A 55,722-nucleotide genomic window follows, 5' to 3' on the forward strand; every position below is an offset into this window, starting at 1 on the left:
TGGCGATCATCCTCGCCGAGGGCGGACTGACCACCGACTGGCGGCAGATGCGCCCCAGCGTCCGGCTGGGCACGTCGCTGGCCACCGTCGGGGTGGCGGTCTCGGTCGCGGTGGTCGCCGTCGGTGCCCACTTCCTGCTGGGCCTGCCGTGGGAGCTCGCGATCCTGCTCGGCGCGATCTGCTCACCGACCGACGCCGCGGCCGTGTTCTCGGTGCTGCGCGCACTGCCGCTGCCCAAGCGCCTCACCGGCGCCCTCGAGGCCGAGTCCGGCCTGAACGACGCCCCGACGGTCGTCCTGGTCGGCATCATCTCCACCGGTGCGGTCGGGGAGTCGGGACTGCTCGAGACCGGCGGCATCATCGTCTTCGAGCTGATCGCCGGAGGCCTGGTCGGTGCCGCCTGCGGTGTCGCGGGCGCCTGGGTCATGCGCCGCGTGGCGCTGCCGTCCTCGGGCCTCTACCCGCTCGCGGTGCTGTGCCTGGCGTTCACCGCGTACGGCGCCTCGTCGGCCCTGCACGCCTCCGGGTTCGCCGCGATCTACGTCGCCGCGCTCATCCTCGGCAACAGCGAGCTGCCGCACCGCGTGGCGACCCGCTCGTTCGCGGAGGGGGTCGCCTGGCTCGCCCAGATCGGGCTGTTCGTGATGCTCGGGCTGCTCCTGTCGCCGGGCCGGATCGACCTCGACACCGTCGTGCAGGCGCTGGTGACCGGCCTCGTCCTCACCCTCGTCGCGCGGCCCCTGTCGGTGCTGGTCAGCAGCGTCGTCCAGCCGATGGGGCCGCGCGACCTCGCCTTCATCTCGTGGGCCGGGCTCCGCGGTGCGGTGCCGATCGTGCTGGCCACGATCCCGCTGTCGGAGGGGGTGGCGGGTGCCGACCAGATCTTCGACATCGTGTTCGTGATGGTCGTCGTCTACACCCTGTTGACCGGTCCGATGCTGCCGTGGGTGGCCCGGCAGCTCGGGGTGGCGCGCCGCTCGGAGCCGCGCGGGCTGGACGTGGAGGCGGCGCCGCTCGACAGGGTCGCCGCCGACCTGCTGCAGGTCACGATCGCGTCGACGTCGAAGATGCACGGCGTCGAGGTCGGTGAGCTGCGGCTGCCCCCGGGGGCGTCCGTCTCGCTGGTGATCAGGTCCGGGGACGTGCTCGTCCCGGAGCGTCGTACGGTCCTGCGCCACGGGGACGACCTCGTGGTCGTCACCCCGCGCAAGCTGCGCGAGGCCACCGAGACCAGGCTGCGGCAGGTCTCCGAGAACGGACGCCTGGCCCTGTGGCTCGGCGACCCCTCGCGCCGCGAGAAGGACTAGCGCCGCGAGGGCGCCCGGCTCACTCCGAGCCGGTGGCCCGGCAGTAGGTCGCGTCGGCCTTGGCGACCACGGACTCGACCTGCTTGTTGCGCAGGCCCTGGAACCTCTCGCCGAGCACCACCACCACGCCCGGCCCGAGGGCGTCCCCCTGCACGACGGTGGCGTTCCGGAACTGTCGCTTCACGAGCACGACGGCGGGGTTCCTCGGCTCGGCGGACCAGATCTGGGTCGTGTCAGCCGGGAGGGGCGAGTCGCCGACATCGCCCTCGACGAAGCCCCGCTCGCCGAGCTGGGCGCTCGTCGCGCCGGCGAGACCGCTGCGTCCGCTGCCGTTGAAGACGCTGACCACGACCTGGTCGCGACGCACCTCCGAGCCGGCCGTGACCGTCTCGTCCTCGCAGATCGCCACGGGCTCCTCGCGCGGCAGCGGCTCGGTCAGCGCCGCCCAGCCCCACACCGCCGCGACGAGCACCAGCACGGTGAGGCCGGTGAGCGTCAGGGCGGACTTGAGGGCACCGCTCATCAGGCGTCCGCCTGGTGCACCCGCGCATGGAGCACGCTCCGCTGCTGGAGGGCGGCGCGCAGCGCCCGGTGCAGGCCGTCCTCGAGGTAGAGGTCGCCCTGCCACTGCACGACGTGGGCGAACAGGTCGCCGTAGAACGTCGAGTCCTCGTCGAGGAGGGTGTCGAGGCGCAGGGTGTCCTTGGTGGTCACCAGCTCGTCGAGCCGCACCTGGCGCGGGGGCAGGTCGGCCCAGCCGCGCGAGTCCAGCCCGTGGTCGGGGTAGGGCCGGCTGTCGCCCACCCGCTTGAAGATCACGCCGGTGACTATATCGACGCCCTCGTCGCCCCCCACGACCCCGCGTCCCCCGCCGCTAGGCTCGCGACATGAGCGAGACCCCTAAGGCCCAGCAGCCCCCGGCGACCGACCCCGTCTCGGAGGCCGTCGCCCCGGGCTACCGCTTCGAGGGCCCGGCCCTCGAGCTCGGCGGCCTGATGCTCGACGCGGACAACCTCGCCGACGTGCCGATCCGGATCCCGCTCGGGATGCTGAACCGCCACGGTCTCGTGGCCGGCGCGACCGGCACGGGCAAGACCAAGACCCTCCAGCTGCTCGCCGAGCAGCTCAGCGCCCACGGCGTGCCGGTCTTCGCCGCCGACATCAAGGGCGACCTGTCGGGGCTCAGCGTGCCCGGCGAGCCCAGCGACAAGCTGACCGCGCGTACGGAGAGCGTCGGCCAGCAGTGGACCGCGACCGGCTTCCCGACGGAGTTCTACGCCATCGGCGGCCAGGGCATCGGTGTGCCGGTCCGCGTCACGATGAGCGCCTTCGGCCCGACCCTGCTGGCCAAGGTCCTCGACCTCAACGACACCCAGGAGTCCTCGCTGGGCCTGGTCTTCTACTACTGCGACAAGCAGGGCCTGCCGCTGCTCGACCTCGCCGACCTGCGCGCCGTCCTGCAGTACCTCACCGGCGACGAGGCCGGGAAGGCCGAGCTCAAGACCATCGGCGGCCTGTCGCCCCAGACGGCCGGCGTGATCCTGCGCGAGCTGGTCGCCTTCGAGGCGCAGGGGGCCGACGTCTTCTTCGGCGAGCCGGAGTTCGAGACCAAGGAGTTCCTGCGCACCACCGAGGACGGCCGCGGCATCATCAGCCTGCTCGAGCTGCCCCGCCTCCAGGACCGGCCCGCGCTGTTCTCCACCTTCCTCATGTGGCTGCTCGCCGACCTCTTCCACGACCTGCCCGAGGAGGGCGACCTCGACAAGCCCAAGCTGGTGTTCTTCTTCGACGAGGCACACCTGCTCTTCGACGACGCCTCCGACGCCTTCCTCGACCAGATCGCCCAGACCGTACGGCTCATCCGGTCCAAGGGCGTCGGCGTGTTCTTCGTGACCCAGTCGCCGACCGACGTGCCCGACGAGGTGCTCGCGCAGCTCGGCTCGCGCGTCCAGCACCAGCTCCGCGCCCACACGCCCAACGACGCCAAGGCGCTCAAGGCCACCGTCAACACCTACCCCACCAGTGCGTACGACGACCTCGGCGCCGTCATCACCTCCCTCGGCATCGGCGAGGCCGTCGTCACCGTCATGAACGAGCGCGGCGCGCCGACCCCGGTCGCCTGGACGCGCCTGCGGGCCCCGGAGTCGTTGATGGACGCCGCCGACACCGCCGCGATGGAGGCCGCCGTCGCCGCCTCGCCGCTCACCGCGAAGTACGCCGAGGCCATCGACCGCGAGTCCGCCCGCGAGCTCCTCGCCGCCAAGCTCGAGGAGGGCGCGCGCAAGGCCGCCGAGGACGCTCGCGTCAAGGAGATGGCGCGCGAGCAGAAGAACGCCCGCGTCACCGAGAAGTCCGCACGGCGGCCGGCGAAGGAGCAGGACTCCATGATGGAGACCGTCGTGAAGTCGCCGGTCTTCAAGGACTTCATGCGCACCGCCGCCCGGGAGATCGCCCGGGGGATGTTCGGGAGCGGCCGCCGCTGACCGGTGTCGTCGCGACCACCGGTGAACCGGTGGTTCTCGCACTTCCAGCCCGTTGCAACGGGCGAGAAGTGCGAGGAAAGGACTGCCGGACGACGCGCGAGCGCGCTGCCCGTCACATGGTCGGGTCGAGCCACGCCAGCTGGGCGGTCTGGGTGCCGCCGTCGCGGGTGACCACGCGGGCGCGGCCCTCGGGCGCGGGCTGCGGGCGGAGGTTGCCGATGAGGATGCCCTCGTCGCGCGGCCCGGACAGCATCACGCCGGGCATCGCGAGGTCGCGCAGCGACTGGATGACAGGCTCGTAGAGCGCACGGGACGCACCACCCGTACGCCGCGCCACGACCACGTGCAGTCCGACGTCGCGCGCCTGCGCCATGAGCGGCTGCAGGGACGAGACGGGGGAGGACTGCGCGGTGGCGACCAGGTCGTAGTCGTCGACCACGACGAACACCTCGGCGCCGGTCCACCACGACCGGTTGCGCAGCTGCTCGGGCGTGACGTCGGGGCCGGGGATGCGCCCCTCGAGGTAGCTCGCGATGTCCTTCAGCGTCGGCGTCGCCTGCGTGGCGGAGGTGAGGTAGTTGAGCAGGTACTCGTCGGGCACCTCGCCGAGCATCGAGCGGCGGTAGTCCACGAGCACGATCTGCGCCTCCTTGGGCGTGCGCGTGCGCATGATCTCGTGGACGTACGCCCGCAGCAGGGCGCTCTTGCCGGACTGGCCATCGCCGAAGACGAGCATGTGCGGCTCGGCGTCGACGTCGAGGGCGACGGGTGCGAGCTCCTTCTCGTTGATGCCGAGCAGGATGTGCTTGGCCGGCACCTGGCGGCGCACCGCGTCCTCGCGGACCGCCTCGAGGGTGACCATCTCGGGCAGCAGGCGGAGCTTGGGACCGCGCGGTCCCTTCCACGCCGCCGCCATGCGGTCGATCAGGTCGTCGACGCCGTCGCCGAGGGTGTCGGCGCTGCCGTCGCCGTCGATGCGCGGCAGCGCGCCGAGGAAGTGCAGCTTGGACGGCACCAGGCCGCGGCCCGGTCGGCCGGTCGGCACGAGGGCCGCCACCTTGCGGTCGACCTCCGAGTCCAGCGGGTCACCGAGGCGCAGCTCGAGCTTGGAGCCGAAGACGTCGCGCATGGCGGCGCGGAAGTCGGCCCAGCGGGTCGAGGCGGTGACGATGTGGAGGCCGAAGGTCAGGCCGCGCGCGGCAAGCTGCTGGATCTCCATCTCGAGGTCGTCGAACTCGGCGCGCAGGGTGCTCCAGCCGTCGATGACGAGGAACACGTCGCCCCAGCCGTCGTCCGCGCGCCCCTGCGCACGCCGGGAGCGGTAGGTCTCGATGGAGTCGATCCCGTTCTGGCGGAAGTAGGCCTCGCGGCGGTCGACGATGCCCTCGACCTCGGCCATCACGCGGCGCACCACGTCGGGCTCGGAGCGGGTGGCGACGCCGGACACGTGCGGCAGCCGGGTGAGCGGGGCGAACGTGCCGCCGCCGAAGTCGAGGACGAAGAACTGCGACTCCAGCGGTGTCGTGACCAGCGCCATGCTGGTCACGATGCTGCGCAGCAGGGTGCTCTTGCCCGAGCGCGGCCCGCCGACGACGGCGACGTGGCCGGCCGCGCCGGTGAGGTTGAGCGTCATGGTGTCGCGGCGCTGCTCGCGCGGGCGGTCGACGGTGCCGAGCGGGATCACCAGGCCGGGCACGTTGCGCCACTGCGGCGAGGTCAGGCCCAGGTCGGGGCTCTCGACCAGGTCGGGCATCAGCTCGTCGAGGGTGTCGGGCACGTCGAGCGGCGGCAGCCACACCTGGTGCGCCTCCGGTCCCTTGCCGATCATCCGCTGCACGGCGACGTCGAGCAGCGACGGCTGCTCGCCCTGCTGCCGCGGCTGCGGCGTCGCGACCTCGGCGACCTCCTCGGTCGGCTCGAGCGCCTGCACCTCGGAGATGGTGAACGGCAGGATGCCGCGGATCGCGCCGCCCTCGTCGCGGGTGACGCGCGTACGGCTCGACGGCGGCCCGGAGACGTACGCCGCCTTGAAGCGCAGCAGCGTGGACTGGTCGGGCTTGAGGTAGCCCAGGCCAGGCACGGCGGGCAGCTCGTAGGCGTCGGGGACGCCGAGCACCGCGCGGGACTCGCCCGCGGAGAACGTCCTCAGGCCGACGCGGTAGGACAGGTGGGACTCCAGGCCGCGCAGGCGACCCTCCTCCAGGCGCTGCGAGGCGAGCAGCAGGTGCAGGCCGAGCGAGCGGCCCAGACGGCCGATGGCGACGAAGAGGTCGATGAACTCGGGCTTGGCCGAGAGCATCTCGGAGAACTCGTCGACCACGATGAACAGCGACGGCATCGGTTCGAGCGGCTCGCCATTGGCGCGCGCCTTCTCGTAGTCGCGGACCGAGGCGTAGTTGCCGGCGTCGCGCAGCAGCTCCTGGCGGCGCGTCATCTCACCCGACAGGGCGTCCTGCATGCGGTCGACGAGGGTGAGCTCGTTGGCCAGGTTGGTGATGACGGCCGAGACGTGCGGCATGTCGGCCATGCCGGCGAAGGTGGCGCCGCCCTTGAAGTCGACGAGGACGAGGTTGAGCTGCTCGGAGGAGTGCGTCATCACCAGGCCGAGCACCAGCGTGCGGAGGAACTCCGACTTGCCCGAGCCGGTCGCGCCGATCACCAGGCCGTGGGGTCCCATGCCCTGCTGGGCGGACTCCTTGATGTCGAGGTGGATCAGGCCGCCGGAGTCGCCGATGCCGATCGGTACGCGCAGCCGGTCGCGCGCCGGGCGAGGCCGCCAGGCGGCCGCCGGGTCGTAGGCGAAGATGTCGCCGAGGCCGAGCAGGTCCATGTGGTCGGGGGTCGTCGAGGTGATGTCGACGGCGCCGCCGGCGGAGGAGGCCTCGGCGCTGGCGGTCTTGAGCGGCGCCATGCGACGGGCGAACGCCTCGGCGGTGGCGAGGTCGCACTGGTCGGCCAGCGCCTTCACCGGCTCGCCGCGCAGCCGCAGCGCCTGGACGGGGCGCTTGCCCAGCTCGTCGGGGGCGTCGGCGAACTCCAGGCGCAGGCGTGTGGAGTCCTCGAGCTCGTCCCAGCGGCTCGGCAGGTCGAGCAGCGTCACGCCGTGGAGGCCGTCGGGCGGGACGATGTGGTTGCCCGGCGGCAGGTGGCCACCGTCGATGACGAGCAGGATGTGCGGGGTCGCCGCGCGCTCGTCGGCGCCGAACCGGGGGCGGTCGCTGAGGTCGGGCGGGAGCAGGTTGCCGAGGTCGTCGAGCGACGTCGAGACGAGCCGCATCGGACCCACGGCGTCGGCCTCCCGGGTGCTCTGGGCGTGCGGCAGCCACTTGACCCAGTCCCAGTGGGTGAGGTTCTGCTCGGAGCTCAGCACGGCGACGATGAGCTGGTCGGGATTGTGGAAGGCCGTCGCCGAGCAGATCATCGCGCGTGCCGTCGAGCGGACCTCCTCGTCGTCGCCGCACAGCTCGATGCGGTCGAAGGCACGCAGGTCGATCGAGGCAGGCAGGTTGGGCTGCAGGCGGTGCACGACGAGCAGCCGGTGCAGCGCGGAGGCAGCAGCCGGGTCGACCTGGTCGACCGGCGCGCTCTCCGGCGGCACCAGCTCGAGCGAGAGGGGCTGCGAGCACAGGCCGTAGCGCACGTGCAGGAAGTTGGCGTCCGAGGCGGTGTGCTCCCACAGTCGGGTGCGCTCCTCGGCCAGCGACGGCAGGGCGGCCGGCTCGGGGTGGTGCCAGTTCAGCGCCCGGCGCTGCTGGTCGGCTGCCTCGCGGGCGACCTTGCGGATGTTGCTGAGGTAGCGCAGGTACTCCGTCCGCGAGCCGGTCACCTGCTGCGCGCGCTGCTTACGCTGGCGATCGATCTGGACGATGATGAAGCCGAGCGTGGCGAAGAGGAACATGCCGGCCGCGAGGAAGCTGCGGCTGCGGTTGGCGCCGCCCATCGTCGCGACGAGCACGATCGAGCCCAGGCTGCCGAGCATCGGGATGGCGTTCATCAGCACGCCGCCGGCTCCCTCGCCCTCCTGGATCTCGGGCGGTGGCTGCAGGACGATCTGGCCACTGGGCATCTCCGGCTCGTCCAGCCGCTGTCCGCCCCGCAGTGTCGTGCTCACGCGTCCCCCGTTGCCTCACCCGATCAGGTCGCGACGATGATAGGTGTGCTCCTGCAGCGCCGCGACTATCGTGCTCGCTGAGAGCGCCCGCCCGATGCACGCGAAGGGGGAACACGTGTCGGACGTCGCGATGTCCAGCAGTGCTGGCGCGACCATCGCCCTGAGCATCCACGGTCCTGCCGGGGTGCTCGACCTCGTCGTGCCCTCGGGTGCGACTCCTGTCGACGTCGCGCGCGAGTACGCCGCCCAGGCCGCCGAGATGGGAGGAGTGCCCGGCATCCCCCTGCTGCAGACCGCGCTCGGCGAGCGGCTCAACGCGGCCGTCCCGCTCGGCGAGGCGGGCGTGCAGGCCGGCGACGTGCTCGTCGCGACGACCGGCGTGCACCGGCCCCGCAAGGTGACGCTCCTCGAGTCCGCCAAGAACGCGCCCGAGAGCCCCGCCCTCGCGTCGCTCGTCGCCACGGTCGCCGGGCTGGTCGCCGCGCTCGCCGGCTGGTACGGCGGGCGGGCCGGCGACGAGGCCGTACGTACGGCGACGGTCGGGCTGCTGCTGGCCTGCGCCCTCGTCGCGGTGCTGCCCCTCGGACGCCACGCGCGCCAGCGAGCCGCCGCCGGCCCCGCCTTCGCGGCGGCCGCTGCCTTCGCAGCCCTGTACGAACCCGGTGTCCACCTGCTCCCCGCGATCCTCGGTGCGGCCGGCATGTCCGCGGCCGTCGTCGCCGGCATCGGACGCGCGCTCGCCGTGACCGCCGACGAGGTGAGCACGGTGTGGATCGTCGGCGGGCTCACCGTCTTCGCCTGCTGCGCGCTGCCCGCCATGCTCGGCTGGGACGCCCGGGTCGCCTGGACCCTGCTCGTGTTCGGGTCGATGATGACGGCCCGCTTCGCGCCGTCGCTCGCCGTCGACGTGCCCGACGACGCGCTGCTCGACCTCGATCGGCTCGCCGTCACCGCCTGGTCCGCGCGCGACAGCCAGCGGTCGGGGCGACGGGGCCGGATCGTGGTCTCCGCGACCGCCATGGAGCGGCTCGTACGCCGGGCCTCCCGCGTCGTCACGGCTGCGGCCGCCGCGATCCTGGTGACGACGGCGGTCGCCACCCCGCTCCTGCTGCACAGCGCGAGCATCGACCTCGACCGGATCGGCGCCCGTTGCCTGGTGTTCTTCGCGGGCTGCTCACTGCTGCTGGCGGCCCGGTCCTACCGCCACGCGGTGGCGCGGGCGCTGCTGCGCCTGGCCGGGCTCGCGGCGCTGGCGGCGCTCGCCCTCCACCTCGTCGCGGGGCCGGGTGCCGGGCACGTCGACACGTTCTTCTACGTCGTGGTCGCCCTCGGCGTCGTCGCACTGGTCGCCGCCGTCGCCACGGGGCGCGGCTGGCGCTCGGTGTGGTGGTCGCGCCGGGCCGAGGTCGCGGAGTCGCTGTGCGGCAGCCTCGCCTTCGCCGCGGCTGTCGTCGCGGCCGGCGTCTTCCGCCGCCTGTGGGAAATGACGTCGTGATGTTTAGCCCCGATCCCGTCGGGTAGATGCCCGTCAGCGCGGGGGGCCGGGACGTCTCCCCGAGCACCGGACCACCGGTCCGGTGGACCACCACCACACGAGAATCTCGGTCGGCTCGTCCGCCGAGGGAGAAGGATCTTTCCAAATGAGCGAGATGTACGGCCAGACAGAGAAGGCCCTCTCCAAGGGCGCCGACTTCGTGGACCAGGCCCGCGCCGACGTCAAGAACAAGTGCGGCATCCTCTCCACCAACATCCAGACGATGATGGGCGGATGGGGCGGCCAGGGCGCCACCGCGTTCAACAACCTGATGATTGCCTGGGACCAGAAGCAGGAGACGATCCTCAAGGCCCTGGACCAGCTCTCGGCCTCGATGAAGGAGACGGAGCGCGACAACGTCGCGACCGACGAGTCGCAGTCCGCCACCCACGCCAACCTCCAGGGCCGCCTCGGCTGACGCCGGGCCCCATCTGAGATCTAGGAGATCGAGACATGACTTTCGACGGAATCAAGGTCCAGCACGGCAGCCTCGAGGCCGGTGCGGCCGACGTGATGAAGGCCGCCAAGGACATCGAGGCCCGCCTCGACCAGCTCGAGACCGACCTCGGCCCCCTCCGGTCGGACTGGAACGGTAACGCCAAGATGGCGTACGACCAGGCCAAGGCCAAGTGGGACCAGGCCATGCAGGAGATGACCCTGCTGCTGCAGCAGGCGAGCCAGGGCGTCGACGCGTCCAACGCCGAGTACAAGGCGGCCGACGCCCGCGGTGCCAACCGCTTCTGACGCACGCCCGACGCGTACGAGGCCGGTCGTCCCCGTGGGGATGGCCGGCCTCGCGGCATCCCGGGAGCCGCTCTCGCCTAGGCTGCTCCCCGTTCAGTGCCCAGGCCCCTCGGGCGGGCGCAGGTGCAGCACACACAGGGGGAGACACCAATGAGTCAGGGGTCCTCGGTCGCCTCGGGACTGGTCCGGGTGACCATCGCCTCGGGATCGCGCCGCGTCGATCTGGTGTTGCCCGGCTCGATCCCGGTCGCCGAGCTCGTCCCCGAGCTCGCCCGCTCGGTCGGGCTGCTCGACGCCTCGACCGTCTACGGCGGCTACCGCCTGGTGACGCAGGAGGGTCGGATCCTCGCCAACGACGCGGGCCTGACCATGCAGGGGATCGAGGACGGCGGCCTGCTGACCGTCACCGCGGGCGTCGACGAGCAGGCGCCCCGCGTCTACGACGACGTGGTCGAGGCGATGGCCGACGTCGTGGAGAACGAGCTCAGGCCGTGGGAGGCCTCGGCCGGACGGCGTACGGCCCTCGGCGCGGGCAGCATCCTGCTCGGCCTCGGCGCGCTGGCCCTCCTGCTCCAGGGCGAGAGCCTGCTCGGCGGGGTGGTCGCCGCGGTGGTCGCCGTGCTGCTGGTCGTGGGCGGCATCGTCCTCGCCCGCGCCCAGGGCGAGCCCGAGGCGGGGGTCGCGGTCTCGCTGCTCGCCGCGGTCTACGCGGGCGTCGCCGGGCTGCTGCTGGCCCCTGGTGTCCTGCCGGACTGGGTCTGGCCCCTGGACGAGGCGTTCTTCGCCGATCCGCTCCTCCTCGCCGGCCTCGGCGTCCTCGCGATCGGCCTGGTCGCCGTCGTGGGCCTCCGCGAGGGGCGACCGCTCGTCATCCCCGCGATCGTCGTGGGCGCGGTGGTGCTCGCCAGCTCGGTGCTGATCCGGGTCGCTTCGCTGGAGCCGGGCACCGTCTTCACCGTGCTGCTGACCCTCGTGGTCCTGGCCGGGAGCATCTTCCCGTGGTTGGCCCTCGGCGTCACCGGGACCAACGTCGACCAGCTCTACTCCCTGCACGACATCACCGCCGACCCCGACGAGATCGACCCCGCCGAGGTGGCCGACGACGCCCGTACGGGTCACGAGATCCTCCTCGCTGTCTCGGCCACCGTCGGCACGCTGCTGGTCCTCCTCGCGCCCTTCGCGGTCGCTCGCGGCGTCTACGGCACGGTGCTCGCCGCCGTCTGCTGCCTGGCCGTCATGTTCCGCACCCGCCAGTACCGCACCGGCGCCGAGGTGCTCGCCGGACTCGTCTCCGGCATCCTCGGCCTGGTCTCGGTGGCGCTGTCGATGCTGCTCATCCACGACGGGTGGCGCGCGGGCGCTGCGATCGGCCTGGCCGCCATCGGCGCGGTGCTGCTCTCGCTGACCCTCGTCCCGGCCTCGGCGTCCGTACGGCGCGGCCGGATCGGCGACATCGTCGAGACGATGACGTTGCTCGCGCTGCTGCCGCTGATGGTGCTCGCGGCCGGGTTCGTCTCCGCCGTGGCGGGCTGATCCGTGGCCACCAAGAAGGACCTCGTCGAGGCCCACGCGTTCAGCCGGCGGCGTCTGGTCACCGCGTTCGTCTCGGGTGCGCCGGGCGGTCGTGAGGTGGAGCCCGTACGACCCGGGCGGGTGCTCATCGGCGGCGTCGCCCTGTCGGTGCTGCTGCTCGCTGGCGCCGCGATCGCGGGATTCCTCCTCGGCCGCCCCCCGGCCCAGTGGCTGGACGCGGGCAGCTTCGTCATCTCCAAGGACACCGGCGAGCAGTACGTCGTGCTGCGCGGGGGCGACGACCCGTTGCTCCAGCGGGTGCCCAACTACGTCTCCGCCCAGCTCCTGCTCGGTGAGGACGAGCTGACCCCCTACACCGTCCGAGACAAGTACATCCGCACCGTGCAGCTCGGCGAGGACCTCGGCATCGAGGGCGCGCCGGCCGGACTGCCGGCCGCCGACGAGCTCGTCGACGACGGGTGGACGGCCTGCACCGCGGACGGTCACGGCATCAAGGTCGCGGTCCAGCAGGACCCCACGGTCGAGGACCTCACGGCCTCGGCCTTCCTGGTCTCCAGCGGAGGTCGGCAGTGGTTGATCGCGACCGCCCCGGCCGTGGGCGACCGGGAGGGCACCGCCTACCGCATCCCGATGCCCGCCGACGAGACCCAGGCGTCCACGGTGGCCGACCGGCTCGGCTTCGGCGCGACCGCGACCCCGGTCGACGAGGAGTGGCTCGACCTCTTCCGGGTCGCCGAGCCGCTTGAGCAGGACTCCTTCGGCGTCACCCGGCCCGGCGAGCGCGTGCCCTACGGCGACACCGGCACCGACCTGTCGCGCTACCGCATCGGCGACCTGCTGCGATCCAGCGAGGGCACCTACTACCTCCTCGGCGACGACAAGCCCGAGCGGCTCAACGACTTCGCGGCCATGGTCTACGACGTCGTCGGCCGCTCGGCGACCGAGATCCCCGACCGGCTCTACGCCTCGTTCGGCGACCCCAAGATCCCCGCGGAGTGGCCCGCCGGGCTTCCCCGGGCCGTCGGCAGCGGGGCGATGTGCGCCGAGCTGCACCCCGAGCCCGGTGCAGCACCGACCGTCAGCCTCGCCACCAACCCGACGGGCGCCGCCGACCCGGTCGAGGCGGAGGTGCGTCCGGGGCGTCACGCGGTGGACGTCGAGCCCAGCGCCGGGGCGTACGTCCTGTCCGGCTCGGAGGAGTCCACCGACAGCGGCACCCCCTACGTCATCGACACCAAGGGCCAGAAGTACCGCCTGGTCGGCTCCGAGGTGCCCGACTACATCGGCTACGGCTCCGTGGAGCCGGCGGTCGTCCCGAGCTCGTGGTTGCGGTTCTTCGAGCCGGGCGTCGTGCTCTCGACCAACCGGGCGAGGCGGGTCCCCGACGACGCACCGCCGGCCGAGGACGCCTCGGCGGACGCCGGCTGATGGCCCGCTCGCTCGTGCGTACGTCGCTGGCCGGCGGCCTGCTCGCCGCGTCGGTGGTGCCACTCGGGGCGGTGCCGGCGGCGGCCGACCACCCCGCCCCGTGCCTGACCAGCGAGGTCCCGGACTCCGAGCGTCTCGCCGACACCCACACCCGCGACAACGCCGCCTTCGACCGCATGCACGTCGAACGGGCGCAGGAGCTCGCCACCGGGCGGGGCGTGAAGGTCGCGGTGATCGACAGCGGCGTGGTCGGCGGGGAGGACCTCGCCGTCGCCGGCCGCACGGCGATCCCGGGGGTCGCGCCGGCCACCTACCAGTCCGGGCACGGCACGATCGTCGCCCACCTCATCGCCGGGCCACGCGGCGTCGCGCCCGACGCCGAGGTCTTCGACGTCAAGGTCTACGACGCCGACGACGCCGACACCACCCAGGGCGAGCGACCGCTGACCTCGGCCGGAATCGTGGCGGGGATCGAGGCCGTGATCGACGCCCAGCCGCAGCAGCGGGTCGACATCGTCAACATCTCCCTCGCCGTGACCACGCCCGATCCCGCGCTCGAGGCCGCGGTCGCCCGGCTGGTCGCGCTGGACGTGGTGGTCGTGGCGGCGGCCGGCAACGTCGACCCCGCCACCGGTTCCGACCCCGGGTTCGAGGGCACCCCGGACAGCGACGCCGACGTCTTCCCCGCCGACCACCCCGGAGTGCTCGCGGTCAGCGCGACCCCGCCGGGCGACGAGAACCCCGGCACGTACGTCGTGCCCAACCGCGACACCGACGTGGCGGCACCGACCCTGGGCGCGATCTCCGCCAACGCCACCGGTCAGGTGTGCGTCGTCGAGGAGGTCGCGACGTCCTGGGCGGCAGCCGAGGTCAGCGGCATCATGGCGCTGCTGCGCCAGCGGTTCCCGCGCGACACCCCGGCGCAGCTCGTCGCGCGGCTCGAGGCGACGACGGAGGGAGCCGGCGTGAGCGGCGACGCTGTCGACGACCCGTGGTCGGGGGCCGGCGTCGTCCAGGCGCGCGACGCCCTCACCCGCGAGGTCGAGGTGCGACGCAAGGGCAAGGTGGAGACGACCCTGCCGGAGGTGCGCGCGGATGCGCAGGCCCCGCCCGCGCCGCAGCGCGTCGACCTGTTCAGCACCCCGCGGGCGATCCTGCTGTGGTCCGGCCTGGGCGCCGGGGCACTGCTGGCGCTCGCGGTGATGCTGCGACCGTTGCTGCGCCGTACGTGACCCCACCTGTCTGGTCCGTTGGGCCGACGTCGGTGGGTGCCGCGTGGTGGAATGTGTCATGACCGACACCTCTGACGAGCCGATCGCCGTCATCCTGGCCGGAGGACAGGGGTCGCGGCTGTGGCCGATCAGCCGTGATCGCGCGCCCAAGCAGTTCCAGCCCGTGGTCCGTGACCGGCCGCTGTTGACCGGCACGATCGAACGGCTCAGCGCGATCGTCGACCCGAGCCGGATCCACGTGTCGACACGGGCCCGCTTCGCCGATGCTGCGCGCGCCAACCTCGGCCCCGTGCCGGCGGACAACCTGATCCTCGAGGAGGACCCGGCCGGGCCCGCGACCGCCTTCGCGCTGAGCGTCGCCACGCTGTCGCACCGCTACGGCAACGCGCCTGCGCTGATCGCGCCGTCCGACCACCTCATCAACGAGGAGGAGGCGTTCAACACCGCCTCCCGCGACATGCTCGACCAGCTCGCACAGTCGCCCGAGTCGATGGTCGTCCTCGGTGCCGAGCCCACGCGGTACGACCCGAGCCTGGGCTACATCCACACCAAGGGCGGCGACGGCGCGGTGGAGGTCATCGAGTCCTTCCACGAGAAGCCCGACCTCGAGACGGTCGAGGAGCTCGGTGAGTCCGGCTCCCTCTACTGGAACACCGCCTGCTACGGCGTACGGGTGGGGCGGGCGTGCGACGCCTACCGGACGGCGCTGCCGCTGATCTTCGACTCCATCGAGCGCTTCGCCCGCGGGGGCGGCACGTCCGAGCAGGGCTACCGCGGCGCCACCATCGGCGGGCACGAGATCTATCCCCTCATGTGGGCGGGGATGGAGTGCCTGGTCGTGCCGCGCCGGCTGGGGTGGACCGACGTCGGCACCTGGACCCGGCTGGAGCGGGTGCTGCACGACCAGCGGGTCACCTCCATCGGCCCTGCGCTCCAGCTCGACGCCGAGGACACGCTGGTCGCCAGCATGGACGGGCGCCCCGTCGTCACGCTGGGCGCGAGGGGCTTGATCATCGTCACGCACGAGGACGCGGTCTACGTGCTGGACAAGGAGAAGGCGCTGGACACCGGGACCCTGGACCGCCTCCGTTCGCTCCTGGCCGCCAGCACGCGCGAAGATCTCCTCTGAAGCGCGTCACCGCCCCGGCCTCACCGTCGAAGGAACACATGTCCCACGAGAACAGCCAGCACGTCGTCGTCGTCGGCACCAAGCCCGACATCATCAAGCAGGCGCCGATCTACCACGAGCTGCGCGAGCGCGGCCACGACGTCGTGCTGTGCCACACCGGCCAGCACTACGACCACAACCTGTCGCAGTCGATGCTCGACGAGTTCGGGGTCCAGGAGGACATCAACCTCGAGGTGCGCGGCGGCGTGAACGACCTCGTCTCGGGCATCACGGCCAAGCTCGCCCAGTACCTCCGGGGCTTCGCCGAGCGCGGCGGCTTCCCGATCACCTACGTCCACGGCGACACCACCACGGCGATGGCCGGCGCCCTCGCGACGTTCGGCGAGCGCCAGGCCCTGGTCCACGTCGAGGCGGGCCTGCGTACGCTCTCGCCGCGCCCGGAGGTGCTGCGAGGGTGGATCGAGCAAGGGGCCGATCTCGACTGGGCCTCGTTCCGCGAGCAGTCGCGCGACCGCGCCAGCTGGTCGAGGGGCAGCCGCGAGCCCTCGCCCGAGCAGTTCAACACCCGTGTCGCCGACGCCGGGTCCGACCTGCACGCAGCGCCGGTCGAGCTCAACCGCGAGTTCCTGCTCGACGAGGGGTTCGCCCCGGCGGCGATCGACGTCGTCGGCAACTCCGTCGTGGACGCGCTCGAGCAGGCCATCGCCGGCAGCGACAAGAACCAGGTGCTGGAACGGTTCCCGCAGATGGGCGACGGCTCGTTCCTGCGCTTCTGCGTGCACCGCCGCGAGAACACGACCAACCGCGAGCGGTTCAACCTGCTCATGGACGCCATGGAGTCCCTGCTGGAGCAGGGACACCACGTGCTGTTCATCCGGCTGCTCGGCACCGAGTCGGCCATCGACACCTTCGGTCGCCGCCAGTGGCTCGAGGACCTCGAGGCCAGGTACGGCGACGCGCTGATCTCGACGCCGGTCTGGGACAGCTACCTCGACGTGGTCGCCGCGATGTCGATGTGCGCCGTCATCGTCACCGACTCCGGCTCGATCGTGGAGGAGGCCAACGTCCTGGAGGTGCCGTGCGTGACCCTGCGCTTCGGCTCCGACCGCTCGGAGACCTTCCTCGCCGGCAGCAACTTCCTGGCCCCGCCCATCGACAAGGACCTGATGACGAGCGTCATCCACCACGTCTTCGAGCACCGCGCCGAGCTGTCGTGGGAGCGCGTCTACCCCGAGAAGGCCTCCGCGATGCTCGTCGACGCCGTCGAGCGACGACTGGACGAGGGCAGCCTGCTGATCTCCGAGGAGTGGCGCTACGGGCTCACGGCGAGGAAGCGCTGACGCCATGACCATCGTCCTCGGGATCGAGACGTCCTGCGACGAGACCGGCGTCGGGCTGGTCCGCGACGGCGTCCTGCTCGGACAGGCGCTGGCCTCGAGCATGGAGGAGCACGTGCGCTTCGGCGGCGTCGTGCCCGAGATCGCCGCACGTGCCCACGTCTACGCCATCGTCCCCACGATCCAGGCGGCGCTCGACGACGCCGGGCTGACGCTCCACGACGTCGGCGCCATCGCCGTGACCACCGGCCCCGGGCTGGCGACGGCCCTCCACGTCGGCGTCGCCGCCGCGAAGGCAATCGCCGCCGCGACCGGGCTGCCGCTCTACGGCGTGCACCACCTCGCCGGGCACGCGGCCGCGGACACGCTCGACCACGGCCCGCTGCCCGAGCGGAGCATCGGCCTGATCGTCTCCGGCGGCCACACCTCGCTGCTGCACGTGCGCGACCTGACCCGTACGCCGATCGAGCACCTGTCCGACACGCTCGACGACGCTGCGGGGGAGGCCTTCGACAAGGTGGCGCGCCTCCTGGGCCTGCCCTACCCGGGCGGTCCGGTGATCGACCGCGTCGCCGCGGGCGGGGACCCGACGGCCGTACGCTTCCCGCGGCCGCTGACCGGGCGTACGGACTCCCGGCTCGGGTTCTCCTTCTCCGGGCTCAAGACGGCCGTGGCGCGCTACGTCGAGCGCACCCCCGACCTCGACGTCGCCGACACGGCCGCCAGCTTCCAGGAGGCCGTCGCCGACGTGCTCACCAGCAAGGCGCTGCTGGCGTGTGCGGACCAGCGCGTCGACACCCTCGTGATCGTCGGCGGGGTCGCGGCCAACAGCCGGGTGCGGTCCCTGGCGCAGGAGCGCTGCGACGCGGCCGGCATCGAGCTGCGCGTGCCTCGCATGAGCCTGTGCACCGACAACGGCGCGATGATCGCCGCCATCGGCGACCTGCTCGTCCGTGACGGGGCGAAGCCGTCGAGCCTCGACGTGACCGTGCACCCGACGATCGAGCTGCAGACCGCCCAGCTGGTCTGAGCCGTACGAACGCCGAAGGACCCCGCACCTGCGAGGTGCGGGGCCTTCGTCAGCGGCGGAGGTAGGGGGATTCGAACCCCCGAGGGCTGTTAACCCAACCCGCTTTCCAAGCGAGCGCCATAGGCCACTAGGCGATACCTCCGCCGAGGAGAGTACCGGTCGGTCCGCCGGGCGGTGAAATCGACTGCCGCCGCTCGGTCGGCCCCGGGTTTGGGCGGCCGTCGCGGGCTCGCCTAGACTCCCCGGCAACCCCCCACGCGGCGTCACCTCGCCCAACTCCCCCAGGGCCGGAAGGCAGCAAGGGTAAGTGAGCTCTGACGGGTGCGTGGGGGGCCTCTTCGTGTCCGGACCCTGCGCGGTGGTCGCTGTGGGTGGGCACGGTTAGGGTTCACGACGTGGAGTCACCGCTCGCGCTCTATCGCCGCTACCGGCCCGAGACCTTCCAGGAGGTCATCGGGCAGGACCACGTGACCGAGCCGCTGCGGGCCGCGCTGGCGGCCAACCGGGTCAACCACGCCTACCTGTTCTCCGGGCCTCGCGGATGCGGCAAGACCACGTCCGCGCGGATCCTGGCCCGCGCGCTCAACTGCGCCCAGGCGCCGATCTCCGACCCCTGCGGGGAGTGCGACAGCTGCCGCGACCTCGCCCGCGGCGGGCCCGGGTCGATCGACGTCATCGAGATCGACGCGGCCTCGCACGGCGGTGTCGACGACGCCCGCGACCTGCGCGAGAAGGCGTTCTTCGCCCCGGTGCGCGACCGCTACAAGGTCTACATCATCGACGAGGCGCACATGGTCACCACGCAGGGCTTCAACGCCCTGCTCAAGCTGGTCGAGGAGCCCCCGCCCCACCTGCGGTTCATCTTCGCCACGACCGAGCCCGACAAGGTGCTGCCGACCATCCGCTCGCGCACCCACCACTACCCGTTCCGGCTGATCCCGCCGCGCCTGCTCAGCGACTACCTGACCCAGCTCGCCGGCGAGGAGGGCGTGGCGATCGAGCCCGCCGCCCTGCCCCTGGTCGTGCGGGCGGGTGCGGGCTCGGCCCGCGACACGCTGTCGGTGCTCGACCAGCTCCTCGGTGGCGCCGGCCCCGACGGCGTGACCCACAAGCTGGCGACCGACCTGCTGGGCTTCACCCCCGACTCGCTCCTCGACGAGGTGGTCGAGGCCTTCGCGACCCGCGACGGCGCCACCGTCTTCTCCGTCGTCGACAAGGTCGTCGAGACCGGCCAGGACCCGCGGCGCTTCACCGAGGACCTGCTGCGCAGGCTGCGCGACCTCGTCATCGTCACCGCTGTCCCCGACGCCCCGGCCACCGGCCTGATCGACGTCTCCGAGGACGCCGGCGAGCGGCTGGTGGCGCAGGCGGCGCGCTTCGGCGCGATCGAGCTGAGCCGCGCGGCCGACATCGTCGCCGCCGGACTCACCGAGATGCGTGGCGCGACGGCGCCGCGGCTGCTCCTCGAGCTGCTCTGCGCCCGGGTGCTGCTGCCCGGCGCCGACCACACCTCCGACGGGGTGATGGCGCGTCTGGAGCGTCTCGAGCGCCGGATGGACGTGACCGGCGCTCCGGCAGCCGCGCCGGCCGCGGTCCCGCCCCCTGCCGCCGCACCGCCTCCCGTGTCCGCGCCCGCGCCGGCGCCGGCCACGGCTCCGGTGCCCGCTCCGGCGGTGCGCGACGAACCCGCGCCCCCGCCGCCCGTGCCGGGCCCGGCCGCCGTGCAGGACGGCCCGCCGCCCCCGCCCCCGCCCCCGATGCCGACCACCACGCCCGAGCCGCCCGCCCACCAGCCGCCGCCCGTCGTGGCCGAGCCGGCGCCGGTCCCGGCGGCGTCGGCCGGACCCGACACCCCGGTCGCCGAGCAGCCCGCCGGGCCCCGGGGCGGGCTGAGCCTCGTCGACGTGCGCCGGCTGTGGCCCGACATCCTCGAGCAGACCAAGAACAGGCGCCGCCTGGCGTGGATGGTGCTGTCCCAGCACGCCCACGTGGTCGACGTCGACGGCGTGCGCCTGACCGTCGGGTTCGCGAACTCCGGTGCCCGCGACTCGTTCGTCAACGGTGGCTGCGACGAGATCCTGCGGCAGGCGGCCATCGACGTCGTCGGCATGGACTGGCGCGTCGAGTCGATCGTCGACCCGTCGGGCGCCGCCGCAGCAGCGCCCGTCGTACGACAGTCGTCCACCGAGGCACGGTCGGTGACCGCCCCGGAGGCCCACCAGCCGTCGTCGCAGGCGCCGGCCCAGGCAGTGGCCCCTGACGCCCCCGAGGCCCCACCGTCCTGGGTGACGGGTGACGCCGCACCGGCGGCCGGCCCGGCGGCGCCGGTTGCAGCCGCCCCCGCCCCGGCGGTGTCCGCGGCCCCTGCCCGCGAGGCCCTGGAGGCCGCGCGCGCCGGCGGCGGCCCGGCCCAGCCGGCCACCCCGGTCCGTTCGCCCGACGACGACGCCGACCCCGACGACCCCGACGCCGAGTCGGCGGCCCTCGACACCGAGTCCCTGCTCAGCCAGACCCTCGGGGCCAGGCTGATCGAGGAGATCCGCAACGACTGACCCGATGACCACCTCAACGACCTCGACGCGGGAGAACCCATGACGCAGAACCCCTTCGACGCCCTCGGCGGCGGCGGATTCGACATGAACGCGCTGCTCCAGCAGGCGCAGCAGATGCAGCAGCAGCTCGAGGAGGCGCAGGCCAACCTCGCCCAGCAGACCGTCGAGGGCACGGTGGCCGGCGGTGCCGTCACCGTGACCGCCAACGGTGTCGGCGAGCTGGTCGGCATCGCGATCCGTACGGGCGAGTTCGACGGCAGCGACCCCGACGACCTGTCGGACCTCTCCGACCTCATCGTCGCCGCCTACCGTGACGCCCGCGCCAAGTCCGAGGCGCTGGCGGGCGAGTCGCTCGGTCCGCTGACCGAAGGTCTCGGCGGAGGCGGCGGCATGCCCGGCCTCCCCGGCCTGGGCTGAGGCGAGCGGCGTTGTACGAGGGTGTCGTCCAGGACCTGATCGACGAGCTCGGTCGGCTGCCCGGCGTGGGGCCCAAGAGCGCGCAGCGGATCGCCTTCCACCTGCTCCAGGCCGAGCCCACCGACGTACGCCGCCTCGCCGACGTCCTGATCGAGGTCAAGGCCAGGGTGAAGTTCTGCTCGACCTGCTTCAACGTCAGCGAGGACGAGCAGTGCCGGATCTGTCGTGACGAGCGACGCGACCCGAGCGTGCTGTGCGTCGTCGAGGAGTACAAGGACGTCGTGGCGATCGAGCGCACCCGCGAGTTCCGCGGCCGCTACCACGTCCTGGGCGGCGCCATCTCGCCCATCGACGGCATCGGGCCCGACCAGCTCCACGTCAAGGAGCTGATGCCTCGCCTCGCCGACGGCACCGTCACCGAGGTCATCCTCGCGACCGACCCCAACCTCGAGGGCGAGGCCACCGCGACCTATCTCACGCGACTGCTCCTGCCCATGGGGTTGCGCGTGACCCGCTTGGCGAGTGGACTGCCGGTGGGTGGTGACCTCGAGTACGCCGACGAGGTCACCCTCGGACGTGCATTCGCCGGAAGGAGAGCAGCGCAATGAGCGAGATCGACCAGAGCGGGTTCGGCGAGCAGATCGCCGACTCGGTGGAGAGCTTCCTGCTCGCGCTGCGGGCGATCGCGCGCGAGGGCAACGGGTCGCAGGCGGTGTCGCTGCTGCTCCTCGAGATCAGCCAGGTGCTGCTCGCGGGCGCCCGGCTCGGCGCGCAGACCGACTTCACCCCGCGCGAGGAGTTCCAGCCCGACGTCGGCCCGGAGGCCGACATCGACGACCTGCGCCTGCGCCTCGCGGAGATGCTCGAAGGCATCGACGCCTACACGTTCGTCTTCGACCCCTACGTCCCCGAGGTGGTCGAGAGTCGGCTCTCCGACGACCTGGCCTCGATCGCCATCGACCTCGAGAACGGCTTGCGCCACTTCCGTGGCGGCAACGTCGACGAGGCGCTGTGGTGGTGGCAGTTCTCCTACGTCAACAACTGGGGCAACCTCGCGGGTGCCGCCCTCAACGCGCTGCTGACCGTGGTCGCGCACGACCGCTTCGACACCGACTTCGACGCCGACGCCGAGGCGATCGCGGTCGCCGATGAGATGCTCGAGGGCTCTCCTGCGCCGCGCCCGTAGAATCGTCGGTGGCCTGGCGGCAACGGCGCCGGCGGGCACGCCAGAGCACCGCGGCCGCTGACGGCCGCACCCCGATCCCGAGGACCAATCGTGGGCATTGTCGTGCAGAAGTACGGCGGCTCCTCGCTCGCCGACGCCGACGCCATCAAGCGCGTCGCCAGGCGCATCGTCGAGGTCAAGAAGTCCGGTCACGACGTCGTCGTCGCGGTGTCCGCCATGGGCGACACCACCGACGACCTGCTCGACCTCGCCGCGGCCGTGACTCCGCTGCCCCCCGCCCGTGAGCTCGACATGCTGCAGTCCGCCGGCGAGCGCATCTCGATGGCGCTCGTCGCGATGGCCATCAGCGACCTCGGCTACACCGCCCGGTCGTTCACGGGCTCGCAGGCCGGCGTGATCACCGATGCGCAGCACGGCAAGGCCAAGATCATCGACGTCACCCCGGGTCGAGTCACGCAGGCCATCGGCGAGGGCCACATCGTGATCGTCGCGGGGTTCCAGGGCGTCAGCCAGGACACCAAGGAGATCACCACCCTCGGCCGCGGCGGCTCCGACACCACGGCCGTCGCGCTGGCGGCCGCGCTCGAGGCGGACGTCTGCGAGATCTACACCGACGTCGACGGCGTCTTCACCGCCGACCCGCGCATCGTGCCGAGCGCCCGCAAGCTGGACAGGGTCTCCTACGAGGAGATGCTCGAGCTCGCTGCCTGCGGCGCGAAGATCCTGCACCTGCGCTGCGTGGAGTACGGACGTCGCTACGGCATCCCGATCCACGTGCGTTCGTCGTTCAGCCAGCTCGAGGGGACCTGGGTCGTCAGCGACACCGGTCTCCAGGGACCCGAGGAGACCACCATGGAACAGCCCATCATCGCCGGGGTCGCCCACGACCGCAGCGAGGCCAAGATCACCGTCGTCGGGGTCCCCGACAAGGTCGGCGAGGCCGCGCGGATCTTCGAGGCGCTCGCCGACGCCCAGATCAACCTCGACATGATCGTGCAGAACGTCTCCGCGGCCGCGACGAGCCTCACCGACATCTCCTTCACCCTGCCGCGGACCGACGGGCAGGTCGCGATGACCGCCCTGGCCCGGATCCAGGCCGAGGTCGGCTACGACAAGCTGCTCTACGACGACAAGATCGGCAAGGTCTCCCTCATCGGCGCGGGCATGCGCTCGCACCCCGGCATCACCTCGAAGTTCTTCGCAGCCCTCGCCTCTGCGGGCGTCAACATCGGGATGATCTCCACCTCGGAGATCCGGATCTCGGTCGTGGTGGACGAGAACGCGGTGGACGACGCCGTACGCGCCACGCACACGGCGTTCGACCTCGACGCCGACGAGGTCGAGGCCGTGGTCTACGGCGGGACGGGGCGCTGACATGGTGAACATCGGCATCGTCGGTGCGACCGGGCAGGTCGGCGTCGCGATGCGCCAGATCCTGCTCGAACGTGAGTTCCCCGCCGACCAGGTCCGCTTCTTCGCCTCCTCCCGATCGGCGGGCACGGTCCTGCCGTTCGGCGACCGGGAGATCACCGTCGAGGACGCGGAGACCGCTGACCCCGCCGGTCTCGACATCGCGCTCTTCTCCGCCGGTGCCACCACGTCTCGCTCGCTGGCGCAGAAGTTCGTCGACGCGGGTGTGATCGTCGTCGACAACTCCAGCGCCTTCCGCAAGGACCCGGACATCCCACTCGTCGTGGCCGAGGTCAACGCCGACGCGCTGGCCGGCGTCATCGAGGCCGGGCGCGGCATCATCGCCAACCCCAACTGCACGACCATGGCCGCGATGCCGGTCCTCAAGCCGCTGCACGACGAGGCGGGCCTGACCCGCCTGGTCGTCTCGACCTACCAGGCGGTCTCCGGGTCGGGTGTCGCCGGCGTCGACGAGCTCGCCAACGGTGTCGCGGAGGCGGGCGACAAGGCGCGCGAGCTGGCCTACGACGGCACGGCGATCACGTTCCCGGAGCCGGTGAAGTACGTCGAGCCGATCGCCTACAACGTGCTGCCGATGGCCGGGTCGATCGTGGACGACGGTCTCAACGAGACCGACGAGGAGCAGAAGCTCCGCAACGAGTCCCGCAAGATCCTCGGCCTGCCCGACCTGCTGGTCTCCGGCATCTGCGTGCGGGTGCCGGTCTTCACCGGTCACTCGCTCGCGGTCAACGCCGAGTTCGAGCGGTCGATGACCCCCGCCCGAGCGCGAGAGATCCTGGCGTCGGCTGAAGGGGTCGAGCTCGACGAGGTGCCGACCCCGCTCAAGGCGGCCGGCAAGGACCCGTCCTACGTCGGCCGGCTGCGGCAGGACCCCGGCGTGCCAGATGACCGCGGCCTCGCGCTCTTCATCAGCAACGACAACCTGCGCAAGGGCGCCGCCCTCAACACCGTGCAGATCGCGGAGCTCATCGCCGCCGCGCGCTGAGCCCAGCGGTGATACTGGTGGGGTGCACGTGCACCCGACCCGCGTCCGGTTCGCCGCGTGCGTCGCCGCGATCGCGGTCGGCGTCACGGCGTTGACGGCGTACGCCCGCGCTGCCGGCACGCCGTACTGGGGGACGTCGTACGTCGTGCCCCTCGCGGCGGTCGCTGCCGCTGGCGTGATGACGTGGATGCACCTCCGCATCGACGAGGGCTGGGTGCGCTGGCGACAGGCCGTGGCCGCCCTGGTCCTCGGCGCGCTGGCCTGGCCGGCCCTGCTCGCCGGTGCGTCGCTCGCGTCGGCGCTCGTCCCCGACACCCCCGCCGTCTGGGCCTTCGCCGTCGCCGGCGGTGTCGGCCACCTGCCCCTGATCGCTGCCTTCGTCCTTCTCCCGCTCCTGGCGGTGCGCTACTTGGGCCGGGGGCTCGCGCGGTGGCCGCTGGTGCTCGTCGTCTCCTCGGGGGTCGCCGCCGTGACCAGCTTCATGCTGTTCTTCGGCGACTTCTCCCCGCTCGGAGCCGACGCGCTGGTCGAGTGGGGACCCGGCGAGGAGATCGGGAGCTTCCTCAACCTCGCCTTCCTGTCCACCGTGCTGCTCGGACCGGGGGTGAGTCTCGCGTCAGCGGTGCGGGCCAGCGGGGCGGCCACACGTCGCCTCGCCGCGGTCGCGCTGGCCAGCCTCGCAGGGGTGGCTCTGGTGATGCTGTGCGGCGCGGCCGTCACGGACGGCTCTGCCGCGCTGGTCGTCGCCGCGATGTACGCCGCGCTCGCGTCGGTGGTCGTCGGAGGTTCCTACGCGCTGACCCTGCCCGAGGCCGGGGCGACCACTCCTGGGGACGGCGGGCCCACCAGGCTGGGACCGCTCACCGCGCGTGAGAGGCAGGTGCTGGGTCTGCTCGCTGAAGGGCTGTCCAACGCTGGGATCGCCGCGAGGCTCGTCATCTCGGAGCGTACGGTCGACGCCCACCTCCGATCCGTCTTCGCGAAGCTCGCCCTGCCGGACGGACCGTTGGAGAACCGCCGGGTGCACGCCGTGCTGGCGTGGCGGGCCGAATTAGGCGAAAGGGCCGATGCCGGCTGACCTGCGGGTTTCCTAGGTTCAGGGGATCCAGCTCCCTGCCCCAGGAGGTCGTCGTGCGCACGCCGCTCATGCTGCTCGGACTCGTGTGGGTCGCGTTCCTCGCGATCTTCCCCTTCGCCGCGGCGGGGGACACGAGCTTCCTCCACATCGGCTTCCACCTCGTCCAGCTGCCCCTGCTCGTCAGCGCGACGGTGCTCGTGTGGCGCCACCGCCGAGCCACCGTCGCCCGGACCCAACGCGTCCTCGGGTGGGTGCTGTCGGTGTCGGTGCCGGTCGCCGTCGTCGGCGTGGTCCTCGAGCTGGTCACCGCAGTCATCCGCCTGCGCGGGGACGGGTGGGTCAACAAGGACACCGCGGACGTGTGGGAGCGCGGCCCGCATGCCGTGGTGGCGTCGTTGACCATCCCCTCCCTGATGGTCAGCATGCTCGGCGTCCTCGCGCTCGTGGCCACCGCGGCCGTGCAGGGGCGCCGGCGCCTCGAGTCCGTCGCTGAGTCCTGAGCCGGGTCAGTCTTCCCGTACGACGGCTGTGGTGACCCACCACGAGACCCCGTACGCAGCGGCTGCGGCGACCGGGACGGCGACGGCGGTCCACCACTGGTCGAGCGCGCCGAGCAGGAAGACCATCACCAGCACGGCCAGGATGCCGACGCCCAGCAGGCTCGTCGAACCGGCGTCGGGCACGGAGAGGACCCGCAGCAGCAGGGCGCCCGCCCACGCCAGCACGCCCAGGACGACGACGAGCGCCAGCAGGCCCGGGCCGCCGCCGCACGACGAGGTGCCGCGTACGGCCTCGCACCCCGCGCCGGCCAGCCAGACGAGCAGGACGCCCAGCGCACCCACCACGACACCGGTGAGCGCCGCGGCGGGCAGCCCGTCCAGCGCGATGCGCGGGAGGGGACGGCGTGCGCGCTCCGGCCCGGCGGGCTCGGGAGTGGGCGCTGACGCTGGCGCCTGAGGGGCGGGTGCGGAGTCCTTCGTCCGGCGTCGCCGCGTGAACGACGGCATCGCCAGCGAGGGGCCGTCGTCGCGCGTGCCGTCCGGCTTCGTGTCGTCTGCCATGGAGGCAGGCTGCCACATGACAGGAGCCCCGGACCCGCGATGGGGTCCGGGGCTCCGGGTGTCGGGCTGACAGGATTTGAACCTGCGGCCTCCTCGTCCCGAACGAGGCGCGCTACCAAGCTGCGCCACAGCCCGCCGCCCTGACCGATGGAACTCGTCAGGGCAACGTCGGCGAGCATACCGGAGCGGTCAGGGCCTGCCGAAATCGACCCGGCGCCGGTGGACGTGGGCCGGACTCGGAGGGGTTTCCTGACTCCTGGAGGGGGTTGCAACGGCCTACAGGAGTCAGGATCCCCGCTCGAGCGGGGAATCTGCGGAGGGCGAGGTCACCCCGCCGGGACGAGGGTCAGCAGCGTCGCCTCGGGCCGGCAGGCCACGCGGAAGCGTACGTAGGGGTTGGTGCCGAGCCCCGCGGACACGTGCAGCCAGGACGACCCCGCGTCGCCGGGCGCCGAGTCGGCCGGGTGGCGGTGCAGGCCGCGGGCGCGCGCGGGCTCGAGGTCGCAGTTGGTGGTCAGCGCCCGCCCGCCGCCGATGAAGGTGGGCAGGCAGACCTGGCCGCCGTGGGTGTGCCCGGCGATGATCGCGTCGTAGCCGTCGGAAGCGAACTGGTCGAGGACGCGCAGGTAGGGCGCGTGCGCCACCGCGAGGCGTACGTCGGCGTCGGGGTCGGCCGGGCCCGCGACCCGCTCGAGGTCGTCGTAGTCCAGGTGCGGGTCGTCGACGCCGGCGAAGGCGAACCGGGTCCCGCCCACGGTCAGCGAGCCGAAGCCGTTGGTCAGGTCGAGCCAACCCGCCGAGGAGAGGCTGTCCTTGAGGTCGGGCCAGGGCAGCTGCGGGGTCGAGGTGTTGCGCGTGCCGTCGTCGGGCAGCAGGTAGCGCAGCGGGTTGCGCATGCCGGGGGCGTAGTAGTCGTTGGAGCCCATGACGTAGACGCCCGGAACGTCGAGCAGTCCGCCGAGCGCGTCGACGACGACCGGGACGGCCCGCATGTGGGCGAGGTTGTCACCGGTGTCGATGACCAGGTCGGGCTCGAGCGCGGCCAGCCCGCGCAGCCACTCCTGCTTGGCGCGCTGGTCGGGGGCCATGTGGATGTCGCTGAGGTGCAGCACCTTCAGCGGCGCGTGCCCGGCCGGCAGCAGCGGGAGGGTGACGTGGCGCAGCGTGTACTGGCGCGCCTCCCAGGCGGCGTACGTCGCCAGGCCCGTCCCGGCGAGGGCGCCGAGCGCGAGGGTGCGGCGTACGGCGGGGAGGAGAGGCATCCGCCAAGGCTGCCACAATGGGTCGCATGAGTGCCCTGAAGGACCGTCTCCGCGCCGACCTGACCACCGCCATGAAGGCGCGCGACGAGCTGCGCTCGTCCACCCTGCGGATGGTGCTGACCGCCATCACCAACGCGGAGGTCGCCGGCAAGGAGGCGCGCGAGCTCTCCGACGACGACATCATCGGCGTGCTGTCCACCGAGGCGAAGCGTCGCCGCGAGGCCGCGGCCGCGTTCGAGGAGGGCGGTCGCACCGAGATGGCGGCCAAGGAGGCTGCCGAGGGCGAGGTCATCGCCGAGTACCTCCCCGCCCAGCTCGGCGAGGCCGAGATCGCCGAGCTGGTCAGCGCCGCGATCGCGCAGACCGGCGCCGCCGGCGAGGGCATGCGTGCCATGGGCAAGGTGATGGGCGTCGTGACACCTCAGGTGAAGGGCCGCGCCGACGGCGGTGCCGTCGCTGCGGAGGTACGCCGCCAGCTCGGCTGATATGTAGGCGGGGCCCGGCTGACGTCAGCCGCGACCGCCGCCGTTGCCGTTCCCGCCGCCGTTGCCGTTGCCGTTGCCGCGACCGCCGCCGCCACCGCCGCCGCCACCGCCGTTGTTCGAGGGCGGCGGGGGCACGTAGCCGGTCGAGGTGTAGATCGTGACGGTGTCACCGCTGCTGAGCTGGCTGCCGCCGGCGGGTGACGTGTAGGCCACGCTGCCCGCGGCGACCTCGGAGTTGACCTGGCCGCCGTCGGCGACGGCGAAGCCGGCGCCCTCGAGCGTCGCGGTGGCCGCTTCCACGGTCTGACCGGCGACGTCGGGCACGGTGCTCAGCACGCCGGCGATCTGGTCGCCGGGCGGCGCCTGGAAGTCCTCGTACGGCAGCTTCGCCGAGACGGCCGACATCGCGTCGCCCCAGATCGGGCCGGCGTAGCCGGAGCCCGAGGCCTCGCTGATGTACTGCCCGCCCACGACCTGCCCGCCGAGCTCGAGCCACTGGCCCTGGTCGTTGGCGCCCGCGATCATCGCGGCGGCGGCCAGCTTGGGCGTGTAGCCGACGAACCACACGGATCGTCCGCTCTGCGTCGTACCGGTCTTGCCGGCCGACGGCTTGTCGATGGCGATGTTCTGACCGAAGCCGCCGGGCTCCATGACGCCGCGCAGGACGTCGTTGACGGCGTCGGCGGTGGCTCCCGGCATCACCTGCTCGCACTCGTTGCCGAAGGCCTTCAGCTGCTGGCCGCGGGAGTCGAGCACCTCGGTGACCGGGCGCGGCTCGCAGTGGAGGCCGCGCGCGGCGAAGGTGGCGTAGGCCTGCGCCATCTCGAGGGGGTTGCTGTCGGAGACGCCGAGGATCCACGACGGCACCTTCTGCGCGAGCGGCACCTTGACGCCCATGTCGGCGGCGAGCTGGAGCGGCTCGCACATGCCGGTCTGGACCTCGAGCTGGGCGAAGAACGTGTTCACCGACTGCTGGGTGCCGGTGTAGAGGTTGAACGGGCCCGAGCCGGTGGAGTTGGAGACGTCCCAGCCGTTGCCGTCACCGGCGTAGGGGCCGTCGCAGGTCTCGAAGTCCTCGTCGGGGATGTTCATCTCCTCCGGGGCGTTGATCACCGTGCTCAGCGGGATGCCCTGGTTGATGGCGGAGGCCAGGACGAAGACCTTGAAGGTGGAGCCGGCCTGGAAGCCGTTGGCGTCGCCGTACTTCTTGGGCACCACGTAGTTGAGGTAGGTCTCGCCGGCGGCCTTGTCCTTGCCCATCGGGCGCGACTGGGCGAGCGCACGCACGTCGCCGGTGCCTGGCTCGACCATCGCGAGTCCGCCGATGGCCTGGTCGGTGGGGAAGACGTGGGTGGAGACCGCGTCGTCGGCGGCCTTCTGCATGTCGAGGTCGATGGTGGTGTTGATCGTCAGGCCCCCGTTGTTCAGGGTGCGGCGGCGCTCCTTGGGCGTGTCGCCGAGGACCGGGTCCTTGAGCAGCCAGTTGACGACGTAGTCGCAGAAGAACGGCGCGCGCGACTGCTGGCAGCCGTTGGGCGACGTCTCGATCTTCAGGGTCTTCTCGATCGGCCTGGCCTTGAGCCGGTCGGCCTTCTTCTCGGTGAGGACGCCGAGCTGCGCCATCCGCTCGAGCACGACGTTGCGGCGGCTCTCGGCACGCTCGGGGTTGTCGATCGGGTCGTAGCCGACGGGGTTCTTCACCAGCCCGGCCAGCGTGGCCGCCTCGAGCATGTTGAGGTCCTTGGCGTTCTTGGAGAAGAAGTGCCGCGCGGCGGACTGGACGCCGAAGGCGCCGTCACCGAAGTAGGCGATGTTGAGGTAGCGCTCGAGGATCCAGTCCTTGGTGTGGTTCTTCTCGAACGCGATGGCGTAGCGCAGCTCGCGGATCTTGCGGGCGTACGTCTCCTCGGTGGCGGCCTGGCGCTCCTCGTCGGTCTCGGCCTGGTAGAGCAGCGTCTGCTTGACCATCTGCTGGGTGATCGAGGAGCCACCCTGCACGGCCCCGCCGTTGGCCTGGTTGGTGATGAAGGCGCGCAGCGTGCCCTTGAGGTCGAGCGCGCCGTGCTCGTAGAAGCGGTAGTCCTCGATCGCGACGATCGCCTTGACCATGGGTCGCGAGATCGAGCTCAGCGGGACGTTGATCCGGTTCTGGTCGTAGAGCGAGGCGATGAGGTTGCCGTTGACGTCGTAGATGCGCGTCTTCTGCGACAGGTCCTTGGCCTCGAGGGACTCCGGCAGGTTGACCATGCCCTTGCTGACGTCCTTGGCCGCCACGCCGACCAGGCCCGCGAACGGGATGGCGAGGCAGGCCACGAGCACACCCATGACCACTGCGACGGCACCCATGACCGCGAGGTGGGAGGCGACACGACCGGCGTCGGGGCGTCCCTGGGGACGCTCGGAACGGGAGGACGAGCGTGATGGCATGGGCACCAGAGTACGTGGCGGACGCATAGCACCTTCAATTCCAGCCGCGCAGCCGGGTAGTCACATCGGACTATGCGATTTGAGCCACTCGGTCCCTGTCTGGACCGGGGGTGAGTCGTTTACTTTTCTTGCGGAGTCGGGGATGGCCGCTATGGGGGCGGCCGACCGGCTCGACACACACCGTGGGGTAACAATCATGTGGGTCGAGGACTGGGCGGCGCGTGCCGCATGCAAGGGCGACACGCCGGACGCACTCTTCGTGCGCGGCGCGGAGCAGAACAAGGCCAAGCAGGTGTGCGCCGGGTGCCCCGTGCGTACGGAGTGCCTCGCCGAGGCCCTCGACAACCAGATCGAGTGGGGCGTCTGGGGCGGCATGACCGAGCGGGAGCGCCGGGCGCTGCTCCGCCGCCGGCCCGGATCGTCGTGGCGCTCCATCCTGGAGACCGCGCGCACCAAGGTCGAGTCGACCTCGGTCTCCGTGTGACCCGCTGCTGACCTAACGCTGCCCGACCCACGCCTGGTCGGCGAGCCTCTCGCCGATCTCACGCAGGCCGTCGAGGTCGTGGACGTCGCCGGCCAGCGCCGGGACGAGGGCCGTCGGCACCTGCGGGTGCGAGGCGGTGAAGCGCTCACGCAGGTGCTGCTCGCGCTCGACGATGCGGACCCGGTCCGCGTGGAGCTGCAGCAGCCCGGCGGTGAGTGAGGCGGAGTCGCCCGTCCGCAGGCGGTCCGCGGCGGCGATCGCCGCCTCGGCCGACAGGTCGGTGTGCGCGGAGGGGCTGACGCGATTGACCACCAGGCCGGCCAGCGGCATGTCGTCGTCGGTGAGGCGGTCGACGAAGTAGGCGGCCTCGCGCAGCGCGTCGGGCTCGGGTGCCGCGACCACGACGAAGGCGGTCGCGTCGGCCTGCAGCAGTGCGAAGGTCTTCTCGGCCCGCTGGCGGAAGCTGCCGAAGAGCGTGTCGAGGGCGGTCACGAACGTCTGGACGTCGCGCAGCATCTGCCCGCCCAGGATCTTGGCGAGCGCGTTGGTGACCACGGAGAAGCCGGCCGTCATCAGCCGCGCCGGGCCGCGCGCGGGAGCGACGAGCAGCCGGATCAGCCGGCCGTCGAGGAAGCTCGAGAGCCGCTCCGGCGCGTCGAGGAAGTCCAGCGCGGAGCGCGACGGAGGGGTGTCGACGACGATCAGGTCGTACCTGCCGTCCGCGAGCGCCTGCCGGTGGAGCTGGCCGAGCTTCTCCATCGCCATGTACTCCTGCGTCCCGGCGAACGAGCTCGACAGCGCGACGTAGAACGGGTTCTGCAGGATCTGCTGGGCTTTCTCGGGGCTGGCCTGCGACTCCACGACCTCGTCGAAGGTCCGCTTCATGTCGAGCATCATCGCGTCGAGCGAGCCCCCGGACGCGGTGCCACCGTCCCCGTGCCCCGGCAGCGGGACCGGGCGAGGGCTGTTGTCGAGCTGCTCGATGCCCATCGACTGGGCGAGCCGGCGGGCCGGATCGATGGTCAGCACGACGACCTTGCGCCCGCGCTCGGCCGCCCGCAACGCCAGCGCGGCGGACGTCGTGGTCTTGCCGACCCCGCCGGACCCGCAGCACACGATGATCTCGGTGCCCCGGTCGTCGAGCAGGGCGTCGATGTCCAGCGCCGGCGGGGTCTTCATGCCATCCCCTGGTTCCGGAGGAGCTGGGCGAGCTCGAGGAGCGCGCCCTGGTCGATCCCGCCGGCGATGCGCGGCAGCTCGTAGGTCGGCAGCCCCTCGGCGGCCACCAGCTCGCGCTGCTCGTCCTCGAGGTGGCGCCGTACGGCGTGCTCGCGTGCCTCGGCGAGCAGTGACTCGACGAGCGCCGCGTCGACGTCGACACGGGCGCGGCTCAGGTCGGAGGTCACGGTCGTGGGGTCCACCGCCTCCTCGCGCACCTGCGCCAGCGCGGCCGGGCTGAGCGCCTGCGGGCGGACCAGGTTGACCACGATGCCGCCGACCGGCAGGCCTGCCGCGCGCAGCTCGGCGATGCCGTCCGACGTCTCCTGCACGGGCATCTCCTCGAGGATCGTGACGAGGTGCACGGCCGTGCGCGGCGAGCGCAGCAGCTCCATGACCTTGTCGGCCTGCGACTTGATCGGACCGACCTTCGCCAGCCCGGCGAGCTCGGAGTTGACCCCGAGGAACTGGCAGATCCGCCCGGTCGGCGGGGCGTCGAGCACGACGGCGTCGTAGGTGATCGCCTCGCTCCGGCGGTCCGAGCGACGCGGGCGCTGCACCGCCTCGTACACCTTGCCGGTCAGCAGCACGTCGCGCACGCCGGGGGCGACGGTGGTGGCGAAGTCGATGGCGCCGAAGCGGTCGAGTGCCTTCCCGGCGCGGCCGAGCTTGTAGTACATCGCGAGGTACTCGAGCAGCGCGGACTCGGGGTCGATGTGCAGCGCGTGCACCTGGCCGGCGCGGCCGTCCTCGTCGGGCGCGCCCTTGGCGATGCGGCGCTCCTCGTAGGGCAGCGGGTCGACGTCGAACATCCGGGCGATGCCCTGGCGCCCCTCGACCTCGCAGAGCAGCACGTTGCGGCCCGACGACGCGAGGGCCAGGGCGAGGGCTGCGGCGACGGTGGACTTGCCGGTGCCGCCCTTGCCGGTGACGACGTGCAGGCGCACCTTCGGCCAGTCGACGGGCCGGTCGGCGGGAGCGGTCACGAGCCGAATATAGCCAGCGGGGTGGCACCCACATCCGACACCGAAGAGTGGTCCGTGCCCACACGGTGGCGTCGGTCACACGGCCGCTAGGGTCTCGGGCATGGACAAAGTGGTCTCTTCCGCGGCCGAGGCGGTCGCTGACATCCCGGACGGCGCGAGGCTCGCGGTGGGCGGCTTCGGCCTGTGCGGCATCCCGTCGGTCCTCATCGACGCGATCCTCGACGCGGGCACGGGCGACCTCGAGGCGGTGTCGAACAACTGCGGCGTGGACGAGTGGGGACTGGGCCGGCTGCTGTTCGCCAAGCGGATCCGGCGGATGATCTCCTCCTACGTCGGGGAGAACAAGGAGTTCGCCCGTCAGTACCTGTCCGGTGAGCTCGAGGTCGAGCTGACCCCGCAGGGCACGCTGGCCGAGCGGATGCGCGCGGGCGGGTCGGGGATCCCGGGGTTCTACACCGCGACCGGCGTCGGCACCCAGGTCGCCGAGGGCGGCCTGCCGTGGAAGTACGACACCGAGGGCAACGTGCTCGTCGCGTCGCCGCCGAAGGAGACGAAGGTTTTCTCCACGGCGGAGGGGGACAGGGAGTACGTCCTGGAGGAGGCGATCGTGGCTGACTTCGGGCTCGTGCGGGCCTGGAAGGGCGACCGCCACGGCAACCTCGTCTACCGCCAGTCCGCGCGGAACTTCAACCCGCTCGCTGCCATGTGCGGCCGGGTGACGATCGCGGAGGTCGAGGAGCTCGTCGAGCCCGGCGAGCTCGACCCCGACGACATCCACACGCCGGGTGTGTACGTGCAGCGCGTGGTCGCGCTGACCCCGGAGCAGGCCGCGGACAAGCGGATCGAGCGAGTGACGGTGAGGCAGCGATGAGCTGGACGCGTGAGGAGATGGCCGCGCGGGCGGCCTCGGAGCTCGAGGACGGGTCGTACGTCAACCTCGGCATCGGGCTGCCGACGCTGGTGCCCAACTACGTCGCCGACGACGTCGAGCTTGTGCTGCAGAGCGAGAACGGCATCCTCGGCGTGGGGGCCTACCCCTTCGAGGGCGAGGAGGACCCCGACCTGATCAACGCGGGCAAGGAGACGGTCACGCTGCGCAAGGGCGCGTCGTTCTTCGACTCCGCACAGTCGTTCGGGATGATCCGCGGCGGCAAGATCGACGCCGCGATCCTGGGCGCGATGCAGGTCTCCGCGGCCGGTGACATCGCCAACTGGATGATCCCGGGCAAGATGGTCAAGGGCATGGGCGGCGCGATGGACCTGGTCCACGGCGCGAAGCGCGTGATCGTGCTGATGGAGCACACCGCCAAGGACGGGTCGCTGAAGATCCTCGACGAGTGCGACCTGCCCTACACCGGCAAGCGCGTGGTGCAGCGGATCATCACCGACCTCGCCGTCATCGACGTGATCGACCCCGCCACCGGGGAGGTCGCCCCGTCAGGGACGCTCGGGGAGCGGGCGCTCCGGCTCGTCGAGCTCGCGCCGGGCGTCACCGAGGACGAGGTGCGGGAGAAGACCCAGCCCGACCTGGTGTGAGGCGCGTCTCGTCCGGGAACATCTGGGCGCCGTGGGTGGCTGAGGGGAGTCGTACAGTCCTCAACCACACTGGAGGCAGCACTTCCATGTCCCGAGCATTCGAGCCCCTCGCCGTCGGCCCCTGGAAGCTCCCGCAGCGCTTCGTGATGGCGCCGCTGACCCGCAACCGCGCCGGGGAGGGCAACGCCCCGACCGCGCTCAACGCGGAGTACTACGCGCAGCGCGCCGGCGCCGGACTGATCATCACCGAGGGCACCGCCCCCAGCCACGTCGGACAGGGCTACCTGGACGTCCCGGGCCTCTACACCGACGAGCAGGTCGCCGGCTGGCGCCTGGTCGCCGACGCCGTGCACGCCCGAGACGGCGTGATCGTCGCCCAGCTGATGCATGCCGGCCGCATCGCCCACGCGGACAACAAGGGCGGCGCCGAGACCGTCGCGCCGAGTGCCGTGCAGGCCCCCGGCGAGATGATCACGGCGCAGGGGCCCAAGCCCCACGACGTCCCCCGCGCGCCGGAGACCGACGAGGTCGCCGGCCTGGTCGACGACTTCGTGATCGCGGCCCGCAACGCCGTGGCGGCCGGCCTCGACGGCGTCGAGGTGCACGCTGCGAACGGCTACCTGCTGCACCAGTTCCTCGACCCGACGGTCAACCTGCGTGACGACGTCTACGGCGGGTCGCCGGAGGGCCGGGCGCGCTTCGTCGTCGAGGTCGTCACCGCCGTCGCCGAGGCGATCGGTGCGGAGCGGGTCGGGCTGCGGCTGAGCCCCGCCCACCAGTTCAACGGCATCGGCGAGGAGATCGGCCCCGACCTCACCGCCACCTACCGTGCCGTGGTCGACGCGGTCGCGCCGCTGGGCCTGGCGTACCTGAGCCTGCTCGCGAGCCCGCTCGAGCCCCTCGAGTCGCTGGTGCGCGACCTGCGCGAGCGGTTCGACGGCGTCGTGCTCCTCAACGACGGCTTCGGCGACCTCACCACGCTCTCCTCCGTCGAGGAGCTGCTCGGGACCGGTCTCGCGGACGCCGTCGTGGTCGGCCGCCAGTTCCTCGCGAACCCCGACCTCGTCGAGCGCTGGCGCACCGGGGCGGAGCTGAACGCCCCGAACCCCGACACCTTCTACGGCGGCGGCGCCGAGGGCTACACCGACTACCCGACCCTGGACGAGGCGTCCTGACCCTCCGCTGACCGCGTTCGCACTGCGGCCAGCACCCCGAGCACCGCGGTCGCGGCGGCAAGGACGAAGACCGTCACGAATGGGTCCAGTCCCTGCCGCTGCGCCGCGGCGAACGCGGCGCCCGCGACCGACAGCGCCAGCGCGGCGCCGAGGGAGTCGGCGACCGTCAGGGCCGAGGAGTTGAACCCCCGGTCCTTGTCGGTCGAGGCCTCCAGCATCGCCACGCCGGTGCGCGGATAGGCGAAGCCCATGCCCGCGCCGGCCAGGACGTACGCCGCTGCGGGCAGCAGGGCGGACGGCTGCACCCCCGCGTCGTGGGCCAGCACCGACGCGGCGAGCGCGGTCAGGCCCGTGAGCACGACGCCGGTGCCGATGACCATCGCGCGGGTGTGCGAGACCCGCGCGCCGAGCCTGGACTGCACCTGGCTGGCACCCGCCCACACCAGTCCCACGCAGGTCAGGGCGATGCCGGCACGTCCGGGGGACAGCCCCCAGTGCTCCTGCAGGACGTAGACGATGTAGGCCTCGGCGCAGAAGAAGGTCGAGGAGAGCAGGCCGCGGGTGGCGATCACGGAGGGCAGGCCGCGCCGGAGCGTACGGCTCCCGGGCGGGAGCAGTCGGCCGAGCGAGACCCAGACCCCGGTCAGCGCCGCGAGCGCGCCGAGCGCGGCCACCCCGCGCGCCGAGCCGGCGAGCTCGAGCACGAGCACGGCCACCGCGCCGAGCCCGGCCCACCCCAGGCGTACGGACGGTGTCGCCGTGCCCTCCGCGTGCGGCTCGAGCCCCCGCAGTGCCGGGGCGAGCAGCAGCAGCGCGACCGCGACGAAGCCCACCGTGCCGAGGAAGACCCAGCGCCACGACCAGACGTCCGCCACGAGGGCCGCGAGTCCCGGCCCGAACAGCGCGGGAAGCACCCAGGCGGCGGCGAACGAGGCGAACACCGCCGGCCTGAGCGCGGCGGGGAAGACGAGGCCGACGACGACGTACAGGCCGACGGTGAGCGCTCCGCCGCCGAGGCCCTGCAGGACCCGGCCGGCCAGCAGCACCTCCATCGACGGGGCCAGGCCGCACACCAGCAGGCCGGCCGAGAAGAGCGCCAACGAGGCGAGCAGCGGCACGACCGGGCCGGTGCGGTCGCTCCACATGCCTGCGGCGACCATCCCGACCACCCCGCTCGCGAGCGGTGCGGCGAACGCGAGGGCGTAGAGGTCGAGGCCGCCGAGGTCGCGCGCGACGGTCGGCATCACGGTCGTGACTGCCATCGCCTCGAACGCGACGAAGGCGATCAGGGCGAACATCGCGACCGTGGTGGCGGCGTAGGCGGGGGAGAGGATCCGCTCGCGCGGCTCGACGGTGGTGCTCACCGTGAGGACGCTAGGACCTCAGGTGCACGTGAGGTCAATCGGAATAACCCGCACGCGCCGGGCGCTGCACGGACAGTGACCGCTCTCTCCGTCGACCTGTCCGTGCTCGACCTCGTGCCCGTCCGCAGCGACCAGACCACGGGTGACGCCATCGCCGCCTCGCGCAGCCTGGCGCAGGTGGCCGACGGGCTCGGCTACCGCCGCTACTGGGTCGCCGAGCACCACAACATGCCCGCGGTCGCGGCCACCAACCCACCGGTCCTGATCGCCATGCTCGCCGCTGCGACCGAGCGCATCAAGGTCGGCTCGGGCGGCGTGATGCTGCCCAACCACGCCCCGCTCGTCGTGGCCGAGCAGTTCGCCCTGCTCGAGGCCGCCCACCCGGGCCGCATCGACCTCGGCATCGGCCGCGCGCCCGGCACCGACCCGCTCACCAGGTACGTCCTGCGCGGCGGCAGCGCGGAGTCGGCCGACGAGGCGGTGAGCAGGTTCGCCGAGTACGTCGAGGACGTCCGCACGCTCATGACGACCGAGGGGGTCGAGCTCCAGGTCGGCCCGCGCCGCCAGCCGCTGCGCGCGACGCCGTCCGCGCGCTCGGTGGCCGAGATGTGGCTGCTCGGCTCGAGCGACTACTCCGCCCGCCTGGCCGCCGAGAAGGGCCTGCCCTACGTCTTCGCGCACCACTTCTCCGGCGAGGGGACCCGCGTCGCGCTGGACCTCTACCGCTCGTCCTACCGGCCGTCGCCGGAGCACCCCGAGCCGCGCACCTTCCTCACCGTCAACGCCGTCGTCGCCGAGACCGAGGAGGAGGCACGTCGCCGGGCCCTGCCCAACGTGCAGCAGATGATCGCGCTGCGGACCGGTGCGCCGCTGCACCCGCAGCGGCTGGTCGAGGACGCCGAGGCGGTCGAGACGTCGCCGGAGCACCGCTCGTTCGGCGAGGCGATGATGACGCGCTGGATCGTCGGCTCGCGCGACCAGGCCCGCGCGCAGCTCGAGAAGCTGGCCAGGGAGCACGACGTGGACGAGGTCATGGTGCACCCCGTCGCCGGCGCCGCGCTCGGGACCGACGCACGGACGTCCCCGGCGCGCGAGGAGACGCTGCGCCTGCTCGCGGGGTGAATTGACGTCAATTCACTCCTCTCAGTGGCGCTCCTCGAGCCCGACCGCCTCGCGGAGCTCCTCGGCTGCCTCGCGCAGCGCAGGGTCGTCGGCGGCGCGCGAGTCCATCAGCGCGGCGAGGCCCTCGGCGAGGACGTTGAGCTTCTCCTGCATGGCCTCGGTGTTGCGACGGCCCGCGTTCTCCAGCAGCACGAGCAGCAGCAGCGAGAGCACCGCACCGAAGGTGTGGATCGCCAGCTCCCACTTGGTCGTCGACTTCCACAGCGGGTAGCTCGCTGCCCAGATGACGAGGACCGCGACCACCACGGCGAAGAACGGCGCCCGGCTGATCACCTTCGTCGACAGCTCGACGAACCGCTCGAACGGGTCGAGCCCGCTGTTCTTCTTCCGGCTCTCGGCCGCGTCACTGCGTTCCATGGGCGGAATCTAGTGCCGGCGACGGCTCCTCGTCCTCACCCGAGGCGCCCGAGTAGGGTGCGAGCCATGACCCAGAGCTCATCAACCACGTGGGAATACCAGGTGGCGCCGATCCCGCTCCACAACGAGGCCCTGATGCTCAACAACTTCGGCCAGGACGGCTGGGAGCTGGTGGCCATCCACACCAACGCGCAGGGTGGGCTCGTGGCCTTCCTCAAGCGTCCCAGGGCGGCCTGATGTCGGCGTCCGGTTCCGGGGCGGAGGCGCGGCTCGCCGAGCTGGGCATCACGATCCCCGAGGTCGTGCCGCCCGTCGCGGCCTACCAGCCCACCGCCCGCACCGGGAACCTCGTCTTCACCGCCGGCCAGCTGCCCGCCCGCGACGGCGAGATGATCGCGGTCGGCAAGCTCGGCGGGGAGGTCAGCGAGGAGCAGGGCTACGCGTGCGCGCGCCAGTGTGCCCTCAACGCGCTCGCCGCCGTGAAGGCCGAGATCGGCTCGCTCGACGACGTGAAGCGCGTGGTCAAGGTCGTCGTCTTCGTCGCCTCCACGCCCGACTTCACCGGCCAGCCCAAGGTCGCCAACGGTGCGTCCGAGCTGCTCGGCGAGGTCTTCGGTGACGCCGGCAGGCACGCCCGCTCGGCCGTCGGCGTGTCGGTGCTGCCGCTCGACGTCCCGGTCGAGGTCGAGATCATCGTCGAAGTCTGACGTGGAGCGCCTCCCGCTGCCCGACGCGCTGGTGGCGCAGGCCCGGGCGTACGCCTCGGGCGAGTCCGACCCGGCCGAGCCTCGCGACGCCGCGACCGTGGTCCTGCTGCGCCCCGGCGCGTCCGGCCCGGACGTCTACCTGCTGCGCCGGCAGACGTCGATGGCCTTCGCCGGCGGGATGTGCGTCTTCCCCGGCGGGGGCGTCGACCCGCGCGACTTCGACGACGAGCTCCTGGACCGCGGGCTGTGGGCCGGCCCGTCGCCCGCCGAGTGGGCGACCCGCCTCGGCTGTGACGAGCCGAGGGCGCGTGCCCTCGTGTGCGCGGCGGTGCGGGAGACGTACGAGGAGTCCGGCGTGCTGCTCGCCGGACCCGGGCCGCACGAGGTCGTCACCGACACCACCGGGGACGACTGGGAGGCCGACCGGGTCGCCCTGGAGTCGCGGGAGGTGTCGCTGACGGAGTTCCTCGAGAAGCGCTCGCTCGTGCTGCGGACCGACCTGCTCGGCGCGTGGTCGGGCTGGCTGACGCCGGTCTTCGAGCCGCGCCGCTACCGCACGTGGTTCTTCGTGGCGCACCTGCCCGAGGGGCAGGTCACGCGTGACGTGTCGAGCGAGTCGGCGTCGGTCACGTGGGTCGGCGCGCTGGACGCCGTGGAGCAGGTCGAGCGCCAGCAGATCCTGATGCTCCCGCCGACGTGGCTCACCTGCCTGGAGGTCGGTCAGCACGCCGACCCCGACGCCGTGCTGGCCGATGCGCAGGAGCGCACGATCGAGATGTTCATGCCCGAGGTGGTCGCGGACGGTGACGAGTTCATCCTGTCGACGCCGCCCTACTACGCCGCCCTCATGGCCGACCGATGACCTGGAGCGGGGGCTCCTTCGGCGAGACCGGCACCTGCGTGCTGGCGCCCAACGCCGACATCATGACCCTCGACGGCACCAACACCTGGGTGCTGCGCGACCCCGGCTCCTCGCGGTCGGTCGTGGTCGACCCCGGTCCGTCGATCGCCGCGCACCTCGACGCGATCGATGACGCGGCCGGCGACGTGTCCGTCGTGCTGCTGACCCACCACCACGCCGACCACAGCGAGGCCGCGCGCGAGTACGCCGAGCGCCACGGCTGCGGCGTACGCGCGCTCGACCCGGCCTACCGACTCGGCTCCGAGGGCCTCGGGGAGGGCGACGTCGTCGCGGTCGGCGACCTCGAGGTGCACGTGGTGGCCACCCCCGGTCACACGGCCGACTCGCTGTCCTTCGTGGTGCCGCAGGACCGGGCCGTGCTCACCGGCGACACCGTCCTGGGCCGCGGCACGACCGTCGTGGCCCACCCGGACGGCCAGCTCGGGGCGTACCTCTCCTCCCTCCAGCGCCTCCACGCGCTGTGCGGCGAGCAGGGGATCAGCTCGGTGTGGCCCGGCCACGGCCCGGTCATCGACGACGCGCTCGGCGCTCTCGACTTCTACCTCGCCCACCGCGAGCAGCGGCTCGCGCAGGTGCGTGACGCGCTGCGCGACCTGCACGCGATCGCCCGCGAGGGCGGGTCCTTCCCGCACGAGACGCTGCCCCGGGCGATCGTCGAGATCGTCTACCGCGACGTCGACCCGGTCCTGTGGGGGGCCGCCGAGCTGTCGGTGCGCGCCCAGCTGGCGTACCTCACCTCGCCGAAGTAGGGCTTGCGCGGTCGGTCGGGCAGGAGTGACATGGAGTCATGACCAGCCCGCACCAGCCCGTCGTCGTCCTGTCCCGCGCGCTCGACCAGGCCGGCGACGCACTCGACACCGTGCACGCCGACGACCTCGACAAGCCCACGACCTGCCGCGGCTGGACCGTGCGCGAGCTCGCCGACCACCTGGCCGCAGCCCCGCAGCACTTCCTGCAGATGGCACGCGGGGAGGAGGTCGACTGGGCGGCCGGCACCGGGGTCGAGCCCGACGTCCTCGCCGCGCACTTCCGCACGCGCGCCGACGACCTCATCCATCACTGGCACGGCCAGCCCGACAACCGCGTCGCCCAGGCCGACTGGCAGACCGCCGAGCTCGGTGTCCACACCTGGGAGCTGCTGCGCGCGACCGGTGACCCGATGCCGCTCGACGACGAGGTGGCCGAGCGCGGCCTGGCCTTCCTGCAGCAGGGCCTCACCGAGGACAACCGCGGCGATGCCTTCGCCCCCGCCGTGCCGGTGCCCGACGACGCGTCGGCGTACGAGCGGCTGGTGGCGTTTGCGGGTCGCGACCCCCGCGCCTGACCCGAGCCGGGACGTTCGGCCCTGTCGGCCCGCGATCACAGCGGGTTGGCTGGAGCCATGGGCTCACTGCTGATGACAGGGTTCCCGGGGTTCCTGGGTTCGGCGCTGCTGCCCCGGCTGCTCGCGCGGCGACCGCGCGCGCACGCCGTCTGCCTGGTCCAGGACCGGCACCTGACGACCGCGCGGGACCGGCTGGCCGCGATCGAGGCCGCCGAGCCGCACGTCGCGGACCGGGTCCGGCTGGTGGTCGGCGACATCACCGAGCCCGGGCTCGGGCTCGCGGTGGAGGACCAGGGCGTGCTCGCCGACGTCACGGAGATCTGGCACCTCGCGGCGGTCTACGACCTCGCGGTCGGCGAGGAGGTCGCCCACCTCGTCAACGTGGTCGGCACGGACCGGGTCCTCGACCTGTGCCGGAGCCTCCCGGACCTGCAGCGCCTGCACCACGTGAGCACCTGCTACGTCAGCGGGCGCCATGCGGGACTCTTCCGCGAGGACGAGCTGGAGGTCGGCCAGGAGTTCCGCAACCACTACGAGTCGACCAAGTACGACGCCGAGCTGCTGGTGCGCAAGGCGATGGCCGCCGGGATCCCCGCGACGATCTACCGGCCCGGCATCGTCGTCGGGGACTCGCGCACCGGGGAGACCCAGAAGTACGACGGTCCCTACTTCCTTGCCACGTTCCTGCGCCGCCAGCCGCCCGTCGCCGTGGTCCCCCGGGTCGCGGATCCTGACCGGGTGCGGTTCTGCCTGGTGCCGCGCGACTTCGTCGTCGACGCGATGGACCGGCTCTCGGTGCTGGAGGAGTCGGGGGGGCGGACGTACGCCCTCACCGACCCGGACCCTCCCACCGCGCGTGAGCTCGTCGACGCCTTCGCCCGCCGCCTCGGCAAGCACGTCGTCTGGGTGCCGCTGCCGCTGCCGGTGACCCGTGCCGCGGTCTCCCTGCCGCTCGCCGAGCGGCTGCTGGGGCTGCCGGTCGAGGCGCTCGACTACTTCGCCTCGCCCACGACGTACGACACCACCCACACCACCGCCGACCTGGCCGCCACGGGCCTGACCTGCCCGCGCTTCGAGGACTACGCCGACCGGCTCCTCGACTACATGCTGGCGCACCCCGAGCACGACGCGGCGGCGATGGTCTGATGGCACTCGCAGCACCCGTCGTCGTCGAGGTGAGCCTCGCCGGGCCGGAGCACGACCACGACACCCGGGTGACGTTCGCCGGGCGGCGGTACCGCATCGTGCGCCTCGGCACCGCCGGCGACGTCGCCGCCGCCCGGGAGCTCGTCCGCGAGTGGGCCCCGCGTGCCGCGGCGATCGCCGTGTCGGGCATCCGCGAGGCACGGGCCCTCGGCCTGTACGGCGGACGGCTCGCGTCCGCCCGTCGCGCGATCCTGGCCGAGGCGGGGGCCACCGCGGTCACCGACGGGCAGCACCTGGCCGAGGTCCTCCAGGAGTGGGCGGTCAGGCGTCTCGACGCCGAGCTGCCCGGCCACCTCACCAACGCCAGGGTCGTCGTCCTGGGTGGACGCAACCACGCCCGGACCGCCCGCGTCCTGCGCGAGCACACGGCCAACATCGAGTTCGCCGACCCGCTGCTCCGGCTCGACCTGCCCGGTCGCCTCGGCGGGATCCCGCTGGTGGGCGCGGCGAGCGACGCCGTGGGCACCCTGGCCGCCGCGACCCGGCGCATGGTGCCCGACGCGGTGCGCGGGCCGGTCGAGCTGCCCGCCTGGGTCGCGGCGCGGGCCCTCGCACGGCGCTCGGCGCGGGACTGCGACGTCGTCGTGGCGGCGTACGAGGAGCTCACCGGCTTCGGGCTCGAGGACCTCGCCGGCAAGACGCTCGTCACCTCCGCGGTGTCGGACGAACGGCTGGCCGAGCTCGGCGGCCGGGGCGTCGACCTGGTCGTCGACATCGCGCCGCAGCCCTTCGACGTGGTCGTCGACGCCGCCCTTCTCGAGGCGCTGATGATCGCCTCCGTGGGCCACGGGGGCACGCTGACCGACGACGACCTGCTGGACCTCATCGTCGACGCCGGCCTGGAGCCGCGGCTGCTGCAGCCCAACGGGCCGCGTCGCAAGAGCCGCTTCGCGTTCGTGATCCACCCGCTGTCGCAGCAGTACTTCCGCAACGTCGAGCCGCTGCGCACCGTCACCCGCCTCGCGCCGCAGCAGGTCATGACGGTGGTCGAGAAGGCGGTGGCCTACAGCCCGCCGTTCACCTACAGCCACGTGACCGGCATCGTCTCCCCGACCGGGGCCGAGGCCGAGGGGTGGCTGATCACCGTGGGCGGCACCCCCAAGGAGATGCTGGCCCACGACCCGGAGTTCACCTATCGGCGCCTGCTCACGGCTGCTGAGACCGCGCGCAGGCTGGGTGCGCAGATCATGGGGCTCGGCGCCTTCACCAAGGTCGTCGGCGACGCCGGCGTCACCGTGGCCCGCCGCGCGCCGCTGCCGGTCACGACGGGCAACAGCTACAGCGCGTCCGCCGCCCTCTGGGCCGCCCACGAGGCGTTGCGGCAGCTGGGCCTGGCGGAGGTCGACGCCGGGGGGACGATCCGCGGCACCGCGATGGTCGTCGGTGCGACCGGCGCCATCGGGTCGGTCTGCGCCCGGCTGCTCGCGGTCGCCGAGGCCCGCCTCTGGCTGGTCTCGCCCGAGACGGCGAAGCTGCTGACCCTCAAGGCGCAGATCGAGGAGGAGCACCCGGGCACGGAGGTGCACATCGCGACCACGCCCGACGCCGCCCTGCCCGACATGGACCTCGTCGTCACCGCGACGTCCGGCGCGGGCAAGAAGGTCCTCGACATCATGGCCGTGAAGCCCGGCGCCGTGATCACCGACGTCGCCCGGCCGCTGGACCTCTCCGCCGAGGACGTCGCGAAGCGCCCGGACGTCCTGGTGATCGAGTCCGGCGAGATCCAGCTCCCCGGTGACGTCCACATGCGCGACATCGGCCTGCCGCCGGGCGTGGCGTACGCCTGCCTCGCCGAGACCGTCGTGCTCGCCCTCGAGGGCCGCTACGAGACCTTCACCGTCGGGCGTCACATCGAGTGGAAGAAGGTCAAGGAGATCTACCGCCTCGGCCTCAAGCACGGGATGCGGCTCGCGACGATGTCCGGCGTCAACGGGGTCGTCAGTGCCGACGACATCGCCCGGATCCGGAGACTGGCGCTGGCCTCGGGCTCCTACCCGGAGCGGGCGGCGTCGGCCCGCTGACCGGCCGGTCAGGCTCGGCGCCGCCGACTCCTGAGGGTGGCGGCAGATTGCAGCACCAGGGATTGCCATCGTGCGATGTGCCGCCACCATGGCGCCCGGCCTCCTGGGGGTGGCGGCAGATCGCTGGTCAGAGGCCTGCGATCGTGCGATGTGCCGCCACCATCGCGAGGACGGCGCGCTCAGGCCCGGTGCCGCCGCAGCCGGACGAACGCCAGCGCGGCGAGCAGCGCCAGCAGCGCGCCGAGGCCGTACGGGAGCCAGCCGGGACCGTCGGAGCCGGACGGCCCGCTGAAGTCGTGGGTCAGCCGCTGGCTGCTCGTGCCGTCCAGCCCGGGGACGAGGTCCACGGCGATGCTCAGCGGCACCGCGTCCTGTGGGACGTCACGCGTGACGATGCGGAAGGTCCACTCCGACCGGGGGCGGTCGGGCGAGGTGAAGAGCACCAGGTGCTGGCCCTCGACGTACGACCCGGGTGGCCCGTAGGCCTGCGCCACGACGAGGTGATCGCCCGCCCAACCGAGGGGCGTGACGCCGGCTCCGTCGGGGTAGAGGTCGGCCGGGAGCGCGCGCCCCACCGTCCTGCCCCTGCGGTCGACGAACGTGGCGGCGTCCTCGTCGGTCCTGAGCGACGCCACCGCGACGAGCTGCCCCGTCGGGGACGGGATCCCGCGCAGGGCTGATGGCGAGAGGACGCTGCTGCTGTCCTGCCCGCTCATCGTCAGCACCCCACCGGACTTCCCGCCACGGTCGTCGGTGCCGTTCCACAGGAGCCGGTCGGAGTCGGGGGCCCACGTGAGCGTCGACACGTCGGCGTGCTCCCGGGTGCTCGGGTAGTGGGCCCGGGTCCCGTCGTCGAGGTCGAGCACGTGGATCCGACCGCCGTTGCGCCACGCCAGGAGCGTCCCGTCGGGCGACAGCGACAACGGCCCGCGGTCCAAGGAGAGGTCGGGCAGGTCGAGGGCGCGGTGGCGACCGTCCGTCGCGCCGATCACCACGGCCTGTGCAGCGCTCGAGAAGAAGGCCACCGACGCGCGTCCGACCGCGAGGTCCGTCTCGAGGTCCAGCTCGCCCGGGTCCTCGATCCGGCTCGGGATCGCCCCGCCCTCGACGACCTCGTCGGTGGACGCCGTACGCGCCTGCCGGTCGGACGTCGACAAGAGCGCGGCGCCCCCGAGACCGGCGACCACCACGACCGCTGCGAGGGCGGCGAGGGCCCGGTCGCGCCGTCGGGCGCGCCGCCCGCGGTCCCAGGTGGTTGGGTCGGGGGAGAAGGACTGGGTGCGGGCGAGGGCGTCGAGCTCCTCGCGCAGGTCGGTGCTCATGCGTCTGCTCCCACCAGGTCGGCGAGCTCGGGGGCCAGGACGCGCAGCCGCTGGAGGGCCTGGCGCGACATGGACTTGACCGCGCCGCTGGAGATGCCCAGCTCTGCAGCCGTCTGGACCTCGGTGAGGTCCTCGAAGTAGCGCAGCACCAGCACGGTGCGCTGGCGCGGGGTGAGCCGGCGAAGGGCCTGCTCGAGGGTCAGCCGCACGGTCGGGTCGACCGCCGCGGCGGGGGCGTCGTACGCCTCCAGCGAGGTCTCGGTGAAGCGCCGGCGTCGCCACCAGGAGATGTTCTGGTGGTACATCGTGCGCCGGACGTAGGCCTCGGGCGAGGTGTGGATGCGCTCCCAGTGCTTCGCCGCCTGGACCAGCGCCGCCTGCACGAGGTCCTCGGCGAGGTGGTGGTCACCGGTCAGCAGGTACGCCGTGCGCGCGAGCACCGGCCCGCGTGCGTGCACGAACGCGTCGAACCCGGATCGATCGGTCATCGTGTCCCCCTTCACGACGTACGACGCAGGCGGGCGTCGTGTCGGGGGTCAGGAGCGACGGAGAATTCTCAGCGTGCGCGGCGCGAGAGCCGCTCGAGGTCCATGATCACCACGGAGCGGGGCTCCAGACGCAGCCAACCGCGCGAGGCGAAGTCGGCGAGCGCCTTGTTGACCGTCTCGCGGGAGGCGCCGACCAGCTGGGCGAGCTCCTCCTGGGTGAGGTCGTGGTGGACGTGGACACCGTCGTCGGCGGTGCGACCGAACCGGTCGGCGAGGTCGAGCAGCGCCTTGGCGACACGGCCGGGGACGTCGGAGAAGACAAGGTCGGCGACGACGTCGTTGGACTTGCGCAGCCGCGAGGCGAGCTGCGAGAGCAGGCCGCGGGCCACCTGCGGGCGGCCGTCGAGCCAGCGCAGCAGGTCGTCGTGGGACAGCGAGGCGAAGGACGCGTCGGTGACGGCGGTGACGGTGGCCGAGCGCGGGCCCGGGTCGAAGAGCGAGAGCTCGCCGAACATCTGGCCGGGACCCATGATCGCCAGCAGGTTCTCGCGGCCGTCGGAGGAGGAGCGGCCGAGCTTCACCTTGCCCTCGGTGACGATGTAGAGCTTGTCGCCGGAGTCGCCCTCGTGGAAGAGCACGTCTCCACGGCGCAGCTTGGTCTCGGCCATCGAGCCGCCCAGCGCAGTTGCCGCCTCGTCGTCGAGCGAGCTGAACAGCGGTGCCTGCCGAAGCACGTCGTTGTCCACGTCAAACCTCTCCTTGGGGTGCGTCCCGACGAGTGGTGCTCGGGATCCGGACCGATCCTAGCCGTGGTCAGGCTCACAACCGCGACTCCGCGCCACACGTGGGTCGTCCCGGTCGCTTCGGCCGTGTCGGAGGCGGACCGTACTCTGGGCGCGTGCCCGCCGCCCCCGCCCCCGTCGTGAAGCCCGACACGTCCCTGGTGCGCCGCGCCCGCAAGATCGACCGGATCCTCGCCGAGACCTACCCCGACGCCCGCGCCGAGCTCGACTTCACCAACGCCTTCGAGTGCCTGGTCGTCACCGTCGTCTCCGCGCAGACCACCGACCGGCGGGTCAACGCCGCGAGCCCAGCGCTCTTCGCGGCCTACCCGACCCCGGAGGCGATGGCCGCCGCCCCGCGCGAGCACCTCGAGCAGCTGCTCGGCCCGCTGGGCTTCTTCCGGCAGAAGACGGACTCCGTGCTCAAGCTCAGCCAGGCGCTCGTCGAGCGCTACGACGGTCGGGTGCCAGACCGCCTCGAGGACCTCGTCACGCTCCCCGGCGTGGGCCGCAAGACCGCCAACGTCGTGCTGGGCAACGCGTTCGGCAAGCCGGGCATCACCGTCGACACGCACTTCGGCCGCCTCGCCCGTCGCCTCGGCTGGACCGAGGAGACCGACCCGGTCAAGGTCGAGCACGCCGTCGGCGCCCTGTTCCCCAAGCGCAACTGGACGATGCTGTCGCACCACCTCATCTGGCACGGCCGCCGCCGTTGCCACGCCAAGAAGCCCGCGTGCGGCGCGTGCCCGGTTGCCCGGCTGTGCCCGTCCTTCGGCGCCGGCCCCACCGACCCGGTCGAGGCGGAGAAGCTGGTCACCACCCAGGGCCCCGCATGAGGAAGGCACTCCTCGCGCTGCTGGTCGCGGCGTCCCTGACCGCCTGCACCTCCGACGGCGGGACCCGCATCGACGTACGCCCTCCCGACGTGGAGGTCGACACGCCGGCGCTGCGGGAGGTCAAGGCCCGCATCGGCATGGAGGACTGCAGGCCCGGCGACGGTGCGCCGGTCGAGGGCGGGCTGCCCGAGCTGACCCTGCCGTGCCTGGGCGGCGGCTCCGAGGTCGACCTGTCCTCGCTGCGCGGGCCGCTGGTCATCAACCTCTGGCAGGCGTTCTGCACGCCCTGCGAGGAGGAGATGCCGGTGCTGGAGCAGTTCCACCAGCAGTACGCCGACCGCGTAGCCCTGCTCGGCGTCGACTTCAACGACGTCCATCCCGAGGGCGCGCTGGCGCTGGCGGAGAAGACCGGGGCGACGTACCCCTCGGTCGCCGACCCCGGCGGCGAGCTGATGGCGGAGGACACGTTTGCCATCGGTCGGCGCGGGCTGCCGGCCTTCGTCTTCGTCGATGCCGACGGTGTCGTCGTCGGCCAGGACTCCGGCGGCGTCGAGTCGATGGACGAGCTCACGGGCCTCGTCGCCGAGCACCTCGGGATCACGCTGTGAGCGACCCTGCGGGCCTGCCGGGCTGGCTGGGACCGGTGGTCGAGGCGGCCTCCTCGATCACGGTCCACGAGCTGACCCGCTTCATGCCCCCCGAGGACAGCGACCCGCGCCGCGGTGCGGTGCTGATGGTCTTCGCCGACCGGGAGTCCGACCCCACCGCGCCCGACGACCTCGCCCACCGCGGTGAGCTGCTCCTCACCGAGCGCAACCACCACATGCGCTCCCACCCCGGCCAGGTGTCCTTCCCGGGCGGTTCGCTCGACGAGGGCGAGACCCCCGTGGAGGCGGCGCTGCGCGAGGCGTACGAGGAGATCGGGCTCGACCCGGCCGAGGTCGAGGTCTTCGGCGAGCTGCCCGAGCTGTGGCTGCCGCCGAGCAACTTCGCGGTGACACCGATCCTGGGCTACTGGCGCGACCGCGGCGAGGTGCGCATCGAGAGCCCCGAGGAGGTCCACGAGATCCACCACGTGGCGATCGCCGACCTGCTCGACCCCGACAACCGGATCACCGTGCGCCACCCCAGCGGCTGGCTCGGCCCCGGGTTCCTGATCGGCCCCGAGCGCGACGTCGTGCTGTGGGGCTTCACCGCCGGGATCATCGCCCGGCTGTTCACCTACCTCGGGTGGGCCGAGGACTGGGACCGGGCGCGGGTGCGTGACCTTCCCGACCACATGCTGCAAGGTGTCCCTCGGGGATCGGACCTCGCTCCCAACACGCCGCAGAACACCAGGCTCGAGGAGTGAGCTGAGATGAACGTCCTCGACTGGTGCCTCGTCGCGCTCGTGGGGATCTACGCCCTCTCCGGCTACTGGCAGGGCTTCATCACGGGGGCGAGCGCGACGGCGGGCCTGCTGATCGGCGGGCTCACCGGCATCTGGGTGGCCCCGGTGGCGCTCGGTGACGCGGCCCCGTCGCTGTGGGTGTCGCTGGGCGCGCTGTTCATCGTGATCATCTCGGCCTCGCTGGGACAGGCGCTCTTCCAGTACGCCGGGGCGAAGGTGCGCGACGCCATCACCTGGCAGCCGATCCGCGCGCTGGACGCCGTCGGCGGCTCGGCGCTCAGCGCCGTCGCCGTCCTCCTGGTCGCGTGGGCGCTCGGCGTCGCGGTCTCCGGCACCCGCATCGGTGCGATCACCCCCCTGGTGCGCGACTCCGCGATCCTGGCGGAGGTCGACCAGGTGCTGCCGGCGGAGTCCGACAAGGTGCTGCAGGCATTCAACAACGTCGTCGGCACCACGTTCTTCCCCCGCTACCTCGAGCCCTTCGCGCCGGAGCGGATCGTCGCGGTCCGGCCCGGCGACCCGCGCATGCTCACCGACCCCGACGTGGTCGCGGCCCAGTCCAGCGTCGTCAAGGTCCGCGGCGCCAACGGCTGCGGCGGTGGCGTCGAGGGCACCGGCTTCTTCTACGCCCCCGGCCGGCTGATGACCAACGCCCACGTCGTGGCAGGGGTGACCCGACCGGAGGTCGACGTCGCCGGCACATCCGTCACCGCCTCGGTCGTGCTCTACGACGCCGACCTCGACATCGCCGTGCTCGCGCTGCCCGACGCCGGCGTGCCGCAGCTCGCGCTCGACACCTCCGCCGCGCCGCGCGACCCCGTCGCTGTCCTCGGCTACCCCGCGGACGGGCCCTACTCCGTCGAGTCCGGGCGCATCCGTGCCGAGCAGCGACTGCGCTCGCCCGACATCTACGGCGACGGCACCGTCATCCGGCAGGTCTTCTCCCTGCGTGCGCTGATCCGTCCGGGCAACTCCGGCGGACCGATCGTGACGTCCGCCGGCGACGTGGCCGGGATGGTCTTCGCCGCCTCGGTCAGCGACCCCGAGACCGGCTACGCCCTGACGGCCGAGCAGGTCGCCGAGTCAGCTGAGGCCGGCCTCACGCGGGACGCGCCGGTCGACACCGGCACCTGCGTGCGCTAGCCGCGGCCCTTGAGGGCCTGCGGGATCTGCCGGCCCTGCTCGATCGCCCGCTCGGGGGCCTTGACCTGCTTGACCTGCTTCACGCCGATGAGCGCGAGCACGCCGGCGATCAGCACGTAGAGGCCGAACACGATCAGGAACGCCCAGTGCAGGTCGAGGCCCTGGCCGTTCCAGTGGATGAAGTAGGCGATCGCGACCGACAGCATGATGATCGCGAGCAGGCCGAGGAACGCCGCGCCTGCGAACAGGCCGATGCCGACGCCGCCGTGCTTGACGCTGACCTTGATCTCGCTCTTGGCCAGCTGGATCTCCTTGGAGATCAGCGTGGAGATGTCCCGCTGCGCGTCCATGACGAGCTTGCCGAGCGTCGGATCGCCATCCAGGTTCGATCCGGGCTTGATCGGTTCGTGTGCCATGTGGCGCTGTTCCTTCGGTGTACGCGGGGGAGCGGGTGGTGCGACCCTACCAACGGCGTCGCGGCCACCACCGCTCCGTCTAGACTCGGGTGCAGGTGAGCCGGGAAGTCTGGTCGGCCCGTGGTGATCATCCGCGGTGACAGTTCCCCGACGACCCCCGAAGGATGCGCTGCCGCATGGCGACACCCAGCAAGCCCCAGGACCCCCGGCCCGACGACGCGCTGTGGAAGTCCGGCCCGGTCTACATCGCCAGCGACAAGCCGCTGGCCCGGCTCGTCGCGCGCCCGTTGCGCGAGTTCCTCCGGGTCGAGGCGGCGGGCTCGCTGCTGCTGCTGCTCGCTGCGGCCGTCGCGCTGCTGTGGGCCAACAGCGTGTGGGGGGAGTCGTACGACGCGCTGTGGCACTCCTATCTCACCATCGACGCCGGGCCGCTGCACCTGGAGGAGACGCTCCAGCACTGGGTCAACGACGCGCTGATGGTGATCTTCTTCTTCGTCGTCGGCCTGGAGATCAAGTACGAGCTGGTCAACGGCGACCTGCGTGACCCCAAGACCGCGGCGCTGCCGATCGTCGCCGCGATCGGCGGCATGGCCGTCCCGGCGCTGCTCTACGTCGCGCTCAACCCGCCGGGCAGCGACGGTGCCGCCGGCTGGGGCATCCCGATGGCGACCGACATCGCGTTCGCCGTCGGCGTGCTCGGCATCCTCGGGCGCCGGATCCCGTCGGCGGCCCGCCTGTTCCTGTTGACGTTGGCGATCGTCGACGACATCGGCGCGATCCTCGTGATCGCCGTCTTCTACACCAGCGACCTCTCGCTCACCTGGCTGGCGGTCGCGCTCGTCCTGCTCGGCCTGATGGTGGCCGCCCGGGTCCTGCGGGTCTGGGCGATCGTGGTCTACGCGATCCTCGGTGTCGGCACCTGGTTCGCCCTCCTCGAGTCGGGCGTGCACGCCACGCTGGCCGGCGTCGCGATCGGCCTGCTCGCCCCGGCCAGGCCGCTGCTCGAGGAGGAGGTGGCCCGCGAGTACGCCACGAAGGCGCTGCGCGACCGCCACCTCAACCCCGACGAGCTGGCGCGGCTGAGGTTCCTGCTCAAGGAGTCGGTGTCGGTGGTGGAGCGGCTCATCAGCACGCTGCACCCGGTCTCGGCGTACGTCGTGCTGCCGATCTTCGCCCTCGCCAACGCCGGCGTGGAGCTCGGCGCGCTCAGCGAGGTCTTCACCGAGCCGGTCGGGCTCGGCATCATCCTCGGGCTCGTGGTCGGCAAGCCGATCGGCATCTTCGCCGCGTCGTTCCTCGCCGTACGCCTCGGCATCGCGAAGCTGCCCGAGAACACCACCTGGCCGATGGTCTTCGGCCTCGGCGCGGTCGCGGGCATCGGCTTCACCGTCTCGATCTTCATCGCCGGGCTGTCGTTCCCGGGCTCCGACCTGCTGACGGAGGAGGCGAAGATCGCCATCCTGCTCGCCTCGCTCATCGCGGCGGTCCTCGGTGTGGCCACGCTGCTGGCGAGCACACGTGGGCTCACCCACGACGAGGACGAGCCGGAGGACGAGCCCGACCCGGTGCGCGAGGCCCTGGACGGCTGACCTCCCTGCCGGACGGCGGCGTAGTCAGGGACGTCCTGGTAGGCCGGAAGGCCGGAAGACCTACCAGAACGTCCCTGACTACCGTGTCGGGGCGGCGGAGGAGCAGGGGAGGGGAAGCGGTCAGTCCTCCGAGGAGGCCGAGCCCTCCTTGCCCTTGATCAGGTCCATCACGGTCGAGTCGGCCAGGGTGGTCACGTCGCCGACCTCGCGGTGCTCGGCGACGTCCTTGAGAAGGCGGCGCATGATCTTGCCGGAGCGGGTCTTGGGCAGCTCGGGCACGACCATGATCTGGCGCGGCTTGGCGATGGCGCCGATCTCCTTGGCGACGTGCCTGCGCAGCTCCTCGACGATGTCCTCGCCGCCGTCACCGGCGGAGTCGCGCAGGATGACGAACGCGCACACGGCCTGGCCGGTGGTCTCGTCGGCGGCACCGACGACGGCGGCCTCGGCGACCTTGGGGTGCGACACGAGCGCGGACTCGATCTCGGTCGTGGACAGGCGGTGGCCCGACACGTTCATCACGTCGTCGACGCGGCCGAGCAGCCAGATGTCGCCGTCCTCGTCGAGCTTGGCGCCGTCGCCGGCGAAGTAGAGGCCCGGCCAGCGCGACCAGTAGGTGTCCTTGAAGCGCTGGTCGTCGCCCCAGAGCGTACGGAGCATCGCGGGCCACGGCTCCTTGAGCACGAGGTAGCCGCCGTTGCCGTTGCCGACCGACTTCGCGTCGTCGTCGACGACGTCGGCCGCGATCCCCGGCAGGGCCTTCATCGCCGAGCCGGGCTTGCCGGCGGTGACGCCCGGCAGCGGGCTGATCATGATCTGGCCGGTCTCGGTCTGCCACCAGGTGTCGACCACCGGGCAGCGGTCGCCGCCGATGACCTCGCGGTACCAGACGTAGGCCTCCGGGTTGATCGGCTCGCCGACCGACCCGAGCAGCCGCAGCGACGACATGTCGTAGCCGTCGGGGATCTCGCGGCCCTGCTTCATGAACGTCCGGATCGCGGTGGGTGCTGTGTAGAAGATCGAGACCTTGTAGTCCTGGACGATCTTCCACCAGCGGCCCTTCTCGGGCGTGCCCTCGTACATCACCTGCGTCGCGCCGTTGGCGAGCGGCCCGTAGGCCATGTAGGAGTGGCCGGTCACCCAGCCGACGTCGGCGGTGCACCAGTAGACGTCGTCGTCCTTGAGGTCGAAGACCGACCAGTGGGTGTACGACGTGCCGGTGAGGTAACCGCCGGTGGTGTGCAGGATGCCCTTGGGCTTGCCGGTGGTGCCGGAGGTGTACATGACGTAGAGCGGGTGCTCGGAGTCGTGCATCTCGGGCTCGTGCTCGGCGGACGCGGAGTCGACCGCGTCGTGCCACCACACGTCGCGCGAGTCGTCCCAGTCGACGTCCTGGCCCGTACGCCGCACGACGAGGACGCTGCGCACCAGGTCGCCGGTCTTGGCGACGGCCTCGTCGACCGCCGGCTTGAGCGCGCTGGCCGCGCCGCGGCGGTAGCCGCCGTCGGCGGTGATGACGACGTGGGCCTCGCAGTCGGTGATGCGCGAGGCGAGGGCGTCGGCGGAGAAGCCGCCGAACACCACGGTGTGCGGGGCGCCGAGGCGGGCGCAGGCGAGCATCGCGACGACGACCTCGGGGATCATCGGCATGTAGATCGCGACGCGGTCGCCCTTGCGCACGCCGAGCTCGGTGAGCGCGTTGGCGGCCCGGGACACCTCGTCCTTGAGCTGGGCGTAGGTGATGTCGCGGGCGTCATCGTCCGGCTCACCGACCCAGTGGATCGCGACCTTGTCGCCGTTGCCGGCCTCGACGTGGCGGTCCACGCAGTTGACCGAGGCGTTGAGGGTGCCGCCGACGAACCACTTCGCGAACGGCGGGTTGGTCCAGTCGAGGACCTGGTCCCACTTCCGGCCCCAGTCGAGGCGCTCGGCGGCCGCCGCCCAGAACGCCTCGCGGTCGGCGTCGGCGCGGGCGTACGCCTCCTCCTTCACGTTGGCGTTGGCGGCGAGGTCGGCCGGGGGCTCGAAGCGACGGTTCTCCTGCATCAGGTTGGACAGTGTCTGCTCGGACAAGGCTCTCTCCTCGGGCGGGACGCGTGCGGTCGACGTGCTGGTGGTGACGATCGGTGGGGAGCGGCGGCCCCCTCGCCGAACCTACTCCGGCTCGGCGAAGGGGTCACCCGTGCTGCGGGGTGAGCGCTGGGCTCAGTGCTGGGCGGCCTGCTCGGCCCCGGCGCCGGTGAGCGCGCGGACCTCGAGCTCGGTGAAGCGGTCCTCGGCGGCCGGCTCCCTGGACGTAATGGTGCCGAGGTAGCCGAGGAGGAACCCGATCGGGATCGAGACGATGCCGGGGTTGTTGAGCGGGAAGACCGCCCAGTCCGAGTCCGGGAACAACGACGTCGGGAGGCTCGACATGACCGGCGAGAAGAACACCAGGCCTACGGCCGCACCCAGGCCCCCGTAGATGCTCCAGGTGGCGCCGCGGGTGTTGAACCGCTTCCAGAACATGTTGTAGATGATCG

At 72.3% G+C, this 55,722-nt stretch carries 53 protein-coding genes, 2 tRNA genes and 1 other RNA gene (2 of these 56 only partly in view); 38 read left to right on the forward strand and 18 right to left on the reverse strand.

Going from position 1 to position 55,722, the window contains the following annotated elements; genetic code table 11:
• Positions 1-1,307 carry the 3' portion of a potassium/proton antiporter gene (locus IE200_RS03855; protein ID WP_191277996.1) on the forward strand. 211 nt of this gene lie to the left of the window's left edge, so the window shows 1,307 of its 1,518 coding nt (coding positions 212-1,518); the start codon falls outside the window, past its left edge; the stop codon is at positions 1,305-1,307.
• A 19-nt stretch (positions 1,308-1,326) separates the two neighbouring features.
• Here the strand turns inward: IE200_RS03855 and IE200_RS03860 are convergent, their stop codons facing one another.
• Complete coding sequence (locus IE200_RS03860) at positions 1,327-1,830, reverse strand: LytR C-terminal domain-containing protein (protein ID WP_191277997.1); 504 nt, start codon at positions 1,828-1,830, stop codon at positions 1,327-1,329.
• Positions 1,830-2,126 carry a type II toxin-antitoxin system VapB family antitoxin gene (locus IE200_RS03865; protein WP_191277998.1) on the reverse strand — a complete coding sequence of 99 codons (297 nt, stop codon included), beginning with the start codon at positions 2,124-2,126 and terminating at the stop codon, positions 1,830-1,832. The genes IE200_RS03860 and IE200_RS03865 overlap by 1 nt, the downstream gene beginning before the upstream one ends.
• 68 nt (positions 2,127-2,194) lie before the next feature.
• On the opposite strand from IE200_RS03865, the gene IE200_RS03870 reads away from it, so the two are divergent.
• Entirely contained in the window at positions 2,195-3,790 is a 1,596-nt protein-coding gene (locus tag IE200_RS03870; RefSeq protein ID WP_191277999.1) for a helicase HerA-like domain-containing protein, read from the forward strand.
• 112 nt (positions 3,791-3,902) lie between these two features.
• Here the strand turns inward: IE200_RS03870 and eccCa are convergent, their stop codons facing one another.
• Positions 3,903-7,901, reverse strand: a complete 3,999-nt coding sequence (gene eccCa / locus IE200_RS03875) for a type VII secretion protein EccCa (protein WP_229856057.1) — start codon at positions 7,899-7,901, stop codon at positions 3,903-3,905.
• Positions 7,902-8,016: 115 nt separating this feature from the next.
• Between eccCa and IE200_RS03880 the strand changes: the two genes are divergently transcribed.
• The 9 genes from IE200_RS03880 (at position 8,017) to tsaD (ending at position 17,868) form a co-directional block, all read left to right on the forward strand.
• Positions 8,017-9,396: a ubiquitin family protein gene (locus IE200_RS03880; protein ID WP_191278000.1), complete on the forward strand. Its 1,380-nt coding sequence runs from the start codon at positions 8,017-8,019 to the stop codon at positions 9,394-9,396.
• Positions 9,397-9,541: 145 nt separating this feature from the next.
• Complete coding sequence (locus IE200_RS03885) at positions 9,542-9,853, forward strand: WXG100 family type VII secretion target (protein ID WP_191278001.1); 312 nt, start codon at positions 9,542-9,544, stop codon at positions 9,851-9,853.
• Positions 9,854-9,888: 35 nt separating this feature from the next.
• The gene (locus tag IE200_RS03890; RefSeq protein WP_191278002.1) at positions 9,889-10,179 is read left to right on the forward strand and encodes a WXG100 family type VII secretion target; all 291 of its coding nucleotides are present in this window, start codon (positions 9,889-9,891) and stop codon (positions 10,177-10,179) included.
• A gap of 150 nt (positions 10,180-10,329) precedes the next feature.
• On the forward strand, positions 10,330-11,712 hold the full coding sequence (gene eccD / locus IE200_RS03895) for a type VII secretion integral membrane protein EccD (RefSeq protein ID WP_191278003.1): 1,383 nt from the start codon (positions 10,330-10,332) through the stop codon (positions 11,710-11,712).
• A 3-nt stretch (positions 11,713-11,715) separates the two neighbouring features.
• Positions 11,716-13,140, forward strand: coding sequence for a type VII secretion protein EccB (locus tag IE200_RS03900; RefSeq protein WP_191278004.1), 1,425 nt, complete (start codon positions 11,716-11,718; stop codon positions 13,138-13,140).
• Positions 13,140-14,372 carry a S8 family serine peptidase gene (locus IE200_RS03905; protein WP_191278005.1) on the forward strand — a complete coding sequence of 411 codons (1,233 nt, stop codon included), beginning with the start codon at positions 13,140-13,142 and terminating at the stop codon, positions 14,370-14,372. Before IE200_RS03900 ends, IE200_RS03905 begins: the two co-directional genes overlap by 1 nt.
• A gap of 58 nt (positions 14,373-14,430) precedes the next feature.
• A complete protein-coding gene (locus IE200_RS03910) occupies positions 14,431-15,501 on the forward strand; it encodes a sugar phosphate nucleotidyltransferase (RefSeq protein WP_191278006.1) in 1,071 nt (356 codons plus the stop codon).
• Positions 15,502-15,539: 38 nt separating this feature from the next.
• Positions 15,540-16,841 (forward strand): UDP-N-acetyl glucosamine 2-epimerase, encoded by a 1,302-nt coding sequence (locus IE200_RS03915; protein WP_191278007.1) that lies wholly within the window; start codon positions 15,540-15,542, stop codon positions 16,839-16,841.
• A gap of 4 nt (positions 16,842-16,845) precedes the next feature.
• On the forward strand, positions 16,846-17,868 hold the full coding sequence (gene tsaD / locus IE200_RS03920) for a tRNA (adenosine(37)-N6)-threonylcarbamoyltransferase complex transferase subunit TsaD (RefSeq protein WP_191278008.1): 1,023 nt from the start codon (positions 16,846-16,848) through the stop codon (positions 17,866-17,868).
• Positions 17,869-17,924: 56 nt separating this feature from the next.
• Here the strand turns inward: tsaD and IE200_RS03925 are convergent.
• A tRNA-Ser gene (locus IE200_RS03925) sits at positions 17,925-18,010 on the reverse strand.
• Between the two features lie 105 nt (positions 18,011-18,115).
• On the opposite strand from IE200_RS03925, the gene ffs reads away from it, so the two are divergent.
• The 9 genes from ffs to IE200_RS03970 all read left to right on the forward strand — a co-directional run bounded on the left by ffs (position 18,116) and on the right by IE200_RS03970 (position 26,017).
• Positions 18,116-18,206: signal recognition particle sRNA small type (gene ffs, locus IE200_RS03930), an RNA gene on the forward strand.
• A 57-nt stretch (positions 18,207-18,263) separates the two neighbouring features.
• Positions 18,264-20,420, forward strand: coding sequence for a DNA polymerase III subunit gamma and tau (locus tag IE200_RS03935; RefSeq protein ID WP_191278009.1), 2,157 nt, complete (start codon positions 18,264-18,266; stop codon positions 20,418-20,420).
• Positions 20,421-20,459: 39 nt separating this feature from the next.
• Positions 20,460-20,837: a YbaB/EbfC family nucleoid-associated protein gene (locus IE200_RS03940; protein WP_191278010.1), complete on the forward strand. Its 378-nt coding sequence runs from the start codon at positions 20,460-20,462 to the stop codon at positions 20,835-20,837.
• 11 nt (positions 20,838-20,848) lie between these two features.
• Positions 20,849-21,445 (forward strand): recombination mediator RecR, encoded by a 597-nt coding sequence (gene recR / locus IE200_RS03945; protein WP_191278011.1) that lies wholly within the window; start codon positions 20,849-20,851, stop codon positions 21,443-21,445.
• Positions 21,442-22,023 (forward strand): DUF5063 domain-containing protein, encoded by a 582-nt coding sequence (locus tag IE200_RS03950; protein WP_191278012.1) that lies wholly within the window; start codon positions 21,442-21,444, stop codon positions 22,021-22,023. Before recR ends, IE200_RS03950 begins: the two co-directional genes overlap by 4 nt.
• A 90-nt stretch (positions 22,024-22,113) precedes the next feature.
• The gene (locus IE200_RS03955; protein WP_191278013.1) at positions 22,114-23,397 is read left to right on the forward strand and encodes an aspartate kinase; all 1,284 of its coding nucleotides are present in this window, start codon (positions 22,114-22,116) and stop codon (positions 23,395-23,397) included.
• A gap of 1 nt (position 23,398) precedes the next feature.
• On the forward strand, positions 23,399-24,439 hold the full coding sequence (locus IE200_RS03960; protein WP_191278014.1) for an aspartate-semialdehyde dehydrogenase: 1,041 nt from the start codon (positions 23,399-23,401) through the stop codon (positions 24,437-24,439).
• 22 nt (positions 24,440-24,461) lie between these two features.
• On the forward strand, positions 24,462-25,517 hold the full coding sequence (locus IE200_RS20605) for a helix-turn-helix domain-containing protein (RefSeq protein ID WP_229856058.1): 1,056 nt from the start codon (positions 24,462-24,464) through the stop codon (positions 25,515-25,517).
• 53 nt (positions 25,518-25,570) lie between these two features.
• Positions 25,571-26,017, forward strand: coding sequence for a hypothetical protein (locus IE200_RS03970; RefSeq protein WP_191278015.1), 447 nt, complete (start codon positions 25,571-25,573; stop codon positions 26,015-26,017).
• Positions 26,018-26,023: 6 nt separating this feature from the next.
• Here IE200_RS03970 and IE200_RS03975 read toward each other — a convergent pair whose 3' ends face one another.
• From IE200_RS03975 to IE200_RS03985, 3 genes are all read right to left on the reverse strand, one after another.
• Positions 26,024-26,578 (reverse strand): hypothetical protein, encoded by a 555-nt coding sequence (locus IE200_RS03975; protein ID WP_191278016.1) that lies wholly within the window; start codon positions 26,576-26,578, stop codon positions 26,024-26,026.
• A 61-nt stretch (positions 26,579-26,639) separates the two neighbouring features.
• Positions 26,640-26,713: transfer RNA gene (locus IE200_RS03980), tRNA-Pro, on the reverse strand.
• 191 nt (positions 26,714-26,904) lie between these two features.
• On the reverse strand, positions 26,905-27,840 hold the full coding sequence (locus IE200_RS03985) for a metallophosphoesterase (protein ID WP_191278017.1): 936 nt from the start codon (positions 27,838-27,840) through the stop codon (positions 26,905-26,907).
• A gap of 26 nt (positions 27,841-27,866) precedes the next feature.
• Here IE200_RS03985 and IE200_RS03990 point away from each other — a divergent pair, with 26 nt between their 5' ends.
• Positions 27,867-28,325, forward strand: coding sequence for a GatB/YqeY domain-containing protein (locus IE200_RS03990; protein ID WP_191278018.1), 459 nt, complete (start codon positions 27,867-27,869; stop codon positions 28,323-28,325).
• A 24-nt stretch (positions 28,326-28,349) separates the two neighbouring features.
• Here IE200_RS03990 and IE200_RS03995 read toward each other — a convergent pair whose 3' ends face one another.
• Positions 28,350-30,752: a penicillin-binding protein gene (locus tag IE200_RS03995; RefSeq protein WP_191278019.1), complete on the reverse strand. Its 2,403-nt coding sequence runs from the start codon at positions 30,750-30,752 to the stop codon at positions 28,350-28,352.
• A 196-nt stretch (positions 30,753-30,948) separates the two neighbouring features.
• Between IE200_RS03995 and IE200_RS04000 the strand changes: the two genes are divergently transcribed.
• A complete protein-coding gene (locus IE200_RS04000) occupies positions 30,949-31,236 on the forward strand; it encodes a WhiB family transcriptional regulator (protein ID WP_191278020.1) in 288 nt (95 codons plus the stop codon).
• Between the two features lie 12 nt (positions 31,237-31,248).
• Here IE200_RS04000 and IE200_RS04005 read toward each other — a convergent pair whose 3' ends face one another.
• Together IE200_RS04005 and IE200_RS04010 are read right to left on the reverse strand one after the other, a co-directional pair.
• Complete coding sequence (locus IE200_RS04005; RefSeq protein WP_191278021.1) at positions 31,249-32,415, reverse strand: ArsA family ATPase; 1,167 nt, start codon at positions 32,413-32,415, stop codon at positions 31,249-31,251.
• Positions 32,412-33,440, reverse strand: a complete 1,029-nt coding sequence (locus tag IE200_RS04010; RefSeq protein WP_229856060.1) for an ArsA-related P-loop ATPase — start codon at positions 33,438-33,440, stop codon at positions 32,412-32,414. Before IE200_RS04010 ends, IE200_RS04005 begins: the two co-directional genes overlap by 4 nt.
• Before the next feature lie 100 nt (positions 33,441-33,540).
• On the opposite strand from IE200_RS04010, the gene IE200_RS04015 reads away from it, so the two are divergent.
• The 3 genes from IE200_RS04015 to IE200_RS04025 all read left to right on the forward strand — a co-directional run bounded on the left by IE200_RS04015 (position 33,541) and on the right by IE200_RS04025 (position 36,151).
• Positions 33,541-34,311 (forward strand): CoA transferase subunit A, encoded by a 771-nt coding sequence (locus IE200_RS04015; RefSeq protein WP_191278022.1) that lies wholly within the window; start codon positions 33,541-33,543, stop codon positions 34,309-34,311.
• Positions 34,308-34,976: a 3-oxoacid CoA-transferase subunit B gene (locus IE200_RS04020; RefSeq protein WP_191278023.1), complete on the forward strand. Its 669-nt coding sequence runs from the start codon at positions 34,308-34,310 to the stop codon at positions 34,974-34,976. Before IE200_RS04015 ends, IE200_RS04020 begins: the two co-directional genes overlap by 4 nt.
• 86 nt (positions 34,977-35,062) lie before the next feature.
• Positions 35,063-36,151: an alkene reductase gene (locus IE200_RS04025; RefSeq protein ID WP_191278024.1), complete on the forward strand. Its 1,089-nt coding sequence runs from the start codon at positions 35,063-35,065 to the stop codon at positions 36,149-36,151.
• Here IE200_RS04025 and IE200_RS04030 read toward each other — a convergent pair.
• Positions 36,124-37,515 (reverse strand): MFS transporter, encoded by a 1,392-nt coding sequence (locus tag IE200_RS04030; protein ID WP_191278025.1) that lies wholly within the window; start codon positions 37,513-37,515, stop codon positions 36,124-36,126. The two genes, IE200_RS04025 and IE200_RS04030, sit on opposite strands and share 28 nt — an antisense overlap.
• Before the next feature lie 75 nt (positions 37,516-37,590).
• On the opposite strand from IE200_RS04030, the gene IE200_RS04035 reads away from it, so the two are divergent.
• A complete protein-coding gene (locus tag IE200_RS04035; protein ID WP_191278026.1) occupies positions 37,591-38,637 on the forward strand; it encodes an LLM class flavin-dependent oxidoreductase in 1,047 nt (348 codons plus the stop codon).
• A 21-nt stretch (positions 38,638-38,658) separates the two neighbouring features.
• On the opposite strand, the gene IE200_RS04040 is transcribed toward IE200_RS04035, so the two are convergent.
• Complete coding sequence (locus IE200_RS04040) at positions 38,659-39,054, reverse strand: low affinity iron permease family protein (RefSeq protein ID WP_191278027.1); 396 nt, start codon at positions 39,052-39,054, stop codon at positions 38,659-38,661.
• Positions 39,055-39,120: 66 nt separating this feature from the next.
• Between IE200_RS04040 and IE200_RS04045 the strand changes: the two genes are divergently transcribed.
• Genes IE200_RS04045 through IE200_RS04075 form a run of 7 tightly spaced genes read left to right on the forward strand, consistent with a single transcriptional unit; the run spans position 39,121 to position 45,234 of the window.
• A complete protein-coding gene (locus IE200_RS04045; RefSeq protein WP_191278028.1) occupies positions 39,121-39,291 on the forward strand; it encodes a hypothetical protein in 171 nt (56 codons plus the stop codon).
• Positions 39,291-39,761, forward strand: a complete 471-nt coding sequence (locus IE200_RS04050) for a RidA family protein (RefSeq protein ID WP_191278029.1) — start codon at positions 39,291-39,293, stop codon at positions 39,759-39,761. Before IE200_RS04045 ends, IE200_RS04050 begins: the two co-directional genes overlap by 1 nt.
• A gap of 1 nt (position 39,762) precedes the next feature.
• Positions 39,763-40,623, forward strand: coding sequence for an NUDIX hydrolase (locus tag IE200_RS04055; protein ID WP_191278030.1), 861 nt, complete (start codon positions 39,763-39,765; stop codon positions 40,621-40,623).
• The gene (locus tag IE200_RS04060) at positions 40,620-41,432 is read left to right on the forward strand and encodes an MBL fold metallo-hydrolase (RefSeq protein WP_191278031.1); all 813 of its coding nucleotides are present in this window, start codon (positions 40,620-40,622) and stop codon (positions 41,430-41,432) included. The genes IE200_RS04055 and IE200_RS04060 overlap by 4 nt, the downstream gene beginning before the upstream one ends.
• Before the next feature lie 38 nt (positions 41,433-41,470).
• Positions 41,471-42,007 carry a TIGR03086 family metal-binding protein gene (locus IE200_RS04065; protein WP_191278032.1) on the forward strand — a complete coding sequence of 179 codons (537 nt, stop codon included), beginning with the start codon at positions 41,471-41,473 and terminating at the stop codon, positions 42,005-42,007.
• Positions 42,008-42,064: 57 nt separating this feature from the next.
• Positions 42,065-43,153 carry an SDR family oxidoreductase gene (locus IE200_RS04070; RefSeq protein ID WP_229856061.1) on the forward strand — a complete coding sequence of 363 codons (1,089 nt, stop codon included), beginning with the start codon at positions 42,065-42,067 and terminating at the stop codon, positions 43,151-43,153.
• A complete protein-coding gene (locus IE200_RS04075; protein ID WP_191278033.1) occupies positions 43,153-45,234 on the forward strand; it encodes a dehydrogenase in 2,082 nt (693 codons plus the stop codon). Before IE200_RS04070 ends, IE200_RS04075 begins: the two co-directional genes overlap by 1 nt.
• 179 nt (positions 45,235-45,413) lie before the next feature.
• Here IE200_RS04075 and IE200_RS04080 read toward each other — a convergent pair whose 3' ends face one another.
• The 3 genes from IE200_RS04080 to IE200_RS04090 all read right to left on the reverse strand — a co-directional run bounded on the left by IE200_RS04080 (position 45,414) and on the right by IE200_RS04090 (position 47,790).
• The gene (locus IE200_RS04080) at positions 45,414-46,556 is read right to left on the reverse strand and encodes a hypothetical protein (RefSeq protein ID WP_191278034.1); all 1,143 of its coding nucleotides are present in this window, start codon (positions 46,554-46,556) and stop codon (positions 45,414-45,416) included.
• On the reverse strand, positions 46,553-47,044 hold the full coding sequence (locus IE200_RS04085; protein ID WP_191278035.1) for a SigE family RNA polymerase sigma factor: 492 nt from the start codon (positions 47,042-47,044) through the stop codon (positions 46,553-46,555). The genes IE200_RS04080 and IE200_RS04085 overlap by 4 nt, the downstream gene beginning before the upstream one ends.
• 68 nt (positions 47,045-47,112) lie before the next feature.
• Positions 47,113-47,790, reverse strand: a complete 678-nt coding sequence (locus tag IE200_RS04090) for a Crp/Fnr family transcriptional regulator (RefSeq protein ID WP_229856063.1) — start codon at positions 47,788-47,790, stop codon at positions 47,113-47,115.
• A gap of 152 nt (positions 47,791-47,942) precedes the next feature.
• Between IE200_RS04090 and nth the strand changes: the two genes are divergently transcribed.
• Genes nth through IE200_RS04110 form a run of 4 tightly spaced genes read left to right on the forward strand, consistent with a single transcriptional unit; the run spans position 47,943 to position 51,195 of the window.
• On the forward strand, positions 47,943-48,662 hold the full coding sequence (gene nth, locus IE200_RS04095) for an endonuclease III (RefSeq protein ID WP_229856064.1): 720 nt from the start codon (positions 47,943-47,945) through the stop codon (positions 48,660-48,662).
• A complete protein-coding gene (locus tag IE200_RS04100; protein WP_191278036.1) occupies positions 48,659-49,270 on the forward strand; it encodes a TlpA family protein disulfide reductase in 612 nt (203 codons plus the stop codon). Before nth ends, IE200_RS04100 begins: the two co-directional genes overlap by 4 nt.
• A complete protein-coding gene (locus tag IE200_RS04105) occupies positions 49,267-50,013 on the forward strand; it encodes an NUDIX hydrolase (protein ID WP_229856066.1) in 747 nt (248 codons plus the stop codon). Before IE200_RS04100 ends, IE200_RS04105 begins: the two co-directional genes overlap by 4 nt.
• A 6-nt stretch (positions 50,014-50,019) precedes the next feature.
• Positions 50,020-51,195 (forward strand): MarP family serine protease, encoded by a 1,176-nt coding sequence (locus IE200_RS04110; protein ID WP_191278037.1) that lies wholly within the window; start codon positions 50,020-50,022, stop codon positions 51,193-51,195.
• Here the strand turns inward: IE200_RS04110 and IE200_RS04115 are convergent.
• Positions 51,192-51,611 (reverse strand): phage holin family protein, encoded by a 420-nt coding sequence (locus IE200_RS04115; protein ID WP_191278038.1) that lies wholly within the window; start codon positions 51,609-51,611, stop codon positions 51,192-51,194. The two genes, IE200_RS04110 and IE200_RS04115, sit on opposite strands and share 4 nt — an antisense overlap.
• Before the next feature lie 176 nt (positions 51,612-51,787).
• On the opposite strand from IE200_RS04115, the gene nhaA reads away from it, so the two are divergent.
• Complete coding sequence (gene nhaA / locus IE200_RS04120) at positions 51,788-53,200, forward strand: Na+/H+ antiporter NhaA (protein ID WP_191278039.1); 1,413 nt, start codon at positions 51,788-51,790, stop codon at positions 53,198-53,200.
• Positions 53,201-53,320: 120 nt separating this feature from the next.
• Here the strand turns inward: nhaA and acs are convergent, their stop codons facing one another.
• Positions 53,321-55,246 carry an acetate--CoA ligase gene (acs, locus tag IE200_RS04125; protein WP_407940958.1) on the reverse strand — a complete coding sequence of 642 codons (1,926 nt, stop codon included), beginning with the start codon at positions 55,244-55,246 and terminating at the stop codon, positions 53,321-53,323.
• 159 nt (positions 55,247-55,405) lie between these two features.
• A protein-coding gene (locus IE200_RS04130; protein ID WP_191278041.1) for a solute symporter family protein crosses the window boundary here: on the reverse strand, positions 55,406-55,722 show its 3' portion. Its footprint extends 1,291 nt past the window's final position; the window shows 317 of its 1,608 coding nt (coding positions 1,292-1,608); its start codon lies beyond the right edge, outside the window; the stop codon is at positions 55,406-55,408.

It is taken from the genome of Nocardioides flavus (ex Wang et al. 2016) (genome assembly GCF_014653115.1).
In the GTDB taxonomy this organism is placed as follows: Bacteria; Actinomycetota; Actinomycetes; order Propionibacteriales; family Nocardioidaceae; genus Nocardioides; species Nocardioides flavus.

Excerpts from the sequence above, each read along its gene's own strand:
- IE200_RS03860 (WP_191277997.1), bottom strand. The coding sequence starts at position 1,830 with ATGAGCGGTGCCCTCAAGTCCGCCCTGACGCTCACCGGCCTCACCGTG.
- IE200_RS03870 (WP_191277999.1), top strand. The coding sequence starts at position 2,195 with ATGAGCGAGACCCCTAAGGCCCAGCAGCCCCCGGCGACCGACCCCGTC.
- IE200_RS03885 (WP_191278001.1), top strand. The coding sequence starts at position 9,542 with ATGAGCGAGATGTACGGCCAGACAGAGAAGGCCCTCTCCAAGGGCGCC.
- IE200_RS03890 (WP_191278002.1), top strand. The coding sequence starts at position 9,889 with ATGACTTTCGACGGAATCAAGGTCCAGCACGGCAGCCTCGAGGCCGGT.
- eccD (WP_191278003.1), top strand. The coding sequence starts at position 10,330 with ATGAGTCAGGGGTCCTCGGTCGCCTCGGGACTGGTCCGGGTGACCATC.
- IE200_RS03905 (WP_191278005.1), top strand. The coding sequence starts at position 13,140 with ATGGCCCGCTCGCTCGTGCGTACGTCGCTGGCCGGCGGCCTGCTCGCC.
- IE200_RS03910 (WP_191278006.1), top strand. The coding sequence starts at position 14,431 with ATGACCGACACCTCTGACGAGCCGATCGCCGTCATCCTGGCCGGAGGA.
- IE200_RS03915 (WP_191278007.1), top strand. The coding sequence starts at position 15,540 with ATGTCCCACGAGAACAGCCAGCACGTCGTCGTCGTCGGCACCAAGCCC.
- tsaD (WP_191278008.1), top strand. The coding sequence starts at position 16,846 with ATGACCATCGTCCTCGGGATCGAGACGTCCTGCGACGAGACCGGCGTC.
- IE200_RS03940 (WP_191278010.1), top strand. The coding sequence starts at position 20,460 with ATGACGCAGAACCCCTTCGACGCCCTCGGCGGCGGCGGATTCGACATG.
- IE200_RS03950 (WP_191278012.1), top strand. The coding sequence starts at position 21,442 with ATGAGCGAGATCGACCAGAGCGGGTTCGGCGAGCAGATCGCCGACTCG.
- IE200_RS03960 (WP_191278014.1), top strand. The coding sequence starts at position 23,399 with ATGGTGAACATCGGCATCGTCGGTGCGACCGGGCAGGTCGGCGTCGCG.
- IE200_RS03975 (WP_191278016.1), bottom strand. The coding sequence starts at position 26,578 with ATGGCAGACGACACGAAGCCGGACGGCACGCGCGACGACGGCCCCTCG.
- IE200_RS03985 (WP_191278017.1), bottom strand. The coding sequence starts at position 27,840 with ATGCCTCTCCTCCCCGCCGTACGCCGCACCCTCGCGCTCGGCGCCCTC.
- IE200_RS03990 (WP_191278018.1), top strand. The coding sequence starts at position 27,867 with ATGAGTGCCCTGAAGGACCGTCTCCGCGCCGACCTGACCACCGCCATG.
- IE200_RS03995 (WP_191278019.1), bottom strand. The coding sequence starts at position 30,752 with ATGCCATCACGCTCGTCCTCCCGTTCCGAGCGTCCCCAGGGACGCCCC.
- IE200_RS04000 (WP_191278020.1), top strand. The coding sequence starts at position 30,949 with ATGTGGGTCGAGGACTGGGCGGCGCGTGCCGCATGCAAGGGCGACACG.
- IE200_RS04005 (WP_191278021.1), bottom strand. The coding sequence starts at position 32,415 with ATGAAGACCCCGCCGGCGCTGGACATCGACGCCCTGCTCGACGACCGG.
- IE200_RS04015 (WP_191278022.1), top strand. The coding sequence starts at position 33,541 with ATGGACAAAGTGGTCTCTTCCGCGGCCGAGGCGGTCGCTGACATCCCG.
- IE200_RS04020 (WP_191278023.1), top strand. The coding sequence starts at position 34,308 with ATGAGCTGGACGCGTGAGGAGATGGCCGCGCGGGCGGCCTCGGAGCTC.
- IE200_RS04025 (WP_191278024.1), top strand. The coding sequence starts at position 35,063 with ATGTCCCGAGCATTCGAGCCCCTCGCCGTCGGCCCCTGGAAGCTCCCG.
- IE200_RS04040 (WP_191278027.1), bottom strand. The coding sequence starts at position 39,054 with ATGGAACGCAGTGACGCGGCCGAGAGCCGGAAGAAGAACAGCGGGCTC.
- IE200_RS04045 (WP_191278028.1), top strand. The coding sequence starts at position 39,121 with ATGACCCAGAGCTCATCAACCACGTGGGAATACCAGGTGGCGCCGATC.
- IE200_RS04050 (WP_191278029.1), top strand. The coding sequence starts at position 39,291 with ATGTCGGCGTCCGGTTCCGGGGCGGAGGCGCGGCTCGCCGAGCTGGGC.
- IE200_RS04060 (WP_191278031.1), top strand. The coding sequence starts at position 40,620 with ATGACCTGGAGCGGGGGCTCCTTCGGCGAGACCGGCACCTGCGTGCTG.
- IE200_RS04065 (WP_191278032.1), top strand. The coding sequence starts at position 41,471 with ATGACCAGCCCGCACCAGCCCGTCGTCGTCCTGTCCCGCGCGCTCGAC.
- IE200_RS04070 (WP_229856061.1), top strand. The coding sequence starts at position 42,065 with ATGGGCTCACTGCTGATGACAGGGTTCCCGGGGTTCCTGGGTTCGGCG.
- IE200_RS04075 (WP_191278033.1), top strand. The coding sequence starts at position 43,153 with ATGGCACTCGCAGCACCCGTCGTCGTCGAGGTGAGCCTCGCCGGGCCG.
- IE200_RS04080 (WP_191278034.1), bottom strand. The coding sequence starts at position 46,556 with ATGAGCACCGACCTGCGCGAGGAGCTCGACGCCCTCGCCCGCACCCAG.
- IE200_RS04085 (WP_191278035.1), bottom strand. The coding sequence starts at position 47,044 with ATGACCGATCGATCCGGGTTCGACGCGTTCGTGCACGCACGCGGGCCG.
- IE200_RS04100 (WP_191278036.1), top strand. The coding sequence starts at position 48,659 with ATGAGGAAGGCACTCCTCGCGCTGCTGGTCGCGGCGTCCCTGACCGCC.
- IE200_RS04110 (WP_191278037.1), top strand. The coding sequence starts at position 50,020 with ATGAACGTCCTCGACTGGTGCCTCGTCGCGCTCGTGGGGATCTACGCC.
- IE200_RS04115 (WP_191278038.1), bottom strand. The coding sequence starts at position 51,611 with ATGGCACACGAACCGATCAAGCCCGGATCGAACCTGGATGGCGATCCG.
- nhaA (WP_191278039.1), top strand. The coding sequence starts at position 51,788 with ATGGCGACACCCAGCAAGCCCCAGGACCCCCGGCCCGACGACGCGCTG.
- acs (WP_407940958.1), bottom strand. The coding sequence starts at position 55,246 with ATGCAGGAGAACCGTCGCTTCGAGCCCCCGGCCGACCTCGCCGCCAAC.